A 57,505-nucleotide genomic window follows, 5' to 3' on the forward strand; every position below is an offset into this window, starting at 1 on the left:
CTCGGGTGGCCGGGTGTTCACATGCACACTGTTGGGTCCTGAGGCAACACGCCTCAGGGCGTCACAGCCCTGGAACGCTGTTTGTTTCTGGTGTGGTGTTTGAGAACTGTAGAGTGGATGCGAGCATCTTTGTGGTCAAGTTGTTAAGGGCACATGGTGGATGTCTTGGCTTCAGGAGCCGATGAAGGACGTAGGAGGCTGCGATAAGCCTCGGGGAGCTGTCAACCGAGCTGTGATCCGAGGATTTCCGAATGGGGAAACCCAGCACCAGTGATGTGGTGTTACCCGCACCTGAATATATAGGGTGTGTGGAGGGAACGCGGGGAAGTGAAACATCTCAGTACCCGTAGGAAGAGAAAACAACCGTGATTCCGTGAGTAGTGGCGAGCGAAAGCGGAAGAGGCTAAACCGTGCATATGTCAAGCTGTCAGGCGTTGTGTGTGCGGTGTTGTGGGACCCACCTTGAAGAGACTGACATTTCTTCGGGTTGTTGTGCTGGTTAGTGGAACCGCTTGGGATGGCGGGCCGGAGTGGGTGAGAGCCCCGTACGCGAAAACCAGTTTCACCGATCTTGGTGGTGTTCCCGAGTAGCAGCGAGCTCGTGGAATTTGCTGTGAATCTGCCGGGACCACCCGGTAAGCCTAAATACTTCCTGAAGACCGATAGCGGACGAGTACCGTGAGGGAAAGATGAAAAGTACCCCGGGAGGGGAGTGAAAGAGTACCTGAAACCGTGTGCCTACAAGCCGTCAGAGCCTTTTGGGGTGATGGCGTGCCTTTTGAAGAATGAGCCTGCGAGTTAGTGCTGCGTGGCGAGGTTAACCCGTGTGGGGTAGCCGTAGCGAAAGCGAGTCTGAATAGGGCGATCCAGTCGCGTGGTCTAGACCCGAAGCGGAGTGATCTACCCATGGCCAGGGTGAAGCGACGGTAAGACGTCGTGGAGGCCCGAACCCACTTAGGTTGAAAACTGAGGGGATGAGCTGTGGGTAGGGGTGAAAGGCCAATCAAACTCCGTGATAGCTGGTTCTCCCCGAAATGCATTTAGGTGCAGCGTCGTATGTTTCTCCACGGGGGTAGAGCTACTGGATGGTCTAGGGGCCTTACCGGGTTACCGAAATCAACCAAACTCCGAATACCGTGGTGTTAGAGTACGGCAGTGAGACGGCGGGGGATAAGCTTCGTCGTCGAGAGGGAAACAGCCCAGAACACCAGCTAAGGCCCCTAAGTGTGTGCTCAGTGGGAAAGGATGTGGGATTGCCCAGACAACCAGGAGGTTGGCTTAGAAGCAGCCACCCTTGAAAGAGTGCGTAATAGCTCACTGGTCAAGTGGTCCTGCGCCGACAATGTAGCGGGGCTTAAGCACACCGCCGAAGCTGTGTCATTCATGCAATACATCGGCTTCACTCCTTGAGGGTGTTGTCTAGTGGTATGGATGGGTAGGGGAGCGTCCTGCATCCAGGGAAGCGGCGGCGGAAGCCAGTCGTGGAGGGTGTGGGAGTGAGAATGCAGGCATGAGTAGCGAATGCAGAGTGAGAAACTCTGCCGCCGGATGACCAAGGGTTCCTGGGCCAGGCTAATCCGCCCAGGGTAAGTCGGGACCTAAGGCGAGGCCGACAGGCGTAGTCGATGGACAACGGGTTGATATTCCCGTACCCGAGCATGTGCGCCCATGACGAGGCGTTTGATACTAACCACCCAAAGCCACTGTTTGAAGCCTTCGGGTGAATGACGGTGTGTGGAGCGTGGGACCTGATTTCGTAGTAGTCAAGCGATGGGGTGACGCAGGAAGGTAGCTCCGCCAGGCGATGGTTGTCCTGGTGTAAGCGTGTAGGCCGGAACATAGGCAAATCCGTGTTCCATATAGGCTGAGACGTGATGCGTAGCCGTTTGAGGCGAAGTAGAGTGATCCTATGCTGCCGAGAAAAGCCTCTAGTGAGTGCATGCACGGCCCGTACCCCAAACCAACACAGGTGGTCAGGTAGAGAATACCAAGGCGATCGGGTGAACTGTGGTTAAGGAACTCGGCAAAATGCCCCCGTAACTTCGGGAGAAGGGGGGCCAAACATCCTGAAGCTTCTTGCAGGCTAGGGGTGGGTGGCCGCAGAGACCAGCGGAAAGCGACTGTTTACTAAAAACACAGGTCCATGCGAAGTCGCAAGACGATGTATATGGACTGACGCCTGCCCGGTGCTGGAACGTTAAGAGGACCGGTTAGCCTTTCGGGGCGAAGCTGAGAATTTAAGCGCCAGTAAACGGCGGTGGTAACTATAACCATCCTAAGGTAGCGAAATTCCTTGTCGGGTAAGTTCCGACCTGCACGAATGGCGTAACGACTTTCCGGCTGTCTCAACCACAGGCCCGGCGAAATTGCACTACGAGTAAAGATGCTCGTTACGCGCGGCAGGACGGAAAGACCCCGGGACCTTTACTATAGTTTGGTATTGGTTTTCGGTTCGGCTTGTGTAGGATAGGTGGGAGACTGTGAAGCGGTGACGCTAGTTACTGTGGAGTCGTTGTTGAAATACCACTCTGGTCGAATTGGGAATCTGAACCTCGGGCCATGATCTGGTTCAGGGACAGTGCCTGATGGGTAGTTTAACTGGGGCGGTTGCCTCCTAAAGAGTAACGGAGGCGCCCAAAGGTTCCCTCAGCCTGGTTGGCAATCAGGTGTTGAGTGCAAGTGCACAAGGGAGCTTGACTGTGAGACAGACATGTCGAGCAGGGACGAAAGTCGGGACTAGTGATCCGGCACCTCCTGGTGGAAGGGGTGTCGCTCAACGGATAAAAGGTACCCCGGGGATAACAGGCTGATCTTGCCCAAGAGTCCATATCGACGGCATGGTTTGGCACCTCGATGTCGGCTCGTCGCATCCTGGGGCCGGAGTAGGTCCCAAGGGTTGGGCTGTTCGCCCATTAAAGCGGCACGCGAGCTGGGTTTAGAACGTCGTGAGACAGTTCGGTCCCTATCCGCCGCGCGCGTAGGATACTTGAGGAAGGCTGTCCCTAGTACGAGAGGACCGGGACGGACGAACCTCTGGTGTGCCAGTTGTTCTGCCAAGGGCATGGCTGGTTGGCCACGTTCGGAAGGGATAACCGCTGAAGGCATCTAAGCGGGAAGCCTGTTCCAAGATGAGGTATCCCACCCCTTTGTGGGTTAAGGCCCCCAAGAGACCATTGGGTTGATAGGCCAGATATGGAAGCACAGTAATGTGTTGTTGAGTTGACTGGTACTAATAGGCCGAGGACTTGTCTACGAAGATGTTGCGCATCCACTCTACGGTTCTGAAACACCACGCCGGTGACGGTGTGTGTTGTTTCAGAGATGTTTCGGTGGTTTTAGCGTCAGGGAAACGCCCGGTCCCATTCCGAACCCGGAAGCTAAGCTTGACAGCGCCGATGGTACTGCAACCGAAGGGTTGTGGGAGAGTAGGACACCGCCGAACTTAACATGAGGAAGGCCCCGGTAGAGAACCTCGGTTCTCCCGGGGCCTTTCGCTATTTCCGGGCCGGCCGGCGCAGCAGGTACGTGTCCATGATCCAGCCGTGGCGTTCCCGGGCCTCGGCCCGGACCCGGCGGATCTCGTCCGCCAACGCGGCCGTCAGCGGACCCGAGAGCAGGATTTCGTCCGGCGTCCCCACATAAGCGCCCCAGAAGATCTGCAGGCCCTCGCCGGTGAAGCGGTCGAACGTCGTGTGGGCGTCCAAGAGCACGAAGACGTCGTCGACCCCGTCCGGCCAGCCCTCGGCCAGCCGGCGGCCGGTCGTGAGCTGGACCGCGCGGCCGATCTGGTTCATCGTCGTCCGGTGGCGGGCGACCAGCGCCGAGATGCTGCTGATCCCCGGCACGACCTCGTACTCGAACGCGACGTTCCCCCGCGCGAGCACCGCCTCGATCAAGGCGATCGTGCTGTCGTACAGCGACGGGTCGCCCCACACCAGGAACGCCCCCGTGCCGGACGGGCCCAGCTCGGAGGCGATCATCCGCTCGTAGACCTCCGCGCGCGCCGCGTGCCAGTCGGCGACCGCGGCCCGGTAGTCCGCCGGCGTGCGGTCGCGGGGCGGATCCTCCGCCAGCACCACGCGGTAGCCCGGCCGCGTGACGAACCGGTCGAGGATCTCCTGCCGCAGCCGCACCAGGTCCGCCTTCTCCGAGCCCTTGTCGAGCACGAAGAAGACGTCGACGCGGTTGAGGCGGTCGATCGCCTGCACCGTGAGGTGCTCCGGGTCGCCGGCCCCGATCCCGATGGCGTAGAGCTTGCGCATGCGTCGAGTCTGTCGGGGGTCGGTGGAGAACCCCTACCCCCGATGGGTATAAAGGAAGGAGAGCGAAAGGACCTTCCGATGACCGAAGCGACCTACACCGTCGAGGGCATGACCTGCGGACACTGCGCCACCTCGGTCCGCGAAGAGGTCTCCGAACTCGCCGGCGTCCGGCAGGTCGACGTCGACGTCGAGAGCGGGCGCGTGGTCGTGACGAGCGACACCCCGCTGACCGCCGAAGCCGTTTCCGCCGCCGTGACCGAGGCCGGTTACCGCCTGGTCGCGTGATGGCGGCCGAAGTGACCGCCGCGGAGCGCGTCGAACTCGCCATCGGCGGGATGACGTGCGCGTCCTGCGCCGCCCGCGTCGAGCGCAAGCTCAACAAGGTCGGCGGCGTCACCGCGACGGTCAACTACGCCACCGAAAAAGCCCAGGTCAGCTACCCGCGCGAGCTGTCCGTCGCCGATCTCACGGCCGTGGTCGAAGCCGCCGGGTACTCCGCGCGGCTACCTGAGCCCGAAGCGCCGGACGAGACGCCCACGCTCCGCAAGCGTTTGCTCCTTTCGGCGGCGCTCACCGTCCCGCTCGTCGCCCTCGCGATGGTCCCGGCCTGGCAGTTCGACTACTGGCAGTGGGTCTCGCTCGTCCTCGCGGCCCCGGTCGTGACCTGGGGCGCGTGGCCGTTCCACCGCGCCGCCGCGGTCAACCTCCGGCACGCCACCGCCACGATGGACACGCTCATCTCGCTCGGCGTCGTCGCCGCGACGGCCTGGTCGCTGTACGCGCTGCTGTTCGGCACGGCGGGCGAGATCGGCATGCGCCACGGCTTCGAGCTGATCAGCTCCGGGATGGCCGGCGACAGCCTGTACTTCGAGGTGGCCGCCGCCGTCACGACGTTTATCCTGGCCGGCCGCTACTTCGAGACGCGGTCGAAGCGCCGCGCCGGCGCCGCCCTGCGCGCGCTGATGGACCTCGGGGCGAAGGACGTCACCGTCCTGCGTGACGGCGAAGAGCGGCTGGTCCCGGTGACCGACCTGCACTCCGGCGACGTCTTCGTGGCGCGGCCCGGCGAGAAGATCGCCACCGACGGCGTCGTCACCGAGGGCGGCTCCGCGGTCGACACCAGCATGCTGACCGGCGAATCCGTGCCGGTCGAGGTCGGGCCGGGCGACGCGGTCACCGGCGCCACCGTGAACGTCGGCGGGCGGCTCCTCGTGCGGGCCACGCGCGTCGGCGCCGACACCCGGCTGGCGCAGATGGCGCGGCTCGTCGAGGCGGCGCAGAACGGCAAGGCCGAGGTCCAGCGGCTGGCCGACCGCGTCTCGGCGGTGTTCGTGCCGGCGGTCGTCTTCGCAGCGCTCGCGACGCTGGTCGTCTGGCTGGCCACGGGCGGCGCGACGGAGGCGGCGTTCACCGCGGCCGTCGCCGTGCTGATCATCGCCTGCCCGTGCGCGCTCGGCCTGGCGACGCCGACGGCGCTGCTGGTCGGGACCGGCCGCGGCGCCCAGCTCGGCATCCTCATCAAGGGGCCCGAGGTGCTCGAGTTCACCCGGCGGGTCGACACCGTGGTCCTGGACAAGACCGGCACCGTCACCACCGGGCGGATGACGCTCGTCGAGGGCGACGGCGAGGTGCTCCGGCTGGCGGGCGCCGTCGAGGCCGCGTCCGAGCACCCGATCGGCCGCGCCATCGCCGACGCCGCCCGCGAGCGGTTCGGCGCGCTGCCCGCGGTCACCGAGTTCCGCAGTACCCCGGGCGTCGGCGTGACCGGCGTGGTCGAGGGGCGCACGGTCAGCGTCGGGCGGGCGAAGGGCGCCGCGGTCGGCGTGACCTGGGACGGCGAGGTCCGCGGCACGCTGACCGTCGCCGACACCATCAAGCCGACGTCCGCCCGTGCCGTCGCCGAGCTGCGGGAACTCGGCCTGACGCCGGTGCTGCTGACCGGCGACGACGAGGGCGTGGCCCGGGCGATCGCCGCCGAGGCGGGCATCGACGAGGTCATCGCCGAGGTGCTGCCGGAGGGCAAGGTCGACGTCGTCAAGCGGCTGCAGGCCGAGGGGCGCGTGGTGGCGATGGCCGGCGACGGCGTCAACGACGCGGCCGCGCTCGCCCAGGCCGACCTGGGCCTGGCGATGGGCACCGGCACGGACGCGGCCATCGAGGCGAGCGACCTGACCCTGGTGCGCGGCGACCTGCGCGTGGCGGCCGACGCCATCCGGCTCGCGCGCCGCACGCTCGCGACGATCAAGGGGAACCTGTTCTGGGCGTTCGCGTACAACGTGGCGGCGCTGCCGCTCGCGGCGCTCGGCCTGCTGAACCCGATGATCGCGGGCGCGGCGATGGCGTGTTCGTCGGCGTTCGTGGTGAGCAACAGCCTGCGGTTGCGCCGCTTCCGCTGAACCCCCGGAGGGTATAGTCGGTGGTCAGGGACGTGGACGAGGGGACAGGTGGGATGACGGGTTACGGCACTGACCGCGAGGCCTATCTCAAGCGCTTGCGCCGGATCGAGGGGCAGATCCGCGGGCTGCAGCGCATGGTCGAGCAGGACAAGTACTGCATCGACATCCTGACCCAGGTGTCGGCGGCGACGAAGGCACTGCAGTCGTTCTCGCTGGAGCTGCTCGACGAGCACCTGGCGACGTGCGTCGTCCAGGCGGCGGCGTCGGGCGGCGAGGAAGCGGACCTGAAGGTGCGCGAGGCGTCGGACGCGATCGCGCGGCTGGTCCGCTCTTAACGTACGAGTACGGCCAGGGTGAGGCCGCCGGCGTTGGTCGTGAAATGCACGATCACGGAGGCGAGCACGCCCCGGCCGGCGTGCCGCCACCAGTGCAGGAAGACCCCGGCGACCCCCGCCGCGGCCATGGCGAGGACCTGCAGCACCACCACGGGCGTCGACCCGAACACGGCGTGGACCGCGGCGTTGCGGCCGATGGCGAGCGCGGGGAGCGCGTGCCAGAGCCCGAAGAGCGCGGCCGAGCAGAGGATGGGCGGCCAGCGCCAGCGGTCGTCGGTTGCGCCGAAGAGGCCGGGAAGGACGCCGCGGAAGGCGACCTCTTCGATGAGAACGGTCCCGAACAGGATGCGGCCGCAGGTCAGCCAGAGCAGCTGGCCGAGGTCGGGGTCACCCACGCGGCCGTCTTGGTAGACGGTGCGGAGCGACGGCACGGCGAGCGCGATCCCGAAGACGACGGCGATGAGCGCGGCGCCCGCGAGGCCGATCAGGGCGGGGCGGCGGAGGGTGCTCAGGCCCAGGTCGGTCCAGGTGCAGCCGGCGGCCCGGCCGAGGCCGATGAGGATGAGGGCGGCGGCGAGGCCGCAGAGGGGGTAGGCCCAGCCGGGCAGGACGCGGTTGGCGAGCGTGGTGGCCGCGGCGAGGGTGAGGACGGCGGCGACCAGGGCGAACACGCGGCGGGGTGGGAAGGGGACGGCGTCGGTGTCGGTCAAGGGAGGACGCCTGGGGGTTCTGGTCGGGCGTTCGGTGGTGCGGCGGCGGGCTCGGTAAGGCGACGGCCGCGGGGGTGGGCTGGCCATGTCGGGCGAGGTCGCGAATGGGTCATTGGCGGCGCTGGTGGTCCCGAATGGGTCATTGGGGACACCGCCGCCGGTGGCTTGCCGCGGACTTCGCAGGTCGGCTGGGGCGGCGATACCCGCGCTGACCAGGGCGGCGAGGTCGCGAATGAGTCATTCGCGACGTTGGTGGTCCCGAATGAGTCATTCGCGACCCCCACCAGCCACTGCGAGGGCCAACGTCAGCTGACCGGGTCGGCGAGGTTGTCCGCCGGCGACCTGCGTTGGACCGGCACTCTCTTCGACATCGGCATCGGCAACGTCGCTTCCGGGTCGAACGGGGCCGGCCGGTCGTCCAGGGCAACCGCTGCCTCCGTCAGGAGGGCTCGGCAGCCCGTCAGGCTCGCGTGGAGCTTGTCGCGGACCTCGTTCAGCGCCGTGACCTCGCGTTCGGCCGCGCCGACCAGTGCTTCTCCGCGCTGGGTCGCCTCGGCTACCAGCTGGTCCGCCTTCGCGCGGGCCGCCGCTTCCTGCTCCGCCAGCTCGCGCATCGCCTCCGCGCGGCGGACCGTCATCGCGCGCCGGTGATCTTCCTCCAGCTCGGCTCGGCGGTGGGCCGCCGCTTCGTCGAGTTCGCGGCGGCGCTGCTCGGCCGCGCGCGTCAGTTCTTCGTGCTCGGCGCGCTGGCGGTCGCGTTCGGCTTTCGCCTCGGCCACGAGACGGCGTTCCTCCGCCGTCAGCCGGACGGCCTCTTCCTCCGCCTCGCGGCGGATGCGCGCCGCGGTTTCCGTTGCGCGCGTGGTGATTTCGGTCGCCTCTTCGCGGGTCAGCTCGATCATCCGGCGGGAGCGCTCCTGCAGGGCGTCCGGGGCGATCGGGGTGCGGCTGATCCGGTCGATCTTCACGCGGAGCTCACCGTTCTGCTCCGCGAGCTCGGCCACGCGCCTTCGCGCCGCGTCGCGTTCGGCGGTGAGTCTGCGGATCTCGGCCTCGGCCCAGTCGGCGTATTCCTTGACCTGAGCGCGATTGAAGCCGCGCCACGCCAGGTCGAATCGGGCCACGTCCTCGCCACCGCCGGGGGCCATGCCTCACCTCCGAATTGGATGGTTTTTCCTCGGCCGCACCTTTTCCTTGCGGTACCGGGGAATCCGGTGTGCACCCCAGTGTGCCGCAAACCCGCCGCCGCGCGCTGCCCGGGCGGGTGATCATTCGTCGAGCGGTTCCCCGTTGCCGGTGGACGTGCTCCGGACGCCGGGCAGTTCGGCGAGTTCGGCGGCGAGGTCGTAGAGATCGCCGCGGCCGTCGAGGCGCAGGGTGACGACCGCGATCCGTTGTCCCTCTTCGGAAAGCGACTCGTGGTCGACGTCGACGTGGTGCACCGACCAGCCCCGTCCGGTGCACGCGGCCAGCGCGGCGCGCAGCACGCCGTGGCCGTCGAGGTAGCTCAGCTGCAGGACCGGGGGCTGCCGGCGGTGGCGCGCGACGAACCGCTGCAGCGGCGGGAAGCCGCGGGTCACCACGAAGTGCGCGATGGTCGTGCCGACCGCGAGCACCGGGAGCCCGGCGCCGCACGCCGTGCCGACCGCGGCGGTGACCCAGATCGTCGCCGCCGTGGTCAGGCCGCGGACCGCGTCGCGGCGGACGAAGATCAGGCCGCCGCCGATGAAGCCGATGCCGGACACGATCTGCGCCGCGATCCGCGACGGGTCCAGCGAGACGTGGTCCAGGCCGAGCAGGTCGGCGAACCCGTACTTCGACACCAGCATGAACACCGCCGACCCGACGCCGACCAGGCTGTGCGTCCGCAGCCCGGCGGCCTTCATTCCGGCCTCGCGTTCGAGCCCGATGGCGACGCTCAGCACGAGCGCGAGCAGCACCGGCGGCAGCAGCTCCCACTGAGCCGACGTGGACCACAGTGTGGGCAAGGTCACGACCTCCTCTCGCGTCGGCCGACGGCACGCGAGGAGAACCGCGACGCCGTCACCAGGGGATACTGGGCCGACAGCCCCGATCGTGCCAGGGTGAGGTGAGCTCGTGACAGCGACCCGGCCGGTCCCGGCGCCGGACTTCGTGGGTTACCCGGAAGTGCGGCGCCACGTCCGCGCGCTGCTCGGCGGGCGGCCCGGCACGCACCGGCGCCCGGTCCCGGCGTGTCCGAAGTGGACCGTCACGGACCTGCTCGCCCACGTCCTCGAGAAGGCCGAGGGCGTCCTCGAGCGCCACGGCGGCACGCTGCCGCCGGCGGGACCGCGCGAGGTCCCCGAGCTGCTCGACCGCTGGGACGAGCTCGGCGACGAACTCGACCGGCGCCTCGCCGACGCGGGCGGGCGCAGCGGCGACGTGCTGGTGATGGACGCCTACACCCACGAGCTGGACCTGCGCGCGGCCCTCGGCGTGCCGCCGCCGGTGGAGCACCTGGCCTGGGCGCCGAGCTTCGACGTGCTGGTCCGCGGTTTTTCGGGCTCGGTCGCCGGCCGCGGGCTGCCGCCGGTCCGGATCCGCACGACCGGCGGCTCGACGTGGACGGCGGGCCAGGGACGGCCGGAGGTGTCGGTGACCGCCCCCGCCCACGAGCTGTACCGGGCGCTGGCCGGACGCCGGTCGCTGAGCCAGCTGGCCGCGCTCGACTGGAGCGCGGCGCCGGGGCGGTGGCTGCCCGCGTTCACGTGGGGGCCGTTCACGCCCCCGCCCCGGCCCGGGGTTTGAGCGGTCCCCAACGTCTTGAATGAGTCATTCAGGACCTCCGAAGACCTGAATGACTCATTCAAGACACTGCCAGCGCGGCCGTCAGCCGCCCGGCGGGGTCACCGTCAGCAGTGCCGCCAGCGCCAGGACCACCACGCTGAGCAGGACCTCCACCGCCACCGCGCCGCGCAGGCGGCGCAGGTTCGCCGTGACCGTCTTCGTCGTGCCCTCGGCCGGCTCGGTCATGCTCCGCCGGACCGCCGCGCGCGACCGGCTCGCCACCGCGAGCAGCGCCGCCAGGCCGGCGATCTTCAGCAGCACCAGCAGGCCGAACCCGGTCGTCCACAGCGCGGACAGCGTCGGCATGATCCGCAGCGCCAGAATCGCGCCGCTGATCGCCACCGCGGTCACCGCGCCCGCCGCGATGCGGGAAAACCGCGTCGCCACCGGGACCAGGTCCTCGTCCGGGGCCGGGCGGGACAAGCACAGCGCCAGCTGGACCAGGCCGCCCGCCCAGACCGCGATCGCGCCGAAGTGGACGAGGTCCGCCGTCACCGAGACGAACATGACCGGGTCCGTCACCGGGTGGCCGGTGGCCGAGAACGTCAGCAGGACGACGAAGCCGGTCACCATCGTCAGGTTCTCGTAGCGGGCGCGCAGCTTGTCCGGCTGGTCCGGCCGCAGCAACCGGGGCAGCAGCACGACCAGCACGGCCACCGCGGCCAGCCGGAGCAGCAGCAGCTTCCCGTAGGCGACGCGCAGCGTGTCGGCCAGCAGCCCGAAGTCGGACACCGCGCCGATACCGCGCCCGGCCGCGTACGGGCCCTGCAGCACGAACGTCGCCACGGTGGTCGCCGCGACCAGGCCCGCGCCGGCGTTGAGCAGACGACGGGCGCGGCGGTCGGTGCGGCCCGCCGGGCGGCACAGGACCAGGAACGCCGCGCCGCCGAGGAGGACGACGCCGAGGTAGGCCAGCCAGCGCACCGACGTCGAGGCTGCGTCGACGACGCCGTCGGTGCCGGTGGCCGCGGACACCGCGCCCGCCGACGTCACCAGCGGGCCGGTGCCGACCACGAACGCGAACGTGCCGCGGACCGGGTGGGAGTCGGCCGAGACGAACGCGTATTCGACCAGGTAGCTGCCGTCGGGGAGACCGGGCTGGAGCTTCACCGCGAGCTGCTCGGCGTCCTCGCCGGGCTGGAAGACCGGACCGGAGTCCACCTGCTTGCCCGTGAGGTCGACGACCTTGATGGACCCGGGCTGGATCCCGACGTTCTCCGACAGCGTGACCGACACCAGGGACGGCGCCGCGCTCAGGCGGGCGCCGTCCCCGGGGGCCGACGAGACGACTTCGACGTGCGCCGAAGCGGGAGTGGCGCTGAGCAGCAGCCAGCCGGCGAGGAAGGCCAGCAGGGCCAGCGCGCGTTTCACGACGCGGCGAGCTCGGGCTGCTTCGGTGCGCCGCAGTAGCAGCCGGTGATCTCGCGCTCGGCGGCCGAGGCACGCCGGTGCAGGATCACCGCGACGATCATCGGGATGGTGACGATCGTGTTGTAGAACAAGTGCAGCTCCACGCGCGGCACCAGCAGCTGGATGATGCTGGTTGGCACCTTCTGCCCGGCCAGCCGCCAGCCGCTCTGCGCCTGGATGAACAGCAGCAGGTGCTCGATGTGGTGCCAGAACTGGATGCCCAGCGCGAGGTTCCACCACTGCCGCGACCGGCCGGCGAACCCGTGCCGCAGGACCCACAGGAAGACCAGCATCACCAGCGCGTACCCGTAGTGCAGCCACTCCTGCGAGATCAGCCACGGGAACGGCATGCCGAGCACGCCGCGGGCCTTGGAGGTCGGCCAGCCGAACCCGTAGATCTGCACGGCCTGGACGATGTGCTCGGCCCAGTGGGCGATCACGACCAGCATGAACACCGCGAGCGCGCGGTTGTGGTAGCGGCTGTTGAGGCCGCCGAGAAACCCGGTGGGCCGGGCGATTTCGGACGTCGACATGCGAACCCCAGGTCTCCCGAAGTCGAAGGTGTGCGTCGACGATAGCCGTCGGCGGCCCGTGATCCGTTACTCCGGATTGCGCATTCCACCAGGGAAACCGCGGCACTCGGCCGAATGCGCGCCGCGCGACGGGCCCGGTCGGGTGATCGGCTCGAGATGAGCTGAAGGGGACTTCGCTGTCGTGTGGTGCGAGGAAAGTCCCCTTCAGCACGCCGTCGCGGGGATGTCGTGAACGGGTCGTTCATGTCGTCTGGCGTCAGGGCGCCGGCGAAGTCGCGCGGCCAAGTCACTCCGCCGCCGGTGACCCGCTCGCTCCACGTCTTGAATGACTCATTCAGGTCTTCGGAGGTCCTGAATGAGTCATTCAAGACGCCGGCGCAACGCTGCGGACCGGCACCGACCCGACATTGCCGGGACCCCGTCGTCTGGCGAGGTGAACGACCCGTTCACGACGTGCGGACGGCCCCGCGGCGCGCGATCCGGTCAGTGCGCGACCAGGCCGGTCGGGCGGTCGGGCGCCGGCGGGACGCGGAACAGGCGGGTGAACAGGTCCAGGTGCGCCGGGTCGCCCTCGACGCGGACCTTGCCGCTGGCGATCGCGTCCGGCGCCGACAGGCTGCCGTTCAGCAGGTCCAGCAGCGCCGGTCCCTGCGGCTCGATCACCAGGTCGGCGGCGGGCAGCGCGCCCGCGGACGCCTTGAGCGCGCCGTCGTCGACCATCGCGTGCACGACCATGTCGCCGGGGTGGTGCAGCTCGTAGTTGACGTGCACGCCCGTGGCGGCCTCCTCCTGGAAGGTCGTGTAGAGCGAGATGATCGCGGTGTCGAGCGTGAAGACCTCGTCCGGCTTCGGGTAGGTCAGCGACCGCGAGCCCCACAGGCCGAGGTCGAGCACGATGTGGTCGAGCTCGGTGCCGTACTCGGTGAGCTCGTAGACGATGCCGCCGTCGAGCTGCGACAGCACGCGCCGGCGGACCACGCCCGACTCCTCGAGCTCGTTGAGCCGCGAAGTCAGGATGCTCACCGGGATGCGCGGCAGCGTGCGCTGCAGGTCGGTGAAGCGCTTCGGGCCGAGCATGAGGTCACGGACGACGAGCAGCGACCAGCGCTCGCCGACGATCTCGAGCGCCCGGGCCAGGCCGCAGAACTGTCCGTAGGTGCGAGCAGAGGTAGGCATACTCGGGTCCTCACTATGTCTCGGGGTGCCAGACCGGGCACCACCCCCGAATCGCGCAGGGCCGCGAGGTCGGATACGGTGCCCCGTGACGCACCATTCCGCCGCGGGCGTCGCTGTCTACGGTGACGGTTCAGCGCGGTGCGCGGCCAGTGAGTCCCGCATCGGCGCACCGTGCGTTTTCCATGTCGACCCATGCGTTTTGCATGACTTCTCCGTGTTTGCCGCACTGGCTGAGTAGACCTCGGGTGGAGCAGGATTCAGATTCTCGTCCCGCCCCACCCGGCTACCGGCAGGAGAGCCGATGCGCACGACAGCTGTCAACGCACGGGTTCCGGAAGACGGCGGCTCGACGCCGGCGCGGGCCCCGGCCTTCCGCCGTCACCTCCGGGCCGAGGTCAGGGCGGGCAAAGGGGCGTACCTGTTCTCCGAACAGGGCGTGATCGCGATGCGCGGCGCGAAGATCGAGTCGCTCGCCGCGCTTCTGGACGGTAAGCACGACCTCGACGGGCTGCTGCGCGATCGGCCCGGCGGGATGGCGCCGGAGGAGGTCGCGGCGCTGCTGGCGCAGCTGGTCGACGCCGGGCTGGTGACGTTGCGCAGCCAGAGCGACGAAGAGCGGCTCGGTGACGAACGCGCGCTGGCTTACTGGGACGCGTGCGGCGTGGACGCCGACCTCGTCGCCGCACGGCAGGGCACCGTGCGGCTGACGGCGGTCGGCGACAGCGCCGACGGAGTGGACACCGGTGCGGTCGAGCGGGCGCTCGCCGGTGCCGGGCTCGGGGTGGTGCGCGCGGACGCCGGCTCCGCCGACCTGTCGGTCGTGCTGTGCGCCGACTACCTCGACCCGCGGCTGGCCGTGGTCGACGCCGAGCACCGGCGGTCCGGGCGGCCGTGGCTGCTGGCTCGCCCGTTCGGCGCCCAGGTGTGGATCGGCCCGGTGCTGCAGCCGACCGGGGCCTGCTGGCACTGCCTGACCCACCGGTTGTGGGGCCACCGGCACGCCGAAGCGTGCGTGCAGGAGGAACTGGGCCACGCCGGCCCGGCGCGCCGCCCGATGCCGGCGTTGCCGCCGCTGACCTCGGCCGCGGCGCACCTCGTCGCGCTGGAGGCGGCCAAGTGGGTGGCCGGGTACCGCTACCACGGCCAGCAGTGCGTGTGGACGCTCGACACCCTGGACCTGCAGGGCAGGCTGCACGAACTGCGCCGCCGCCCGCAGTGCCCCGGCTGCGGCGACCCGTGGCAGGTCGCGTGGCGGTCGGTCCGCCCGGTGACGCTGCGGCCGGCGAAGAAGGCGACCACCGGCGGCGGCGGGCACCGCACGGCGACGCCGTCGCAGATGCTCGAACGGCACCGGCACCTGATCAGCCCGGTCACCGGGATCATCAAGGAGATCCAGCCGGACCCGGCCGCGCCGCCGTTCGCCAACGCCTACCGCTCCGGCCCCAACGTCGCCCGCGGCATCACCGGGATGGCCGCGCTGCGCGCCGGGCTGCGCTGCGAGAACGGCGGCAAGGGCGTCAGCCCGCTCGACGCCGAGGTCAGCGCGCTCTGCGAGGCGGCGGAACGGTTCTCCGGCAACTTCCAGGGCGACGAACTGCGCATCCGCGGCTCCTACGAAGAACTGGGCGACGAAGCCGTCCACCCCAACAGCTGCATGCTCTTCGCCGACCAGCAGTACGCCGACCGGGTCGCCTGGAACCGGGCGCACGCCGACTTCCAGCAGGTCCCCGAGCCGTTCGACCCGGCGGCCCGCACCGACTGGACGCCCGTGTGGTCGCCGTCGGGGCGCCGCCGCCTGCTGCCGACGTCCTACCTGTACTACGGGACCCCGCGGGAGAGCGCGGCGCGCGGGGTGCGCGCGGACTCGAACGGCGCGGCGGCGGGCAGCAGCCTGGAGGACGCGATCCTGCAGGGCGCGCTCGAACTCGTCGAACGCGACGCCGTGGCGCTGTGGTGGTATAACCGCACGCCGGTGCCGGGGGTCGACCTGGCGTCCTTCGCCGACGCGTGGCTGGAGGAGATGTCCGGAAACTACGCGGCGATCGGCCGCGAGCTGTGGGTCCTCGACGTGACCTCCGACCTCGGGATCCCGGTGGCCGTCGCGCTTTCGCGGCGAACCGACGGCCCGCACGAAGACATCATGATGGGCTTCGGCGCGCACCTCGACCCGCGGATCGCGGTGCGCCGCGCGGTGACCGAGCTCAACCAGATGCTGCCGATCGTGCGCGAAGCCGGCCAAGGGCTCGACGACCCGGACGCGCGGCGCTGGCTGGCCTACGCGACCGTCGCGAACCAGCCGTACCTGCGGCCGGCGGCGGGGCAGCGGATGCGGACCGCCGCGGACTTCCCGTTCGTCAACCGGCCCGACGTCCGCGACGACGTCGAGGCGCTGGGCCGGGTGTTCGACCGCGCGGGCCTGGAACTGCTGGTGCTCGACCAGACGCGCCCGGACGTCGGGATCCCCGTGGTCAAGGTGCTCGTCCCGGGGCTGCGCCCCTTCTGGGCCCGGTTCGCGCCCGGCCGGCTCTTCGACGTCCCGGTCGCATTGGGCAGGCTCGAAACGCCGACCCCGTACGCGCGGCTCAACCCGTTCCCGATGTTCCTCTGAGCGCCCTGTGCGGGAGTTCGGTGTTCGTAGTTCGCTTGAGGAGTTTGGCCTTGCCTGCAGACCGCCAGGAGGGGATCCCGGAGACCGTCCGGCTCTGGTCCCTCACCGAAGACACCCTGCTGGAGGCGGGGGACGACGACACGATCGTCGCGATCACCTGGTGGGGTGAGTACGAGCTGGCGGGCATCCCAGGGCCGGTTCGCGAATCACTGGGCCGGATGGTGCTCGGCCCGGTCTCGATGGGCAACCTCGCTTCCTCGGCCAGCGGTGGCCCCGAAGCTTGGGCGGGCGCGCTGCGCCGCGCCCTCAACCGGCTGTCCGGCTCGGTCGTGCACTCCCTGGCGCTCAACGACGGCCGCGGGCCGCTGCTTTCGGCGATCCCGGTGACGCAGAACCCGGTTTTCCCGAGCGATCCGGTGCCACCCGAGCGGCTCATCAAGCTTTCCCGGTTCTCGGCGATGCGGCCGGACAGCGGCGGGCTGCTGCTCGAATCGCCCCGCGCCCGGTACCGCGTCGCGCTGCTGCGGCCGCCCGCGGTGAGCGTGGCGTCGTCGCTCGCGCGGCCGGTCACCGTCGCGCAGGTCGCCGAGACCACCGGGCTGGCCGAAGCGGTGGTGGCCGACATCGCCGCCTTCCTGGTGTCGGCAGGCGTGGTGCTGGCGGCCGACGACTGGGCCGAGTTCGCCGAGGACGGCGACGACGACCTCGCCGTCTGGTCGCAGGACGACCTGATGTTCCACGCCCGCAGCCGGACGTGGCAGAAGGGCGGGTCCTCGGAACCGGGACCGCGCCGGACGGGCGCGGAGCCCCCGGTGGTCAAGCAGATCACCGCGGGCCCCACGTTCCCGCTGCACCGCCCCGACCCGGCCGCGCTCAAGGCGAACGACCCCACGCTGAGCTCATTGCTCGAAGAAGACCACGTGTGCCCCGAGGTCACCGAACGCGCGTTGTCGGCCGAGCAGATCGGGGAGTTCCTCTTCCGCGCGGCGCGGGTGCGGTCCATCGGGCCGACCTACCTGCCCGGCGGGCCCGGCCACGAGGCGTCCCAGCGGCCGTACTTCAGCGTCGCCTGCCTGTACGAGCTCGAAATCTACGTCGCCATCAACCGGTGCGCGGGTCTCGGGCGCGGGATCTACCACTACGACCCGCTGTGGCACACGCTGACGCTCATCAACGACGACGCGGTGGCCCTGGACGGCCTGCTCGACCTGGCGATGATCGGGGCGGGCAGCCACCGCAGGCCGTCGGTGCTGCTGACGATGACCGCGCGGATGTCGCGGATCGCCTGGGTGCTGGGCAGCGCCGCGTACGCGACGACGCTGCTGCACGTCGGCGCGCTCCAGCAGGTCCTGTACCTCTCGGCGAAGGCGATGGGGCTCGCCGCGCACGCCGTGCCGGTCGACGCCGGCGACCGCGTCGACCGCTCGCTGAAGCTGGAGTGGCCCGCCGAAGTGAGCGTCGGCGAGTGCGTCCTCGACTTCCCCGGGGTCGGTTGACCCCTGAAACCGGGACTGCGCCCTGTTACCTTGGTGGCCTGGGGTGCGGGGTGACACGGGAGGGGCCGTGGATTATCCGGTGCGGGTGCGCGGTTTGCGGTTTCGGAGGCGGGCCGCGCCGCCCGCGGAGGAGCGGCGGGATTCCCGCGCGCTCGTGCTCGGCGCGCAAGCCGTGGCCGCCGTCGGCGTGGCCTTGCTGGCCGTCCTGCCGGTGCTGACCGGTGCGGAGCCGTGGTTCCTGCGGCCGGCCGCGCTGGCCTGTGCCGCGGGGCTGGTGGCCGGGCACCTGTGCTGGTTCGCCCGTGGCCGGGTCCGGCGCCCGTGGCTGGCACTGACCGTGCAGGCCGCACTGGGTTTCGGGCCGTTGCTGCCGCTCGGGGCGTCGTGGAGCACCGCGAGCGGGTTCTTCGCCGGTGGCCTGCTGCTGGTGTCGCCGCCGGCCAGAGCGGTCCCCTGGGCGCTGCTCGCGTGCGTCGTGGCCGGAGTCGTTTCCGTGGTGCCGAGCTGGCCCGCCGGCTGGCTCGAGGCCGGACTGGGGAGCGCGGTGTCGGCCGGTGTGGCGGCGCTGTCGCTGTTCGGGCTCGCGACGGCCGCGAGGGTGGTCGCCGGGCGGGCGCAGGAGGTGTGCGAGCTGAAGCGCCGGACCATCGCCGAGGAACGCATGCGGTTCTCCCGCGACCTCCACGACCTGCTGGGATTGAGCCTTTCGGCCATCACCCTCAAGGGTGAACTCGTGGATCGCCTGGTGCCCGGCAAACCGGAGCTGGCCAAGGCGGAGCTTTCGGAGCTGCTCGTGATGTCCCGGCGCGCGCTGGCCGACGTCCGCACGATCGCGGCCGGCTACCGCGAGCTGTCGCTGGAGGAGGAGTGCCGCGCGGCGGCGGACGTGCTGAGCGCGGCGGGCACCCGCGTGACGGTCGCCCGGTCCGGCATCGGCGAGCTGCCCTCGCCGGTGGCCACGACGCTGGGGACGGTGCTGCGCGAAGGCGTGACGAACGTGGTGCGCCACAGCACCGCGAGCTGGTGCGCGTTTTCGGTGAGCACGGAGGACGGCACGGCCTGGCTGGAGATCGTCAACGACGGCGCGAACGGCGCGGGCGACGGTGGCGAGAGTTCCGGGGCCGGGCTGCGGAACCTGGGCGACCGCGTGGAGGCCATGAACGGCACGCTGACGACCGAAGTGGGCCCGGACGGCACCCACCGCCTGCTGGTGGCCATCCCGGTCGGCTCGGTGCGGCGGGAACGCCCGCGCGCCAGCTGACGCCCGGACCTTGGAGCGGAGCGTGCGGAGCGGGGCGAAAGCGCTTTCCGGACCGGGGCCGGTCAGAGCCACTCGGCTTCGGTGGCGATGCGGATGGCGTGGACCCGGTTGCGGGCGTTCAGCTTCGTCACCACCGCGGCCAGGTAGTTGCGGACCGTGCCCGCCGACAGGAACAGCTCGGACGCGATGTCGGCCACCGTGCGCCCGCGTGCCGCCAGCGACAGGATCTCGATCTCGCGCGGGGTCAGCGGGCAGTCGTCGGTTTCCCAGGCGGCGAGCGCCAGTTCGCTGTCGATGACCCGGCGTCCGATCGCGACCGAACGGACCGCGTTCGCCAGCTTGTCGGACGGTGCGTCCTTGAGCAGGAAGCCGTTCACCTTGGCGTCCAGCGCCCGGCGCACCGTGCCCGGCCGGCCGAGGCTGGTCAGGATCAGCGTGTGGACGTCCGGCAGGCTTTCGTGGATTTCGATGGCCGCGGAGAGACCGTCCTTGCCCGGCAGGTCGATGTCGATGATCGCGACGTCGGGCTGGGCCGCCTTCGCGGCGGGCAGGATCTGGTCGCCCGTGGACACCTCGGCCACGACCTCGATGTCGGATTCGAGGTTCAGCAAGGCGACGAGCGCGCCGCGGACCATGTGCATGTCCTCGGCCAGCAACACCTTGATCACGACGGTACCTCGCACCCCAGTCCGACGACTCCGAACGGTAATTGTACGCCATTGCGCGACGACGCAAGAGTTTCCCGGAAGTGAAACCCCGATCGCGCACCGGGGGAGAATGCCCCTCAATTCCTGCGCACTTACCCGAGATAGGCGGGTACCCGCAATCCCGCGGCCGATGTCGGCACGTTGGGCCGAACGGCCGCGGGTTCATCCCCAGTCAAGCACGCCGCCCGCGGACCCCGCGCGGGCGGCACATCCCCAGTCAAGCACGCCGCCCGCGGACCCCGCGCGGGCGGCACATCCCCAGTGTTCCGTTCAGCTCGCCAGCGACCGCGAAACGGCGGCCTGGCGCAGGTCCGGGAGAGCCAGCAGGACCGGCGGGTCGAAGCCGTGGCGCGGGCGCAGCCGCACGTCGGCCAGGCTCGCCGTGACGCCGCGCTGGATGTGCACCGGGCCGGTGAGGCCGGTGAACGGCCGCAGTGCCTGGTTGCCGTCCAGCGCGCACGTGCCGAAGGCGTGCGTCAGCACGTACCACGACCCCAGCGGCACGTCTGCCAGCGCGTACGGCCCGGGACCGGGCACGACCACGTGCCGGGCGGGGGTGCCCTCGGCGATCCGAGCGCTGAAGAGCCCGACGAACACCGGTCCGACGTCGGCCGGCGAGGAGAGGCGCAGCTGCCCCCGCACGGTGGCGCCCGAGCCCGGCTCGGCCTGCCGGTCGGCGATCCGCGGCGCCATGCCGTGCAGCTGGCGGTAGCCCGACGGCGAGATGCCGACGCTGCCGCTGAACCGCGCGCTGAACGTGCCGACGCTGTTGTACCCGACCTGGTGGCTGATGTCGGCCACCGAGATCACGGTGGTCGCGAGCAGGCGTTTCGCCTCCGCCAGCCGCAGGGCCGAGAGGAACCGCCCGGGCGAGAGCCCGGTGACCCGCAGGAACACGCGGGTGAAGTGGAACTTGCTGAACATGGCCGCGCGGGCGAGGTCGTCGATCGTGAGCCGCTCGCCCAGGTTGTCTCGCATGGTCACGATCGCTCGTGCCACAGCTTGCCGGACGATCTCATCCATGGTAGGCCGTCCTTCCGGTCGAGGAGTGCCGCCCGATCGCCTTCCCGGCGAAGGCACCCGGTGCGGGAATTGATTCCGGCTAAAACTGTAGATCCGTTGCCGTCTACTTCTTAAGTGCTCTGTGCACCGGTCGACGTGGATTTCACCGGTGGTCGACATGCGTTTTGCACATGGCCCGTTTGCCGGGGTTTCGAGGGGGTAGTCGACGTGCATCGGACGTGTGTCACCCGCGCCGGTGATAGCGAAGAGCAGTCGACTGACCGCGCTTGGTCACGAAATAGGCGTGCTTCGCTCATGTTTCGACTTCTTGCTAGTCCATTCGGAGTCTGCTTCGGAACCGCACGGACCATGTGTAAGCCACAGTGGCCCGATGATGCGGGCACTGGCTGTCGTTGTGCCGTTCAGCGACGATTTATGTCACGTGAAGCATTCATCTTCGCCACTGGGGAGCAACAATGTCCGCACAGTTTTCCGCTGAAGTTCGCTCGCTTTTCGCCGACATGGGTATCGAGTTCGACAAGGCCGGGACCGACCTGGCGATCGACCGCTTCGAGCAGTGGAGCAACGGCGACGCCGACCTCCGCCCGGTGCGCGGCTCCGTCTGCCGCGTCGATCTCCTCGAAGCCGCCTGAGGGTCTTTGTGCAGTTCCCGACCGCGCCGAGCCGGTCACGACGGACATCTCCCGCGTCCGTCGTGGCCGGCTCGGCGCATGTGGAGCACCCGTGTGTCCACAGTCGCCGGACGGCAAGTTTCCCACAGACTGGCCCGCGTGCCTGTTACGGCCGGTAGCTGTCCGGTCGCGAACCGGCATTTTTAACCTGGTACTTACCTGGGCCGGCGTATTCCGCGGCAGTGGCGGCAAAGTGGTGCCCGAATGGTGCAACCGATTCGTCAAGCAGAATGTTTAACTGAGCTTCTGGGGAATCGTGAGTGCGGAGGCACCCGTGATCAGAGTGCTGGTTGCCGAGGACATGCACATCGTACGGGGCGCACTGGTCGCCTTGCTGCGGCTGGAGCCCGACATCGAGGTGGTCGCGGAGGTCGCGTCGGGGCTGGAGATCCTGCCCACCGCGAAGGCCAAGCAAGCGCAGGTGGCGGTCATCGACATCGACCTGCCGGGCAAGGACGGCCTCACCGCGGCCGGTGAGCTGCACGAACAGCTCCCGGAGTGCCGGACCCTCATCCTGACCAGCCTGGGCCGGCCGGGGACGCTCAGGCGTGCCCTGGACGCCAAGGTGGGCGGGTTCCTGCTGAAGGACGCGCCGCCCGACAAGCTGGCCAACGCCGTCCGCGGGGTGCTCGCGGGACGGCGCATGGTCGACGGGGACCTGGCGCTGGCCGCCTGGGACACCGTGGACTGCCCGCTCACCGGCCGCGAGCTCGACGTGCTGCGGATGACCGCGCAGGGCTACGGGACCGTCGAAGTCGCCGCGCGCCTGTACCTGTCGGCCGGCACGGTCCGGAACTACCTGACGACCGTCGTCGCGAAGCTCAACGCCCGCAACCGGGTCGACGCCATCCGCATCGCCGAAGAGTCCGGCTGGCTCTGACCGGCGGCGGTCCGGGCGAAGAGGTACAGACCAGTATTTCCGTGGTTCAGACCGGCACGACCGCGCGCAGCCGGAAGCGGCCGTCCGGCTCGACCCCGGCGGTGAGCTCGCCGCCGAGGTCGGCGACCCGGTGCGACAGGTTGCCGATCCCGCTGCCCGGCGAGGTTTCCCGCGACGTGACGACGGAAGCCGGAACCCGCGGTGCGGGCACCGCGGGGGTTTCCGCCACCTCGGGTTCTCCGGCCGCTTCGGGTTCGCGGCGGGCCGGGCGGGGCCCGTCCCCGTTTCGCTCGACGCCGTCGTTGACGATGTCGAGGCAGATCCCGTTGCCCGTGCGGCGCATCGCGATTTCGCAGCTCTCCACCCGGCTGTGCCGCAGGACGTTCGTGACGCCTTCGCGCAGCACGACGGCCAGCACCGTCCGCACCGGCATCGGCAGGTCCTCCTCGAGCATCTCCATCCGCACCCGGACGTCGGCGGCCGCGAGCACGGACTTGGCGGTGCGGGACTCGCTGTCGAGGGAAAGTTCGCGGTAGCCGCTGGCGACCGAGCGGACGTCGGAAAGAGCTTGCCGCGTCAGGCCGAGGACCTCGGTCAGCTCCTCGGCGGCGCGGTCGCGGTCCAGCGGCAGCACCCGCGCGGTCAGCTCGCTCTTCAGCGCGATCGCGGACAGGCTCATGCCGAGCAGGTCGTGCAGGTCGCGGGCGAACCGCAGCCGTTCCTCGGCCAGCGCCATCTCGGCCAGCCGGCGCCGGGTGTTGTCGAGCTCGGTGACCAGCCGCACCAGCCACAGCAGCCCGAACACCGCCAGCCCGGTCAGCACGGTGGCGGCCGTGTAGAAGACCGTCGAGGTGATGTCCGCGCCCGAAATCCGCTGGATCTCCGCGTAGGCGGCGATGTTGACGGCGAAGAACGCCCAGCCCGCCACCGGCGGCAGGACCAGCAGGGAACTGCCGATCAGCAACCCGGGCACGCTCACCCAGTTCGGCCCGAGCGGCAGCAGCGGCAGGTAGGTCAGGCAGGCCTGGACGAACAGCATGCCGTAGCTCTGCGTCGACGGCAGCTGGGTCGAGGGCCGGTTGAAGTACGAGAACTGCAGGGCCAGCAGCGCGACGACGCAGCCGACGACCAGGGCGACCTGCCACGCCTCCCTGGTCAGCTCGAGCACGTGCACGGTCGCGCCGCACCCCATCATGGTCATCGCCGTCGGCAGCAGCCAGCGGATCCGCTTCGACTCGGTCACCACCGACTGCCGCTCGGCCTCGGGCGCGGCGGCGCTCGCCGTCCGGTCGGGCACGGGGAGCTCGACGCGGAGCCGGAAACGCCCGTCGGCGCCGGTCTTCACGGTCGCCGTGCCGCCGAGCGCGGCCACTTCGTCAGGCAGCGCCCGGAGCTTGCTGTCCGGGGCGAGCGCGGGGTCGTCCCTCGTCACGCCGTCGTTCACGATCTCGAGGGTGACCTTGCCGTCGTGCTGCCGGACGTCGATTTCGCAGTGCTCGACTTCGCTGTACCGCAGGACGTTCGTGACCCCTTCGCGCAGCACCCGCGCGAGCAGCGTCCCGGCCTGGACCGGCAGGTCACCGCGGTCGAGGTGGATCTGGACGGCGATGTCGGACGCCGACAGCAGCGTCTCGGCCGTCCGGGACTCCTTCTCCAGCGACAGCTCGCGGTAGCCGTGCGAGACCGCGCGGACGTCGGACAGCGTGCGCTGCGCGGTCGCGGTGATCTCGGCGAGCTCCGCCTTGGCCCGGTCCGCGGACTTGCGCATCAGCCGGTGCACGAGCTCGCCCTTGAGCGCGATCGCCGACAGGCTCAGCCCGAGCAGGTCGTGCAGGTCGCGGGCGAAGGCGAGCCGCTGTTCGGCGACCGCGCGCTGGGCCAGTTCGCTGCGGGCCTCGTGCAGCTCGTTGACCATCCGGGGCAGCCGGGCCAGCAGGTAGAACAGGATGATGTAGAAGGTCGCCGCGATCGCGTTGTAGACCACGGTCAGCGGCTCGGCGTCGTGGTACCAGTAGATGAAGGGGATGCTGAGCCAGACCGCGCCGGCCGCGGGCCAGGCGTACCTCGGGGGCAGCACGAGCAGCACCGCGCCGCCGACGAAGTCCGGCATGTCCGCCCAGAAGAGGCCGAAGGTCGCGACGGGCGCGTAGGCCAGCACGACCATGACGGCGAGCAGGACCCGGCTGGTCACCGAGTCGAGCCGCGCGGCGGGCCTGCCGAACCACAGCAGCTGGATGCCCAGCAGCCCGGAGACGGCGGCGATGGCGTACGCGCCCTCCCAGGCGTCGACCGAGTTCGGCAGCAGGCTGACCACGCCGATCAGGCCGAACCCGGCGACGACGGTGACGAGGATGGCCGCGGCCAGGTAGGTGGCCAGCCGGGGGCGCCGGTCCGCCGCGGTGGTGCCGCGCGGTTCGGCGGTCGCCGAGCGTCCGGTGGGCTCGAGTGCGGCGACCGGAGACATGGTTGCGGACCCCTCGGAATCTGCGTGGCGGCCGGTCCGCTCGGGAGGCCGGAACCTGGGCGCGGTGTGCATGCGTGCGGTAGATCCTAACTCACGGGAGCGCGGCGAAAACGGTGCGAAAGCGCGCGGATCGGTCCCGGCGGCCGGTTCGGACGCCGGAAAAGGAGTTGACAGCCGGTCAGCGGCCATCCGGCGCGGGCGGGAACCCGAAGGCGTGCGCGAGCAGCCCGAGGAAGTCGAGACGCGGCACGGCGACCGATCCGGTGTGCAGCACCGAACCCTGTGAGAGCCGGAAGAAGCTCAGCCCGGACTCGTCGTCGTCCCACGAATCGCCACCCGCGGCACCGGGGATGTGCCGGGTCGCGGGGAAGTCCTCGGTGAACCGGGTGCCCGCGGCCGAGAACACGGCGACGTCCCAGCCGAGGTGCCGCCGGTACTGCGCGAACTTCGCGTAGGACGCACGGGACACCAGCACCAGCCGCAGGCCGGGGTCGTCCAGCGCGGCCGCGACGTCGGCGGCGGGCACCAGATCGGCGGGTCCGCTGTGGTCGGCCATCGGGTGGTGCACGGCCAGGCGCTGGTGACCACCGAACAGCTCGGCGAGCGAGACCCGGCCCCGCGAACCCTCGAACAGGTACTCGGCCCCGGCGACGACGCGGGGGCGGTCAAGCTCCGGCACGGTCAGCTCCGACATGACTCGTCCTCCCTGGCTTGGTCCCACAGCGGATTGTGAGCCGGTGCGGTGGTGCGAGCCCAGGGTTCGGGCCGGGAACCGCACCTTAGGAGACGCGGACCGGCGTGTCGCGGTCGGGTGGTGCGGGGTCCGGATGTCATGAACGGGTCGTTCACCGCGCTTGGTGACAGAGCACCGGCGAAGTCGCCGGGTCGGCCGGCCGCGGCGCGAGATGCGCCGAAGGTGCCCTTACTCCAGCCCGCCGGTGCGAGTGGCTCGGGCCGGCTGGGAGCCTTTTTCGCCGAGGTCCCGGGGGCCGGAGGTCGTGAACGACCCGTTCACCGCGTCCGATGACGGGGCGCCGGCGAAGTCGCGCGGCCAGGTCACTCCGCCGCCGGTGACCCGCTCGCTCCACGTCTTGAATGACTCATTCAGGTCTTCGGAGGTCCTGAATGAGTCATTCAAGACGTCGGCGCAACGCTGCGGACCGCACCGACCCGACTTTGCCGGGCGCCTGACGTCCGGCGAAGTGAACGACCCGTTCATGACGCTGCGGGCCCGTGTTTCCGGTGCGGTCGGGTGGAGCCGTTGCCGCCGGTCGCGGGAGGCCCGCCGTGCCGGGGCGGGCGGGCGACCCTAGGCTCGGCGCATGGCACGCTATTTCGACCTGCACCCGGAGAACCCGCAGAAGCGGTCGCTGGGCCAGGTCGTCGAGATCCTCCGCGGCGACGGGCTGATCGCCTACCCGACCGACTCGTGCTTCGCGCTCGGGTGCCGGCCGGGGAACCGGGACGGGCTCGACCGGATCCGCAGCATCCGCAAGCTGGACCACCGGCACCACTTCACACTGGTCTGCCAGGACTTCGCCCAGCTCGGGCAGTTCGTCATCATCGACAACGCCGTGTTCCGCGCGATCAAGGCGGCGACCCCCGGCAGCTACACGTTCATCCTGCCCGCCACCAAGGAGGTGCCGCGGCGACTGATGCACGAAAAGAAGAAGACGGTGGGCGTGCGCATCCCGGACCACCGCGTCACCCAGGCGCTGCTCGCCGAGCTCGGCGAACCGCTGCTGTCGAGCACGCTGCTGCTGCCCGGCGAGGGCGAGCCGATGACGCAGGGCTGGGAGATCAAGGAAGAGCTGGACAACGTCCTGGAAGCGGTCCTCGACTCGGGGGACTGCGGGGTGGAGCCGACGACCGTCGTGGACTTCTCCTCCGGGGAAGCGGAGATCCTGCGCGTGGGCGCGGGCGATCCGTCCCCGTTCGAGTGAAGCCAGGCGGGTGGCTGACGTCTTGAATGACTCATTCAGGTCTTCGGAGGTCCTGAATGACTCATTCAAGACGTTGGCCGGGCCGGCGGCACCCGCGCGGTCGGGCGGTCAGCTCTCCAGCAGTTCCAGCCATTCGGCGGTGTGCCGCCCGGTGAACGTCAGGTTCAGGTCCTCGGCGAACCGGCGGCCGGTCACCAGCAGGCAGAAGTCCTCCGCCGGGCCGCTCACGCGGTCGGTCGCGTTCTCCGGGCCGAAGTCCCAGCGCGTTCCCGAAGGGGCGACCAGTTCGAAGCGGAACGGCTTCGCGGGCGGCGCCTCCTGGTGGCGCCGGTAAGCGCGGTCCCTGGTCCGGACGCCGTAGTAGGCGACGTGGCCGATCGAGTCGTCGCGCTGGGGCTGGACACCGAACAGGTCGGCGATGTCCTGGCCGCCGGCGAAGACCTCGGTCAGCACGGCCGCGGCGAGGACCGACGGGCGCAGCGGGCCGTCGCTCCACGGCAGCTCCGGCTCCGGCGGGGCCGCGGCCAGCAGGGCGTTGGCCTTCCGCTGCTCGATCAGCCAGATCAGGATGGCCTCGTCGAGCGAGTCGTAGGCGATCTGCGGGGTGACGCCGAACGCGCCGGGGTTCTCGACGCTGAGCCGGACCAGCCGCGCGGTCGACGTCAGCCGGGCGAAGTGCCCGGTGATGTTCGGGCCGGGACCGTACCCGTGGCGTTCCGCCAGTTCGGCCAGCGCCTCCGTCTCGGTCTGCAGGTCCGTGAACACGTCGGCCATCGGTGCCACCCTCCTGGGTCCGGGACTGCCCGGGTCCAGGCTGGCAGGCGGGCTCGCGGGGGCTCCACTCCGCGGTTGCGACGTCCGCCTCGGCTATGTTCGACCGCACTGACGAAGGGAGCGGGCGTGAAGTACCTGCTGGCGATGTACCTGAACCCCGACGTGATGGCGAACCTCTCCGAGGCCGAGATGGACACCATCATGACCGGGCACCAGGATTTCATCCGCACGATCAGGGAATCCGGCGAGATGATCAACACGCAGGCGCTCGGCGCGGTCGCCGACAGCTCCGTCGTGCGGGTGCGCTCGGGGATGCCGGCCGTCACCGACGGGCCGTTCCTGGAGTCGAAGGAATTCCTCGCCGGCTACTACCTCGTGGAGTGCGCGAGCAAGGACCGCGCCGTCGAGCTCGCGGCGATGATCCCGGACGCGGCCATCGAAGGCCTCGGCATCGAGGTGCGCGAGGTCGTCTTCTTCGCCGACGCCGAAACCGAAGTCCCCATGGCGTGACCGGGGTCGCCGAGGTCCTGCGGCCGCTCGTGCCGCAGGTGCTGGGCGCGCTCGTCCGCCGGTACGGCCAGTTCGACGCGTGCGAGGACGCCGTCCAGGAAGCCCTGCTCGCGGCGAGCGAGCAGTGGCCGGCCGAGGGCGTCCCGGACAACCCGCGCAGCTGGCTGATCACGGTCGCGACCCGGCGGCTCACCGACCTCTGGCGCAGCGAAAGCGCCCGGCGGCGTCGCGAAGAGACGGTCGCCGTGCGCGAGCCGGCCCCCGTCGTCGCCGGTCCCGGCGAAGAGCGGCCCGCGGACTCCGACGACACGCTCACGCTGCTGTTCCTGTGCTGCCACCCCGCGGTTTCGCCGCCTTCGCAGGTCGCGCTGACGCTGCGCGCGGTCGGCGGCCTGACCACGGCGCAGATCGCCAGCGCGTTCCTGGTGCCCGAGTCGACCATGACGCGCCGCATCACCCGCGCGAAGGAGAGCATCGCGGCGGCGGGCTCGACGTTCGCCGAGCCTTCGCCCGAAGACTTCCCGGAGCGGCTGCGCGTGGTGCTCCAGGTGCTGTACCTGATCTTCAACGAGGGGTACACGGCGACGTCGGGGGAGGACCTGCTGCGCGTCGAGCTGGCCGCGGAGGCGATCCGGCTGACGCGCGCGGTGCGCGCGCTGATCCCCGGTGAGGGGGAAGTGGCGGGGCTGCTGGCGCTGATGCTGCTGACGGACGCGCGGCGGGCGGCGCGCACCGGCCCCGGCGGCGAGCTGGTCCCGCTGCCGGAGCAGGACCGCACGCGCTGGGACGCGGCGATGATCGCCGAGGGCGTCGAACTGGTCCGCGCGGTGCTGGGCCGCGGCCCGATCGGGCCGTACCAGGTGCAGGCGGCGATCGCGGCGCTGCACGACGAAGCGCCGAGCACGGAGACGACGGACTGGCCGCAGATCGTCGAGCTGTACGGCGTACTGGAGGAACTGATGCCGGGTCCGGTGGTGACGGTGAACCGGGCGGTGGCCGTCGCCCAGGTGTCGGGCCCGGCGGCGGGCCTGGAACTGCTGGACGGCGTCGACGTGGCGCACCGGGCCGACGCCGTGCGGGCGCACCTGCTCGAAGAGGCGGGGCGGCCGGCGGAAGCGCGCGAGTTCTACCTCAGGGCGGCGAAGCGTACCGAGAGTGGCCCGGAACGCCGTTACCTGCAAGCGAAAGCGGACCGGTTGGCCGCCGACGGGTCTTGAATGAGTCATTCAGGTCTTCGGAGGTCCTGAATGACTCATTCAAGACACCGGGTCAGCGGACCACGATGCCCGACGCCGGCTCCGGGGCCGCCGGGACGTGGAACAGCTGGGCGAACAGCTCCAGGTCGGACAGCTCGCCCTCGATCGCGATCTTGCCCGAGCGCAACGCCGTCGGCGCGGTGAGCTGGCCGCTCATCAGGTCCAGCAGCGCCGCGCCGTGCACGGCCTTGATGACCAGCTCGGCGCCGGGGAACCGGCCCTCGCCGACCTTGACCGCGCCGTCTTCGACGAGGGCGTGCACGATCATGCGGTCGTCGTAGCGGATCTCGAAGTTGATCTGGACGCCTTCCGCGCACTCGGCGCGGAAAGTCGTGTACAGCGACAGGATCGCCGCGTCCAAGGTGAACACGTCGTCGGCGCCGGGAGCGTGCAGCGAGCGGGCGCCCCAGAGGCCGAGGTCGAGCAGGATGTGGTCGAGCTCGCTGCCGTACTGGGTCAGCTCGTAGACCAGGCCCGCCTCGAGCTCGGCGCGGACGCGGCGGCGGATCACGCCGGTCGCCTCCAGCTCGTTGAGCCGGGCCGACAGGATGGACGGCGGGATCTTCGGCAGGCCGGCCTGCAGCTCGTCGTAGCGCTTCGCGCCGAGCACCAGGTCGCGGATGATCAGCAGCGACCAGCGCTCGCCGATGAGCTCGAGCGCGCGGGCGACGCCGCAGAACTGGCCGTAGGCACGGGTGGGTGCAGTGGGCATCGAACGTTCCTCACTTCTTTCTCGGGCGATCCGACGGGTTCGGCGGGTGCCGGGGAAGTCTGGGCGGATCAGCGGTGGTCGCCTTCGGAGATCAGCTCCCGGTGCAGCGTCTGCAGGTCGTCACACGGTTCGACGCCCAGCTCGCCGGCCAGCCGGGACCGGAGCCTGCGGTAGACGGTCATCGCGTCGGACCGCCGTCCGCTGCGGCCGAGCGCGCGCATCAGCTGCCCGTGCAAGGCCTCGTCGAGCGGGCTGCCCGTGGCCAGCGAGCGCAGCTCGCCGATCAGCTCGCGGTGCCGCCCGCCGATGATCTCCGCTTCGATCCGCAGGTGCAGCACGCTGCGCCGCTGCTCCAGCAGCTCGGTCCGGTACGCGGACAACACCGGTCCACAGTGGACGTTCGCGAACGGCGTACCGGACCACAGGTCCAGCGCCGCCCGGTAGGCGTCCGCGGCGGCCGAGTGGTCACCGGCGTCCTGGTGCTCGTGCCCGATCTGCTGCAACCGGGTGAAGTCGTAGGTGTCGACCTGAGCCGGATCGATGTGGAAGGTGTAACCGGACTGCTTGGTGGTCAACATCTTCTCGCCGTCGACCGCGAGCCCGTTCTGGTCGATGCACCGGCGGAGGTGGTAGACGTAGGTGTGCAGCGTGGTCCGGACGGTCCGCGGCGGGTTGTCCGACCAGAGCTCCCGGATCAGGGTGTCGATGTGTACCATCTTCCCCGGTCGCATCACGAGCACGGCCAGCAGCGCCAGCACCTTCGGTGTCGTCGGGGCGTAGTCGGTTCCCCCGCGCAGCACTTCCAGCGGCCCCAGCACGGTGAAGCGGACACCGCCCGGGTCCAGCTCTTCGGTTCGCCGCTGTTCGGAGTACATGGCAGGCCTCCAGCATCATCAATGCGTCCTCGCGCTCCCCAGTTCGTGCCGCGCGGGTCGGTGGACGGCCGAACTCCGGGCTTCTATCCGAATGTGACAGAGCGGGCCCTTCACGGCCAGTGAACCGCCCACCAGAGTCCTCGTGCGTTCGCCCCGTCCCCACATGCGTTTCGCACGGCCCGGATGTGCATCGCGCACCCGCGGCCATCCGGCCGAACCTGGGAGCCGGCCGTCCCGGGGGTCCCTGGATCGGACCAAACGGGACTCCCGGCGGACCGCGGATGATCAAGGCCGCGGGTGGCGCGCACGCCGGACCCGGGTGTCGCGCACGCCACACCCGTGCGGAACTCCCGCACCCGGGTGGGTGTCACGCGTCCGGGTTGGACGGACATCGGCATTCCTCAATCGCTCGTCGATCGATCTGCGAGAAGTGGCGTCTTCCCTGGCACCAGGAGAACCAGGAGAACTGCCATCAGGGGAATTCGAGGTTTGGACTGATGATGTTGCGCTCTATTGCGGCTGTCGGGAACGACAGCGAGTTCGGCGAACCGCACCGCGAACCGGCGCTCGAGCGAGTGGAAAAGTCGGTCCGGCCCGCCGTCCTTCAAGCGATCTCTTCCATCCAGGAGCGGTACTTCGAGCCGATCACGCTCGCCGAGCTGGCGTCCGAGGTGTTCGTCAGCCGGTTCCACTTCTCCCGGATGTTCGCCGAGGCGACCGGGGTGACCCCCGGCCGCTTCCTCACCGCCGTGCGCCTGTTCGAGGCCAAGCGGCTGCTGCTCACGACGTCGCTGAACGTCTCGGACATCGTGTGCAGCGTCGGCTACAGCAGCGTCGGCACGTTCACCAGCCGGTTCTCGCGGGCGGTCGGGATGACCCCGACGCAGTACCGCGAGCCGCAGGTGGCCGAGCTGCTCGTGGCGATCTCGCCGACGTTCCAGCGGCTCCCGCCGCTGCGGACGCTGCGGGCGGCCGGCCGCAGCTGCGCCTCGCTGCAGACCGGCTCCGGCGTGCTGTCGCTGCAGCTGGACATGCCGCGCGGCTCGGCGCCGGCGGACACCCTGGTCGGGCTGTTCGCCGACCCGGTGCCCCAGTGCGGCCCGGTCGCCTTCGGCGGCATGGCCAACATGAGCTCCGGTGGCCTGACCATCCACGGCGTCCCGGCCGGGCGGTGGACGGCGATCGCGGTCGCCCAGCACCAGGCGGGCAACGCCGGGCCGCGGTTCTCGATCGGCTACTCGGCCGTGCAGGTGGCCCCGCACGGCCAGTCCACCGGCCGGGTCGGCCTGCGCGCGCCCGCGTCGACCGACGCGCCGATCGCGATCACCCTGGCGTCGAAGCAGTCGCCGTTCACCCAGCGCATGCTCGCCGCCCAGCGGCCGCACCTGCGCGCCGTCGCCTGACCCCCGAGAGCAAAGGACGACTACGACGATGTCCACCTTCATCGGTGTGCTCCGCAAGAAGGTGCTCGCGCCTTCGCTCGCTTCGGTCGGGTTCGCCGACCGCGGCTTCCCGGTCACCCCCACCGACGCGACGGCCCGGCTGGAGGCGGTGCCGCAGGCGGTGGTGTGCGGGTTCGAATGGGCCATCGAGGGCGCGTCGCTGTGGGAGATCGAGCGGCGCCTCGCGCTGATCGAGCCCGAGCAGCGCGGCTTCGCCTACGAGGGTGCCACGATGGGCTACACGATCCTCGACGCCATGCCCGGCGGCGGCCGCGACCGCACGCGCGAGCTGCTCGAAGGACCGGGCCGCCCGCACATCTTCCTGACCTACATCGGGATCGGCTTCGCCATGGCGCGGCTGCCGCGTCCACTGTGGAAGAACATCCTGCCCGAGCTGAGCGGGGTGGCCTACCACCCGGTGATGAGCTGGCTCGCCGTCGACGGCTTCGGCTTCGACCGTGCCTACTTCGACACCGAAAAGTGGGTCGGCGAGCAGGCCGAGCCGCAGCCCTACCCGTGGGCGGGGCGCCCGGAGTACTTCGCGCGCGCCTTCGACCAGGGCGTCGGCCGGGCGCTGTGGTTCATCAACGGCGGCAACCCCGAAGCCGCGGCCGCCGCAGTCGGGCGGTTCGCCGAGGGGCGCCGGGCGGACCTGTGGAGCGGGGTCGGGCTCGCCGCGACCTTCGCCGGCGGGGCCGACCAGGCCGGGCTCGGCAAGCTGCGGCGGCTGGCCGGGGAGCACTACGACGAGCTCGCGCTCGGCGTGGTGTTCGCGGTCAAGGCCCGCACGTACTCCGGCTACGTCCCGGCGCACACGCACCTCGCGGCCGGCGTGCTCACCGACCTGTCGGTGCAGGGCGCGCAGAACCTGGCGGACCGCACCGAGCGAGCCGACGGCGAGGACGGGCCGGAGCCCGCTTACGAGCTTTGGCGGCAGCGGATCCGCGACGAATTCGACGTGGCCGCCCGGCGCCGCGCGAGCTGACGCGATTCCGCACTCGCGGAGAGGCCGCCGTCGCCCACGCAAATGTGGAGTAGAGCGCTGACCTGCGAATCTGTGACCGTAGAAGGCGAAGATCCGACACCTTCCTATTCGACCCGTAAGGGGGAGAGTGCGTTGGGCAATGGTTGGCGCGCGCTCAGACGGCGCATCCTGACACCGAATGTCTCGGAGACCTCGCTGGAGAAGCGGGGCTTCCACCGGAAGAGCCCAGCCGCTCAAGAACGACTCGAGACGGTCGGGGAGAAATTCCTCCTCGGGTACGCGCACGCGGTCGAAGCCCGGTCGGTGGAGCAGGCCGAGGAATGGCTGGAGCAGATTCCCACGCAGTTCCGCGGCTTCGCCTACGAGGGCGCGGGAATGGGGTACGGCGTCCTCGACGGGCTGCCCTTCGGCAAGAGCACGAACATCGCCGAGTTCCTGGCCGGCCCCGGCGAAAAGCACGACTACATCATCTACGTCGGCGTCGGCTGGGCCATGTGCCGGCTGCCGCGGTTCGCGTGGCCGAAGGCGTCGGTGTTCGACCCGCTGCTGCGCTGGCTGGTGCTCGACGGCTATGGCTTCCACCAGGCGTACTTCAAGACCGAAAAGTACATCCGGCAGCAGTACCAGGAACCCGGCTTCTCGTGGCCGGACCGGCGCTACGACGGGTACGCGTTGCGCGCCATCGACCAGGGCATCGGCCGGGCGCTGTGGTTCATCTGCGGCACCGACGTCGAGCTGGTGGGCAAGACGATCGAGGAGTTCCCCGAGTCGCGCCACGGCGACCTGTACGCGGGGGTCGGGCTCGCCTCGACCTACGCGTGCGGCGTCACCGCCGACGAACTGGCGGAACTGGTCGACCGGGCCGGGATCCACCACGGCCAGCTGGCCCAGGGAAGCGCCTTCGCCGCCGAGTGCCGGGTGCGCTCGGGCCTGATGATCCCGGAGACCGAGATGGCGGCCCAGGCGATCTGCGGGCTGTCCGCCGAACGCGCCGCGGCCATCACCCAAGAGGTCCGGCCGGCCGTGGTCGTCGACGGTGCCGACGTCCCGGCGTTCGAAACCTGGCGGCAGCGGATCGCCGAAGAAGTGCTGACCCACGGAGGGAAGAACAAATGACCGCGACCTTCGGCTGGCTGCGCAAGCAGCTGGCGGGCATCGTGGCGCTGGTGCTGATCCTCGGCCTGTTCCTGGTCGCACGGCTGCCCAGCGTCTCCGCCGCGGAACAGGACAAGCTGGCGGACCAGTTCCACTTCACCCCGATGACGATCGCGCTGCCCGCGGCCAAGAAGTCGCAGTCGATCCGGACGGTGAACAAGGAGTACGAGCACATCGCCGCGTGGATCTCCTCGGTCGGCGCCGCGATCGCGATCAACGACATCAGCGGCAGCGGCAAGCCGAACGACCTCTGCCTCGTCGACCCGCGCAGCGACCAGGTCGTCATCACGCCGGCGCCGGACTCCGGCCCGCGGTACGCGCCCTTCGCGCTCGACCCCGCCCCGGCGCTGCCGACGTGGGACTACATGGCGCCGATGGGCTGCGTGCCCGGTGACTACAACGAAGACGGCCGCACCGACATCCTCGCCTACTACTGGGGCCGGACGCCGGTGTTGTTCCTGCAGAAGGCGAACGCGGCCCAGTTCGACGCATCGGCGTTCCAGCCGACCGAGCTGGTGCCGGGCAACCACCGCGGCGCCGACGGCAAGTACAACGGTCCACTGTGGAACACCGACTCGGTCACCATCGGCGACTTCGACGGCGACGGCCACGTCGACGTCTTCGTCGGGAACTACTTCCCGGACAGCAAGGTCCTCGACCCGAACGCCGACGGCGGCATCACGCTGAACCAGTCGATGTCGCACGCGACCAACTCGGGCGCCAAGTTCATCTACCGCTGGACCGGCGCCACGGCCGGGGCGAACCCGAGCGCGCAGTTCGTCGACGCGTCCCAGGGCATCCCGGAGAGCGCGCGGCTCGGCTGGACGCTGGCCTCCAGCGCCACCGACGTCGACGGCGACAGCCTGCCCGAGCTCTACATCGCCAACGACTTCGGGCACGACCACTTCCTGTACAACAAGTCCACGCCGGGCCACATCGAGTTCGGTGAGGTCAACGGGGTCCGCGGGATCGCCGACCCGAAGTCGAAGGTGCTGGGCCACGACTCCTTCAAGGGGATGGGCGTCGACTTCGGCGACCTGAACCACGACGGCCTCTACGACCTGTTCGTCAGCAACATCACGACGTCGTGGGGCATCGAAGAGTCGAACTTCCAGTTCATGAACACCGCGAAGGACAACGCGGACCTGACCCGGCAGTTCAAGGACGGCGTCGCGCCGTTCCACGACGACAGCGCCGCGAAGGGCACGGCGTGGTCCGGCTGGGGCTGGGACGTCAAGATCCAGGACTTCAACAACAGCGGCGAGAACCAGATCGCCCAGGCGACCGGGTTCGTCAAGGGCCAGGTCAACCGCTGGCCGAACCTGCAGGAGATCGCCACCGCCCACGACGGCCTGCTGTCCAACCCCTTCTGGTGGCCGAACGCCCGTGCCGGTGACGACATCGGTGGCGACCAGACCCTGCACTTCTTCGTGAAGAGCGCGGACGGCCGGTACGTCGACCTCGCGCCGAAGCTGGGCCTGGCCGTGCCGGTCCCGACCCGCGGCATCGCCGTCGGGGACACCGACGGGGACGGCCTGCCCGAGTTCGCCGTGGCGCGGCAGTGGGAGCAGCCGATCTTCTACCACAACGACAGCCCGAACCCCGGCAAGTTCCTGCAGCTGAAGCTGTTCACCGACGCCCCGGTGGCGCCCGGCCCGCTGCCCGCGGCCGGCCCGCCCGCGATCGGCGCCCAGGTCACCGTGACCACCTCGGACGGCAAGAAGTACCTCGGCCGGGTCGACGGCAGCAGCGGGGAGGCCGGCCGGCGCAGCTTCGACGTCCAGATCGGCCTCGGCCAGGACGTCAGCGGGCCGCTCGACGTGCACCTGCAGTGGCGGGACCGGACCGGGCAGCTGCGGACGCAGGACCTGAAGCTCGAACCCGGTTGCCACATGTACCAGCTGGGCACCACGGCGAAGGAAGCGATGTGACATGACCACCCCGACTCTGACCAAGGTGGACACTGCGCCACCGAAGCGGACCAACAAGGTCATCACCGCGCTGCGGCGCTTCGCGATCTCGATCACGATCTTCAACATCGTCGGCTACACGTTCCTCGGCTTCGAGCAGCCGTACCTGTACCCGTTCGTCGCGCTGGCGACCGCGTACACCACGGAGATCCTGCTCGAGATCATCAACGCCCGCGTGACCGGGCGCGGCGTCCGGTTCAAGGGCAACGGCTTCAAGGGGCTCGTGGAGTTCCTGCTGCCGGCGCACATCACCGGTCTCGCGCTCAACATGCTGACCTACGTGAACGACCGGATCCTCGTGATGATGTTCGGCGTCGTCGTCGCCGTCGGCGCGAAGTGGGTGTTGCAGGCCCCGGTGTACGGCCGGATGCGGCACTACATGAACCCGTCGAACTTCGGCATCACGATCATCCTGCTGGTGTTCCCGTGGGCCAGCATCGCCCCGCCGTACCACTTCACCGAGCAGATCCCCACCTGGGGCGGCTGGCTGATCGTCGGCATCATCCTGGTGTCGGGCACGGTGCTCAACGCGCTGCTGACCAACCGGATGTGGCTGATCCTGGGCTGGCTGAGCTTCTTCGTGGTCCAGGCCTTCGTCCGCGGCTGGCTCTTCGGCACGTCGATCCCCGGCGCGCTGGCGATGGGCACCGGCGTCGCGTTCGTGCTCTACACCAACTACATGGTGACCGACCCGGGCACGTCGCCGTCGAAGCCGGTCTCGCAGTTCGCGTTCGGTTCCGGCGTGGCGCTGGCGTACGGCTTCTTCACCGCCGTGCACGTCGCCTACGGGCTGTTCCTGGCCACCGCGACCGTCTGCCTGATCCGCGGGATGTTCCTGTGGGGCCTGCACTTCTCGAACAAGGCGCGCATCAAGTTCGAAGCCGACCAGGCCGCGCAGAAGGCGAAGCTCGAACTCGCCGCGGAACCGCCGGCGGACGACGAGAAGCCGGGAGCCGTCGCGGCATGACGATCCCCACGGACGACCCCCGGGCGGCGCGCACCGCGCCGCCCGGGCCGCCGCGCCGGGCGACGATCCGGTTGTTGAAGCAGCTCTTCACCGACCGGCTCGCGCTCATGGGCGACAACGCCGAGGCCTACGGCGACGTCGTCCGCATCGCCATCGGACCGAAGGCGATGTACCTGGTGAACCACCCCGACCTGGCCAAGCACGTGCTCGCGGACAACGCCGCGAACTACCACAAGGGCATCGGCCTGCAGGAGGCCCGCCGGGCCCTCGGCGACGGCCTGCTCACCAGCGACGGCGACACCTGGAAGAAGCAGCGCCGGACCATCCAGCCGGTGTTCCAGCCCAAGCGGATCTCGCGCCAGGCCGGCATCGTCGCGTCCGAAGTGGACGGTCTGATCAAACGACTCGCCGCGCACGACGGGCCGGTCGAGATCCTGCACGAGATGACCGGGCTGACCCTCGGCGTGCTCGGCAAGACGCTGCTCGACGCCGAACTGGGCGGGTACGAAACCCTCGGCCACTCGTTCGAGGCCGTGCAGGACCAGGCCATGTTCGAGGCGGTCACGCTGAGCATGGTCCCGCAGTGGGTGCCGCTCAAGAAGCAGGTGCACTTCCGGACCGCGCGCGAGGACCTGCGCCGGATCGCCGACGAGCTGGTCGACCAGCGCCTGGCGAACCCGGTCGAGAACGGCGAGGACGTGCTGTCCCGGCTCATCGCGTCGGGTTCGGAAGACGGCGCTTCGCGCGAACGGATGCGCGACGAGCTGATCACCCTGCTGCTGGCCGGGCACGAAACCACGGCTAGCACGCTCGGCTGGGCGTTCCACCTGATCGACGAGCACCCGGAAGTCGCCGCGCGGCTGCACGACGAGGCCGTCGAAGTGCTGGGCGACCGGCTGCCCGAGTACGAGGACCTGCGGCGGCTGACGTTCACCGTCGCGGTGGTCGAAGAGGTCATGCGGCTGTACCCGCCGGTGTGGCTGCTGCCGCGGATCGCCCAGGCCGACGACGAGATCGGCGGGTACCACGTGCCGGCCGGGTCCGACGTCGTCGTGGTGCCCTACACGCTGCACCGGCACCCGGGGTTCTGGACCGACCCCGAGCGCTTCGACCCGGGCCGGTTCACCGCCGCCGAGCGGCCGCCGCGGTACGCCTACCTGCCCTTCGGGGCCGGGCCGAGGTTCTGCATCGGCAACAGCCTCGGCGTGATGGAGGCGGTGTTCGTGCTGGCGATGGCCGCGCGGGACCTGGAACTGCGCAAGGTGCCGGGCAAGGTCGTCGAGCCCGAGGCGATGCTCTCGCTGCGGGTGCGCGGCGGGCTGCCGATGACCGTGCACCGCCGGGAGCGGACGCGGCGGTCCGAAGCCGCCTGAGGCCACTGTAGACATTCGATGAGGAGGTAGGCCGGTGCAACCCGAGGCCACCGAAGAAGAACGCGTCATGAACATGACTCTCGAGGCGTACGCGGACACCATCGTGCCCGGGGAGAAGCGGTTCGACGGCGACCGGGCGGTCGCCGGGGCCGCGCCCGGTCCCGGCTCGGTCGCCGCGGGCGCGCTCGAGCTGCTGAACTTCGACGCGACCGGCGTCACGGCCGGCCTGCCCTACCTCGCGCAGTCGCTCAACGACCACGCGAAGGCCTACGCGGGTGAGGTGGAGCTGGAGCTCGACCACGACGTCGCCCCGTTCGTCGCGCTGCCCTACGAGCACCGCCGCGAGCTCGTGCACCGGCTGACCACGCCGGGGCACCCGGAGAAGGACGGCTGGGTCAGCCTCGCGCTGTTCTGCAACATGGCCTTCGACAGCGCCGCGCACAAGCACACCGCCGAAGCCATCCGTGAGGGGCACCCCGGGCTGCTGGCGCTGGGCTACACCGCGCCGGACGCGGACGGGTTCTGGCGGTTCCCGAAGTACGGCTACGGCCGCAAGCTGGCCGAACTCCACCCCGACACGACGCCTTCCGGGAGCCCCGCATGAGCGCCATCGACAAGACCGACGTCGTCATCGTCGGGAGCGGTTTCGGCGGTTCGATCCCGGCCTACCACCTCGCCGCCGGCGGGGCGAAGGTGACCGTGCTGGAGCGCGGGCCGTGGCTGGCCGCGGCCGACTTCGAGCACGACTACCTGCTCGGCTCGTCCTACACCCGCGCGTTCGACTTCGTCGTCGGCGACGGGATGAGCGTGCTGGGCGGCAACTGCGTCGGCGGTGGCAGCGTGGTGTACTTCGCCGCGATGCCGCGCGCGCCCCGCTTCGTCTTCGAGCGCCACGGCAGCATCGGGCGCCGGATGTGGCCGTCCGTGATCTCCCGCGACTCGCTGGAGCCGTGGTACGACCGCGTCGACGAGTCGATCCCGGTGTCCAAACAGGACTGGAGTGACGTCTCCTACGCCGGTGGGCTGTGGGCCGCGGCCTGCAACCACTCGGGCCGCACGGCCAACCCGGCGCCGGTCGCGGTGGACAACGACACCTGCGTCAACTGCAACTTCATGATGGCGGGCTGCAAGTTCGACGCCAAGCGGTCGATGCTGACGAACTACCTGCCCGCGGCCCTTTCGCACGGCGCCGAGATCCGGCCGCTGCACGAGGTCCAGCGCCTGGAGCGCACCGAGGACGGCAGCTACCGCGTCCACTTCGACATCGTGGACGAAGAGGACTACCGGGTGCACACCGGCACCGGCGTGATCGAGGCGAAGGTCGTCATCATCGCCGCGGGCGCCGGCGCGACCCCGGTGATCCTGCAGCGCTCGGAGGCGGCGCTGGGCGAGATGCCGCACGGCGTCGGCCGCTACTTCTCCGGCAACGGCGAGCGGCTCAACACCGCGATCATCGACGAGGACCGCGTCCGCGAGGTGCTCGGACTGTCCCGTGAGGACGGTCCGGTCTACTCGGCCAACCACATCGGCAAGGGACCGACGGTCGCGAACTGGGACAAGCTCGACGGGTCGCTGCCGGAGTACGAGCGGTACTCGCTGGAGCAGCTCTACTTCCCGCCGGGGCTGGGCACGATCCTCGCGCAGGTGCCCGGCGGCGAGGAGCCGCGCTGGTACGGGGCGGAGAAGAAGGAGATCCTCAAGCAGTGGGCCAACTGGCTCACGATCTTCCTGATGACCGAGGACGACAACGAAGGCGTCTTCGGCACCCCGCCGCCGACCGGCAACGCCTACCGCATCTCGCAGCAGATGCTCGGCCGCGGCCCGCTGCGCTACGACCCGACGGAGAACACCCGCCGGGGCTGGGCGCTCGCCGACGCCGACTGCAAGGCGATCATCGAGAAGGACGGCCTGGCGAAGGTCTCGCCGTGGACCAACGACGTCGTCGGGGCGTACACCGTGCACCCGCTGGCGTCCTGCCGGATCGGCGACGACCCGGCGACGTCCGCGCTGCACCCGAACCACGAGCTGCGCAACCACCCGGGCATCTTCGTCACCGACAGCGCGTCGGTGCCGGGCGCGCTCACGGTCAACCCGGCGATGACCATCGCCGCGCTCGCCGAGCGCTCGATCCCGGGCATCGTCCGGGAACTGCAGTCCCGCGGCGTCGACGTCAAGTACGGCGCCCCGGCCCCGGACGGCTCGATCACCGGACGGCGTGCGGTGTCCAAACTGGACCTGGTCGCCGGCAACTGAACCACGGCGGAGGTCCCGAATGACTCATTCGCGACCCTTCCGGTCCGGATCGTGCCGGTCGGGAGCCGGGCCACGCACCCAATGTGGCGTTCGGTGCGTCAGACGCACCGAACGCCACATTGGGGCGCTTTCCCCGTCGCCGGCAACTGAACCACTGCCCCCGAACTCGCGCACTCGTCCGGGTGCGCGAGTTCGGCGTTTCGGAAGCCGTCCGGCCGCCCGGCCACGGGCGCTGAAGGGGATGTTGCCCACATCTGGCCCGCGGGGCGCCGGATCGGCAGAACAGCTTCAGGAGGAGGGACCATGGCTCCGGGTCTGGTCAGGATCGCGCTGCGGCGGACGCTGCGGGACGTGAAGTACGTCGAGGTCGTGCGCCCGCGGCGGGCGCGGGGGCTCGTGAAGGCCGTCTACCGGCAGGTCGAGCGGGACTTCGGGATGCTCGCCCCGCCGATGGCGTTGCACTCGGCTTCGCCGGAGGCGCTCGCCGCGGCGTGGCTGGTGCTGCGGGAGTCGCTGGTGGCGGGCGGGTCCGCGAGCCGGGCGGACAAGGAGGTCGTCGCGGCCGCCGTTTCCGCCGCCAACGACTGCCCCTACTGTGTCGAGGTGCACGGGATGGCGCTCGGTTCGCTGGGCGATCCGGCCGCCGCCGCGGCGATCGAGACCGGGGACGTCGGGGCCATCCCCGATCGCGACACGCGGGCGCTCGCGGCGTGGGCGCGGGGCGAGGGTGCGCTGCCCGCGGACGTCCCGGCCGGCACCGCCGCCGAGTTCACCGGGGTCGCCGTCGCGTTCCACTACCTCAACCGGGTCGTGAGCGTGTTCCTCGGCCCCTCGCCGCTGCCGGAGAACGTGCCGCCGCAGGCGCGCGCGAAAGCCAAGGCGGTGCTGGGGTTCCTGCTCAAGCCCGGTGAGCCGCCGGCCGCCGGGCGGGCGCTGGAACTGCTGCCCGCCGCGGCCGGGGACGGGCCGGACTGGGCCGTGCCGGGGGACACGCTGTCCGACGCCTTCGCGCGGGCCGCCGCGGCCGTGGAAGCCGCCGGGGAGCGCTCGGTGCCCGGCCGCGTGCGGGACCTCGTCCGCCGGGAAGTCAAGGCCTGGGACGGGAAACCGCCGGGGCTCAGCCGCGCCTGGGTCGAGCCGGTGCTCGCCGAACTGCCCGCCGAAGAACGCGCCGCGGGACGGCTGGCGCTGCTCACCGCCAAGGCCGCGTACCAGGTCGGGGCCGACGACGTCGCCGCGCTCGGCGCCGCCGATCGGGGCCTGGTGGAGCTGGTGTCGTGGGCCGCTTTCACGGCGGCCGTGGCCGCCGGTGAGCGCCTGCCGCTCCGCCCGCCAAGAGAAGACCCTGCAGGTCGGCGCGGGTGATGATCGGGAGGTCAGATCGCCCGCCGGGGCGCGCAGCACCGGGACACAGACGAATTGCCCGGGACCGCGTCGCCGCCCCGCGCGGCAGCCGATCTGCGCAGACCGGCGGTCGCCGCGCGGTGGCGCCCTTACCCCCGCCCCCGTCGCGGCGGCCGCCGGCTCACGAGAAGACGTCGCATCGGTGAGAGGACTGACAGGTGACTGACACCACGGGCGTGATCGCCGACCTGACCGCGGAGGCCGCCGAGGTGGACGCGCTCGTCGCCGGCCTTTCCGAGGCCGAGTGGGACACCCCCACCCCGGCGCCGGGGTGGCCGGTCCGGCACCAGATCGGGCACCTCGCGTTCATCTTCCGCATCGCCGGCCTCTCGGCCGCGCAGCCGGAAGCCTTCGTCGCCATGACGAAGTCGCTCAAGGGCGGCTTCGAGGCCGCGGTGAACGCCGCGCTGGAGGACTACGTCCACGACCCGGCCGAGGTGCTGCTGACGCGCTGGCGCGCCGAGCGGGACGCGGGGATCAAGGCCCTCGCGGCCGTGCCCGGCGACCAGCTGGTGCCGTGGCTGGTCAACCCGCTGCCGCCGTACGTGCTGGCGTGCGCCGGGATGATGGAGGCCTTCGGCCACGGCCAGGACATCGCCGACGCGCTCGGCGTGCGCCGCGAGCGGACCGACCGGATCAAGCACCTGGTCGGGTTCGCCGTGCGCGTCCGGGACTTCGGCTACGAGGCGCGGAACCTGAAGCCGCCGGCGGAGGAGTTCCGGTTCGAGCTCACCGCGCCCTCGGGCGCGCTCTGGACGTTCGGGCCCGAGGACGCGACCCAGCGGGTCACCGGCAGCGCGGCGGACTTCTGCCTGCTGGTCACCCGGCGGCGGCACCGCTACGACCTCGACGTGCGGGCGCAGGGCACGCTGGCGGACCAGTGGCTCGACATCGCCCAGGCCTACCGCGGACCGGCGGGCCAGGGCCGCAAGCCCGGCCAGTTCGGCGCCTGAAAATCCATTGTAGACGGTGTGGGTCCCTTGTCCCAGCGTGCTGACGTGCACGCCGCGGGCAGGGAGAGAGAAGACGGTCCGCACCGGCCGGGAGATGCTGGACTTCACGGCCCGGCGGACGGGCACCGGGCGGCGTTCCGCCCGAGGAGACAGACCGGCGGCGGGGCGCGAGCCCCGCACCGGAGACAGCGGGGACCTGATGGTCCCGGTGATACGGGGCTCGAGAGCCAGTGGGAGTGCGGTGGCATGAGCGTAGAGCGGATTTCGATCGTCGGTATCGGTCTCCGGTACCCCGACGCGAGTTCTCCGGAGGAGCTCTGGGAAAACGTGCTGGCCGGGCGCCGGGCGTTCCGCAGGCTGCCGGACGAGCGGATGAACCGGGCGGACTACTACTCGCCCGACCCGAAGGCGCCGGACCGCTTCTACGCGCAGAAAGCGGCCGTGCTGCGGGACTACGAATTCGACCGGGTGGCGCACAAGGTCGCCGGGAGCACCTTCCGGGCGACCGACACGACGCACTGGCTCGCCCTCGACGTCGCCGCGCAGGCGCTCGCCGACGCCGGGTTCGATGAAGGCGACGGCGCCCCGAGGCAGAGCACCGGCGTCGTCATCGGCAACAGCCTCACCGGCGAGTTCTCCCGCGCCAACATCATGCGGCTGCGCTGGCCGTACGTGCGCCGCACGGTCGCGGCGGCGCTGAGCTCCCGCGGCTGGGAGGACGAGGAGACCGCGAACTTCCTGCGGGAACTCGAAGTCCAGTACAAGGAGCCGTTCCCGGAGATCAACGAGGACACCCTCGCCGGTGGCCTGGCGAACACCATCGCCGGCCGCGTCTGCAACCACTTCGACTTCGCCGGCGGCGGGTACACCGTCGACGGCGCCTGCTCGTCCTCGCTGCTTTCGGTGGTCACCGCGGCCAACGCGCTCGTCCAGGGCGACCTGGACCTCGCCATCGCCGGCGGTGTCGACCTGTCGATCGACCCGTTCGAGGTCATCGGCTTCGCCAAGACCGGCGCGCTGGCCAAGCGCGAGATGAAGGTCTACGACGCCGACTCCAACGGCTTCTGGCCCGGCGAGGGCTCGGGCATGCTGGTCCTGATGCGCGAGAGCGACGCGCTGGAGCAGGGCAAGCGGATCTACGCGTCGATCGGCGGCTGGGGCGTCTCCTCCGACGGCAAGGGCGGCATCACCCGGCCCGAGGCGGCCGGGCACCGGCTGGCCATCAAGCGGGCCTACGACCGTGCGGGCTACGGCGTCGAGACCGTCTCCTACTTCGAGGGCCACGGCACCGGCACGGCGCTGGGCGACGCCACCGAGATCGAGGCGCTGTCCACCGCCCGCCGCGACGCCGACCCGCTGGCCAAGCAGGCCGCGCTGTCGACGATCAAGGGCAACATCGGCCACACGAAGGCCGCGGCGGGTGTCGCCGGCCTGATCAAGGCGACGCTGGCGGTGTACCACCAGGTCATCCCGCCGGCCACCGGCCACCACGACCCGCACGAGTCGCTCACCGGGTCCTCGGCGCGGATGTACGTCCCGCGCGAAGCGACGCTGTGGCCGGAGGACCAGCCGGTCCGCGCGGGTGTTTCCGCGATGGGCTTCGGCGGCATCAACTCCCACATCACCGTCACCGAGGCGCCGACCGCGCCGCGGCGCCGCGAGCTCGACGAGCGGGCCCGCACGCTGGTCGCCGGCCGCCAGGACGCCGAACTGCTGCTGTTCGACGCCGACGACCTCGCCACCCTGCGCGGGAACGTCGCCGCGGTGCTGGAAACCGTGCCGAAGCTCTCGTTCGCCGAGCTGACCGACCTCGCCGCCTCGCTGGCGAAGGAGCTTTCGGGCAAGCCGGTGCGCGCCGCGGTCGTCGCGGCCAACCCCGAGCACGCCGAGCGGAAGCTGACGAAGCTGCTGGAGCAGCTCGACTCGGGTGACGCGGTCTTCGACAGCGCCGACGGCATCTTCGCGAGCAGCCGCGGCACCGCGCCGAAGATCGGCTACCTGTTCCCCGGCCAGGGTTCCGGTCGTGGCGGCGACAGCGCGCTGCGCCGCCGGTTCACCACGGCCGAGGAGATCTACCGCGCCGCCGGGCTGCCGGCCACCGGCGACCAGGTCGCCACCGAGGTGGCGCAGCCCCGGATCGTCACCGGCTCGCTGGCCGCGCTGCGCGTGCTGCGCTCGTTCGGCATCGAGGCGTCGACGGCCACCGGCCACAGCCTCGGCGAGCTGACCGCCCTGCACTGGGGCGGCGCGCTCGACGAGCGCGGGCTGCTGGCGCTGGCGAAGGTCCGCGGCAAGGTGATGGCCACGACGACCGGCGACGGCACCGGCGCGATGGCCGGCATCGCCGCTTCGCCGAGCCGGGTGGAGGAACTGGGCCTCGGCTCGGACGTCGTCATCGCCGGCTACAACGCGCCCGAGCAGACCGTCATCTCCGGACCCGCCCCGGCGATCGACAAGATCGTCGCCCGGGCCAAGGCGCAGGGCGTCGGCGCGACCCGGATCAAGGTCTCGCACGCCTTCCACTCGCCGGCGGTCGAACCCGCCGCGAACGCGATGACCGAGAAGCTGGGCGAGTTCTCCTTCTCCCGCCTGGAGCGGCCGGTCGTTTCCACCGTGAGCGGCGACGTCCTGCACGCCGCCGAGAACCTGGCCGAGCTGCTGCGCGACCAGATCGTGCTGCCGGTCCGCTTCCGCGAAGCCGCCGCCAAGGTGGCCGAGCGCAGCGACCTGGTGGTCGAGGTCGGGCCGGGCCGGGTGCTGACCGGGCTGTTCGAGGAGATCGCGCCGGAGACCCCGGTGCTCGCGATCGACACGGACAACGCGTCGCTGCAGGCGCTGCTGCGGGTCGTCGGCGCGGCGTTCGCACTCGGCGCCGACCTGTCGGTGGACGCGCTGTTCGAGGGCCGCGTCGTGCGCGCCCTGCCCGCCGACGGCGTGTTCAACTTCCTGGCCAGCCCGTGCGAGGCGGCGCCGTCGATCGACAGCGAGCTCGCCGCCGAGCTGGCCGCGGAGAAGGCGCAAGCCGCCGAGGCCGACGCCGGTGCCGCCGACAGCGAGTCCGGCTCCACGCTGGACCTGCTGCGCAAGCTCGCCGCCGAGCGCGTCGAGCTGCCGCTGGAAGCCGTCACCGCCGACACCCACCCGCTCGACGACCTGCACCTGTCGTCGATCACGGTCGGGCAGCTGGTCAACGACGTCACCCGGGCGCTGGGCCGTCCCGCGCTGGAAGGCATGCCGAACTTCGCGACGGTGTGCCTCGGTGAGCTCGCCGAGATGATCGACGAGCTGGCGCAGACGGCCAAGCCGAGTGACCAGGGAGCCGGCGAGGCCCCGGGTGTCGGTCCGTGGGTCCGGCCGTTCGCGGTCGAGTACGTGCCCGCGCCGCGGCCGAAGGCGGACCTCACGCCGGGCGCTGGGCAGGCCGAGTGGCAGGTCTTCGCGACCCCGCGCCACCCGCTGGCCGAGCCGGCGAAGGCGGCCCTGGCGAAGGCGGGCGTCGGCGACGGCGTCCTGCTCGTCCTGCCGGCGGACTGCGACTCGAGCCACGTCGGCCTGTTCCTCGACGCCGGCCGCGCGGTCATGGCCGCACCCAACGGCACGCGCTTCGTGGTCGTGCACCACGGCTACGGCGCGGCCGGCCTGGCCCGCACCCTGCGGCTCGAGGACCCGTCGGCGAAGACGACGATCATCGACTTCGCGGACCCGACGCCCTCGGACGAGGACGCCATCGCGTCGGCCGTCTCCACGGTGGTGGCCGAGGTCGCCGCGACCACGGACTTCACCGAAGCGCGCTACGGCGCCGACGGCGGGCGCACCGTGCCGCGGCTGTCCGCGCTGGCGGCGCCGAAGCCCGGCCCGATCCAGGACTCGCTGGACGCCACCGACGTCCTGCTCGTCACCGGTGGCGGCAAGGGCATCACGGCGGAGAGCGCACTCGCGCTGGCCAAGGACTCCGGCGCGCGGCTGGCCCTGCTCGGGCGCAGCGACCCCGAGTCCGACAGCGAGCTGGCGGAGAACCTCGACCGCATGGAGGCGGCGGGCATCCGCTACCGCTACGAGCGCGCCGACGTCACCAGCGCCCCGCAGGTGGCCGAGGTGGTCGCGCGGATCGAGGCCGACCTCGGCCCGGTCACCGCGGTCCTGCACGGCGCCGGCCGCAACGAGCCGGCCGCCCTGTTCTCCCTGACCGAGGACAGCTTCCGCAAGACGCTCGCGCCGAAGATCGGCGGGCTCAACGCGGTGCTGAACGCGGTCGACCAGGACAAGATCAAGCTGCTGGTCACCTTCGGCAGCATCATCGGCCGGGCGGGCCTGCGCGGTGAAGCGCACTACGCCACGGCGAACGACTGGATGACCGAGCTGACCCTGCGCTTCGGCCAGGAGCACCCGCAGGCGCGGGCGATCGCGCTGGAGTGGTCGGTCTGGTCGGGCACCGGCATGGGCGAGAAGCTCGGCGTGGTCAGCGCCCTGATGCGCGACGGCATCACGCCGATCCCGACCGAGGAGGGCATCACCATCCTCCGCCAGGTGCTGGCCGACCCGGCCGCGCCGCCGGTGCTGGTGGTCTGCGGCCGCACGTCGGGCCTGGCCACGCTGCCGATCCAGAAGCGGGAGCTGCCGCTGACCCGGTTCGTCGACCGCGCGGTCGTGCACTACCCGGGCGTCGAGCTGATCACCGAGGCGGACCTGTCCGACGGGGCCGACCCGTACCTGACCGACCACCTGCTCGACGGGCAGCTGCTGTTCCCGGCGGTGCTCGGCATGGAGGCCATGACGCAGGCCGCGGCGGCGACGCTCGACCGCACCGGCACCCCGGTGCTGTCCGACGTCGAGTTCCTCCGGCCGATCATCGTCTCGCCCGGCGGGTCGACCACGGTCCGGCTGGCCACGCTGGCCCGCGACGCCGACACCGTCGACGTCGTGATCCGCAGTGACGAGACGGGCTTCAGCGCCGACCACTTCCGGGCGCGGCTGAGCTTCGCGCGGCCGGAGGAACTCGGCGAGCGGGTGCCCCGCGACGTCGAACTGCCGCCGGTCCCGGTGGAGCCGATCAGCGAGCTGTACGGCTCGGTCCTGTTCCAGGGCAAGCGGTTCCAGCGGGTCCTCGGCTACCGGCGGGCGAGCGCCCGGCACGCCGTCGCCGAGATCGCGACGAGCGCGGACCACTACTGGTTCGCCCCGTTCCTCCCGCAGGAGCGGCTGCTGGCCGACCCCGGCACGCGGGACGCGATGATGCACGCGATCCAGTGCTGCGTCCCGGACGCGACGCTGCTGCCGCAGGGCATCGAGAAGCTGTACCTGGCCGAGCCGGGTGTCCAGCACGACGAGTACGTCCTGCTGGACGCGAAGGAACGCTTCCAGGACGGCGACAGCTACGTCTACGACCTCGACGTCCGCAACCCGGACGGCACGCTGGTCGAGCGCTGGGAAGGGCTGAAGCTGCGCGCGGTCCGCAAGCGCGACGGCGCCGGCCCGTGGGTCCCGTCGATGCTCGGGTCCTATGTGGAGCGTGCCTGTGAGCGGCTGCTCGGCGGGACGCGGTCGGTCGTGCTCGAGCCGGACCCGGCCGGGCGCCCGGCGGAAGGCATCGCCGAACGGCGGGCGCAGACCGCGCTCGCGGCGGGCCGCGCGCTCGACAAGCCGGTCGAGGTCCGCTACCGCCCCGACGGCAAGCCGGAGTTCGACGGCGGCAACGTCGGCGCTTCGCACACCTCCCAGCTGACCCTCGTGGTCGCCGGCGCCGACCAGGTCGCCTGCGACATCGAGACGGCGATCGAACGCACCGAAGAGGACTGGGCCGGCCTGCTCGGCGAGGAGCTGCTCGGCCTCGGCCGGCTGCTCGCCGCCGACACCGGGGAACCGATCAGCGTCGCCAACACCCGGGTCTGGAGCGCGCTGGAGTGCGTGCGCAAGACCGGGCTGATGACCCAGGCGCTGACCGTCCGCCAGGTCGACGCCGACGGGTGGGCGCTGCTCGCCTCCGGCAACGCCCGGATCGCCACCTGGTCGACCACCGTCAACGACCGGACCGACCCGATCGTGTTCGCCGTGCTCCACGCAGAGGGGAACTGAAGATGACCGACTACTACGAGATCCGCCACACGGTCGGCTTCGAAGAGACCAACCTGGTGGGCAACGTCTACTACGTGAACTACGTGCGCTGGCAGGGCCGGTGCCGCGAGATGTTCCTGAAGGAGAAGGCGCCGGCGGTGCTCGAAGAGGTCCGCCACGACCTCAAGCTGTTCACCCTCAAGGTGGAGTGCGAGTTCTTCGCCGAGATCACCGCGTTCGACGAGCTGTCCATCCGGCTGCGGCTGGAGGAGCTCACCTCGACGCAGATCCAGTTCGCGTTCGACTACGTGCACCTCACCGACGACGGTGAGGAGCGCCTGGTGGCCCGGGGACGGCAGCGCATCGCCTGCATGCGCGGGCCCAACACGGCGACCGTGCCGTCGCGGGTCCCGGAGCAGCTGCGCGAGGCGCTGGTGCCCTACTCGACGGCCGCGGTCAACGGCAAGGGAGTCTGACGTGGGCTACGAAGCAGAGCCTTCCGAGAGGGCTCACGTCCTCAAGCGGCTGCGGACTTCGCCCGCCCGCCGCGGGCTGTCGGCCCAGCCGGGGCTGCGCCAGGTGATGGCGCAGTTCGCGACCGGGGTGACGGTGCTGACGGCGGGCGGGGAGGACGCGCACGGCATGACCGCCAACGCGTTCTCGTCGGTGTCGCTGGAACCGCCGATGGTGCTGTGCTGCGTCTCCAAGGCGGCGCGGATGCACGCCTCGATCGTGACCGCCGGCTCGTTCGGGGTGAACATCCTTTCGGCCGACCAGCAGGAGCTGTCGAAGTACTTCGCCGACTGGCGCCGTCCCGACGGGATCGCCCAGTTCGAAGCGGTCGGCTACACCGTCGGCGCCAAGACCGGCTCGCCGCTGCTCAAGGGCGCGCTGGCGTGGCTGGAGTGCGAGCTCGCCCAGGTCGTCGAGGGCGGTGACCACTCGATCTTCCTCGGCCGGGTGGTCGAAACCAGCCGCGGCGAGGGCGAGCACGCGCTGGTCTTCTACGGCGGCGGCTACCACCAGATCGACGGGCGCGCCCGCGCGGCCTGAAGGGACGGACGACATGCTGATCGCGGTCACGGGCGGGACGGGCTTCCTCGGGACCCACACGGTCGCGGCGCTGCTGCGGCGGGGTCACCGGGTGCGGCTGCTCGCCCGTGACCCCGGTCGCGTTCCGTCCACTGTGGACGTCGTCGAAGGTGACGTCACCGATCCCGGTGCGGTGGCCCGGCTCGTCGACGGGGCGGACGCCCTGCTGCACGCGGCGGGCGTGTACACCTTCGACAGCCGGCGCCGGGCCGAGGTGTGGCGGGTGAACGTCGAGGGCACGTCGACCGTGCTCGACGCCGCCCGCCGCGCGGGCACCGGGCGGATCGTGCACGTCTCCACCGTCGGGGCGCTGTTCCCGACCGGCGCACCGTCGATCGGGACGGCGAGCCCGGTCGGCGCGCCGCGCGAGGCCTACCTCGCGGCCAAGGCCGAAGCCGACCGGATCGCCCGCGGCCACCGGGAAGCCGGCGCGCCGGTCACGATCACCTACCCGCCCGCGCTGCTCGGCCCGGCCGACCCGCACCTGGGCGACCAGAACGCGCGGCTGCGGGACCTGCTGCGCGGGCTGATGCCGATGTGGCCCTCGGGCGGGCTGCCGATCGGCGACGTCCGCGACTCGGCGGAGCTGCACGCGCGGCTGTTCGAACCGGCGGCGCCGGGTCCCGCGTACTTCGGGCCGGGGCACTTCCTGAGCACCCGCGAGTACCTCGCCGTGGTCCGCGCGGCGACCGGACGGCGGCTGCCCGCGGTGTTCCTCCCGGCGCGCGCGATGTTCCCGGTCGGCCACGCCGCCGACCTGCTGCAGCGCGCCTGGCCGTGGCACATCCCGGCGCAGTACGGCGCGCTCTACGTCTGCGCCACCGCCGTGCCCGTCGAGCCGGGCGCGCCGCGCGGGGACGTTTCCGCGCGGCCGGCGCTCGAGACCGTGCGCGACACGGTGGCCTGGCTGCACGCCACCGGGCGGCTGACCGGCCGGCAGGCGGGCACCCCGGGTTTTCTGTCCACTGTGGACGCCGGTGCCGGCGCCCCGACCGAGGAGGTTCTGCCATGACCGCCAGCGATGCCACCGACGCCGCCCGGTCGGCCGCGGCCCCGCCCGTGGTGCCGGACGTGCCCGCCGAGTGGCCGGTCCGCCCGATGCCCCGGCTCGGCCGCGGCATCGTGTGGTCCGACATCGTCGCCGAGATCGAGCACGACCAGCAGCTACGGATGAGGGATGCCGCGTGAGCGGAGGCCGCGAATCCGGGGCCCAGCGGGCCGACGCGGAGGTGGTGCCGGTTCCCGAGGGGACCCGGCCCGGCCGCCGCCGGCTCGCGCGGCCGGGGGAGCCCGGCGACGCCCAGGTCATCGAGCTGGCCAGGGCGGCCGACCAGGTGCGCGCGGAGCCCGCGGACATGCCGCTGCTGAGGCGGCGCCGCGACGAGCTCCGCGCGCACATCCACGAAGGCAAGCTCGACGCGGTGCGGCGTCAGCACTCGCTCGGCAAGCTGACCGCGCGGGAGCGCCTGGCCCTGCTGCTCGACGAGGACTCGTTCACCGAGATCGAGCCCTACCGCCGCCACCAGGCGAGCGGGCCGGGGCTGGCGGGCAACCGCCCGTACACCGACGGCGTCGTCGCGGGGTCCGGCACCATCGACGGGCGTCGCGTCTTCGTCTACGCCCAGGACTTCACGCTGTTCGGCGGCTCGCTCGGCGAGGCGCACGCGGCCAAGATCCACAAGGTGCTCGACCTCGCGGTGGCCAACGGCGCCCCGGTGATCGGGCTCAACGACAGCGGCGGCGCCCGGATCCAGGAGGGCGTGCTCGCGCTCAACGGTTATGGCGGCATCTTCCGCCGCCAGGTCGAGGCTTCCGGGGTGATCCCCCAGATCAGCGTCATCCTGGGCCCGTGCGCGGGCGGCGCGGCGTACTCGCCGGCGCTGGCCGACTTCACGTTCATGGTGCGTGACACCGCGCGGATGTACCTGACCGGCCCGGACGTCGTCGAGGCGGTGACCGGCCGCCGCGTGACCCACGAGGAGCTCGGCGGCGCCGACGTCCACGGCACCCATTCGGGGGTGGCGACGGTCGTGCACGACGACGAGGAGAGCTGCCTCGCCGACGTCCGCTACCTGGTGTCCCTGCTGCCGGGCAACTACCTGGACCCGCCGCCGGACGCGAGCTCGTCCAGCGCGAAGGACGACTACCGGCCCCGGCTGGCGGAACTGGTGCCGGTCGAGCCGAACCAGCCGTACGACATGCGCGACGTCTTCGCGGAGATCGCCGACGACGGCGAGTTCTTCGAGCTGCACGAAGGCTGGGCCCGCAACGTGCTGTGCGCGCTGGCCCGCATCGACGGCCGCGTGGTCGGCCTGGTCGGCAACCAGCCGGTGGTGTTCGCCGGCGTCCTGGACGGCCCGGCCTCCCAGAAGGCGGCCCGGTTCGTGCGGTTCTGCGACGCGTTCGGCATCCCGCTGGTGAGCCTGGTCGACGTCCCGGGCTTCCTGCCGGGCGTCGAGCAGGAGCGGAGCGGGATCATCCGCCAGGGCGCGCAGCTGCTGCACGCGTACTGCGAGGCGACGGTCCCGCGGATCCAGGTGATCCTGCGGAAGGCCTACGGCGGCGCGTACATCGTGATGGACTCGCGGTCGATCGGCTGCGACCTGTCGCTGGCCTGGCCGACCAACCAGATCGCGGTGATGGGCGCGGAAGGCGCGGTGAACGTCCTGCACCGCCGCGAACTGGCGGCGGCTCCGGACCCGGCGGCGTTGCGCGCCAAGCTGGTGGCGGAGTACACGGAGGAGTACCTGAACCCGCAGTACGCGGCCGAGCGCGGCCTGGTGGACGACATCATCGACCCGGCGGAGACCCGCGCGGCGCTGGCCCGCGGGCTGGCGATGCTGCGGGACAAGCGGAAGCCGGGGCCGTCCCGGAAGCACGGGAACCTGCCGATCTAGGGGGCTGGGATGGTTTTGCGGGTGGTCCGGGGGACGCCGGACGACGCGGAACTGGCGGCGCTGGTCGCGGCGTTGACGCTGCTGGCGGCGGGTGCGCAGCCTTCGCCGGCCGTCGAGGTGGGCGGGTGGCGGGCGCGGGGGTCGGGGGAGCCGCTCTTCCGGCGCCCGGGCGCCTGGCGGCTGTCGGGCTTGCCGCGCTGAAGGGCACCTTCCTCGTGATGCGAGGAGGGTGCCCTTCAGCGCTTCCGGGGACAGGCCGCTCACCAAAGGTCTTGAATGAGTCATTCAGGACCTCCGAAGACCTGAATGACTCATTCAAGACGTCCGGGCGGCGGCGGTGGGGCCCGCCGGAGGGCCGCGGCGTGAGTCGTCGAAGCTGCCGGAGCGGGTCAGGCTGCTCGGCTGTCGCGCTCTTCCTCCGCCTGGTGGGTCTTCGCCAGCTCCCGCAGCCGGGCCGCCACCGCGCCCTCCCTGGCCGGGGAATACGTGCTGTGCCCCGGGTGCACCGCCACGTAGCGCACGACTCCGTCGAGGAGGACCTCGACCTCCGTGTGCTCGCCGGGGACGAACGCGCCGCCGCAGGCCGCGCAGGTGCGCTGGCGCTCGGCGGCGCCCCGGTGGGTCTCGTGATCGGTCATGAGGCACCTCGCTCGAGGGGTCCGGGTGAAACCTTGGTCATCCCAGTGCACTCCCCGCGTGATCCCGGCCGCCACTCGTGCGGTGCGCATCCACCCGGACGTGACTCGCGCACATCCGATCCGCGACCGCACCGGCGCATCGTGGACCGGTCCCACCGGAAGGAGAAAGCCATGACAGCAGCAGCGGTTCCGGCCGAACCCCAGCAGCCCGCCGAGCCGGCCGAGCGGCACCTGAGCGCCGTTCCGGACCCCGAGCCGGAGACGGACGAGCGTGAGCACATCGTGCTCGGCTACAACTGACTCGCACTTTCGAAGATGACCACGTCCCGGCCGCCACGGGAAACTGGAGGTCGGCCGGGGCGTCACGGGGTTCCCGGCGGGGCGAGCCAGTGGCCTGTCCGCGATGCACGTCTGCGTGGGCCGGGCGCACCGGCGGACGTTCGGTTGGGAGGCCGGCGAATGGCATTGCGCCTCCAGCTCACCGCTGGCTTCGAGATCCTCGAGGAGTGGGCTGAATCCGCGACCCAGGCCCAGCGCAACGCGCTCTACGAAGCGCTGTTCGCGGTCGGCGACGGTTCGGCATTCCTCGTTTACGACATTTTCGGCGACGCGGAAAACCCGCGCAATTTCGTCGTGGTCGTGAAAGCAAATCTCGTCCTCAAAATCATGGTGCAGCGCGCGGAATCTTCCTTCGAAATCCGTTATGTCGGCGCGCTCGAGGACGACGTCGACGTCGCGCCGGTCCAGTCGAGCCCGGTCAACCCGGAGTAACCGGCGGAGTTCCTGGTCCGAATGGCGCAATGCGGGTGCGCGTGCGGCGGAACAACGCCGCGTAGGTGGCCCAACAACACCTGCTCCCGGCATGTGTTTCACACCTTGACTATGGCCCGCCCGGTATGAAACTCTTCATATGTTCGCTGGTCAGAACGTTATTTTTGGGGCGAATAACGAGGAGGCAGCACAATGTCGTCACCGGAACTGCCGGGTCTTGACGTTTCCAGCCGCGTCCGGGCGCGGGACATCCAGATGACCGGGACTGCCGATCTCGGCCGCCGGGTCCTCATGATCACGGGCGCCGTCGACACCACCGACCACGACGTCTCGGTCAGCGTCAACCTGCCCGAGCCGGGCCGCTGGCACGTGATCAAGGCGGAGACCAACCTGACCGACCAGACCTGGGTCGCCATGCAGGCCGTGCTGGACGAGGACTCCACGTTCCTCGACGACGACCTGCTGATGTCGCCGCAGTTCACCAAGAGCTTCATGACGCCGGACCAGCGCCGCCTCACGTTCTACGACGGCGAGGTGCGCCCGGGCGAGACCGTGCTCAAGGCCTATTCGATGGAGACGGGCGGGCGCAAGCCGGCGTACTTCTACTCCCGGTACAGCCCCATCCCGACCGACAGCGCCGAGCAGTCCCAGCAGACGCTCGACGAGCTGGTCGCGCACGGCATGAACCAGCGACCCGTGATCGAGCTGATCGTCCCGGTCACCGTCATCTGACGACCCGCCGGGTCCCGATCGAGCTGGGGAGCACATGATCTCGTTCGTGCCCGAGCCGCACCTGCTGGACTCGCCCCGCGGTCGTGAGTGGCCCCGGCCCCCGGTGCCGACGCCGGTCCGCGGCACGTTGCCCGCCTCCTCGGCGGACGTCGTGGTCGTCGGGGCCGGCCCGGCCGGTGTCGCGGTGGCTTCCGCGCTGTGGCACCACGGCGTCCGCGACGTCGTCGTCGCCGACCGGACCGGCCGCCCGTGCGGCCGGTTCTTCGGCCGGATCGACCGGCTGGGCCAGCGCGTCCTCCGGTCCCCGTACGAGCACCACCCCGGGGTCGAGGGCTACCGCGACTGCGAGCTCCTGGACTTCGCGCGCCTGCACTGGGGCCGGCTGACCCCCGTCGAACGGCGCGAAATCCGGATGTCGCAGGCGGGCCACCGGTCGGTGGTCCCCGTCGACGTCTTCGACGCCTACTGCGACCACCTGATCGCCAGCCACCACATCGGCCGCAAGACCTGGCAGGCGCGCGTCCGCGAGGTCGTGCCGGAGGGTGACGCGGTCACCGTGCGGGCCGACCGGTTCTCGGTCACCGCCCGGCACGTCGTGCTGTGCCTCGGCGAAGAGCGCCGGGAGGCGCCGGATTCCTGGTGGGGCGGCGGTTCCGCGCCGGCCGGAGTGTCCTATTGGGACGAATCGGTGCCGGTCGGCGGGCGGTGCCTGGCGGTCGTGGGCGCCGGGCTCACCGCGGCCCACCTGATCGCCGGCGCGCTCGACGAAGGCCGCGAAGTGCACTGGGTCGTGCGCGAAACCGGCGAGCGCTACCAGTGCGCCGACGTGAACTCCTCGTTCTTCCGCCCCGAAGGCCGCTTGCGCTTCAACCGCGTCGGCTGGTCCGAGCGGCTCGAGCTGATGAGCCGGTTCCGGCGGGCGTCGATCATGTTCGAGTTCCGGCCCCTGCTCGAACGCGCGCAGGCCGAGGGACGGCTGGTCGTGCACCGCGGCGCCGAGGTCAAGAGCATCGGCCCGGGCGTCGGCGGGACGACCGTGGTGCGCCTGGTCGGCGGCGGCCGGATCGCCGCCGACCACGTCCAGCTCGCGCTGGGCACCACCCCGTCGATCGGCGAAGGCCTGCTGCCCGATGAAGCGCTTTCCGTGCGCGACGGCTGGCCCGAGCTGGACGAACGGACCCTGGCCCACGTCCGCGCGCCACGGGTGTCGGTGGTCGGCGCCGCGGCCGCGATGGTCCTCGGCCCGGCGGCCCGCAACATCGACGGCCACCGCGTCGCGACCACCCGCGCGGCGGCGGCGATCGCCCAGGTCCTGCGGGGTGGCGAGCTCCCGGCGCCGGCGAAGACCGCGGTCGGGGTCTGAGGAGGAACCTGATGGACGCCCGCGAAGACACCCGGTTCGCGCTGCCCGAGGTCGACGCCCCCGCGGCCACCGAGGTCGGCGTGATCCTGCTCGGCCTGGAGGCCGACCGGCTGCTCGCCGGGCTCGGGCTGGCCCGCCTGGCGGACGACCCGGCGCTGGTGACCCAGGTGGTCGACCAGGCCCGGCACGGCGTCCCGGACGCCGGCCTGCCCGGGCTCCTGGAGACGGGCAGGCAGCAGTGGCGGAGCCTGCGCGCGGCGCTCGGCGCCCCGCCGTCGACGTCGACGCCGGGCTCACTCCGGCGCGAGTGGGACCGGGCCTCGGCCCGGGTCGCCGCGGCCGTTCCCGGCGCGGGCGCCGCGTCGCTGGCCTACCTGACGGCGTGCGTGCTCCGCCGCGCCGACGTCGACCGGATCGCGGATCGAAAGGACACCGATGTCGTACTTGAAGTCCCTGCCGGCTGAGACCACGCTGCTGCAGGTCTTCCAAGCCAACCCCGAGCCCGCCCGGCACCTGCTGGCCTTCCACGAAGTGCTGCTGCGCGGCGATTCGCCGTTCACGCCGGGGGAGCGGGAGCTGATCGCCGCCTACGTCTCCGGCGTCAACGAATGCGGGTACTGCCACGGCATCCACACGGTGACCGCCGAGG

Annotated in this window: 50 protein-coding genes and 2 rRNA genes (1 of these 52 only partly in view); 37 read left to right on the top strand and 15 right to left on the bottom strand. The window is 70.9% G+C overall.

The window, feature by feature from the left end; genetic code table 11:
- Positions 1-133 precede the first annotated feature (133 nt).
- Both H4696_RS45725 and rrf read left to right on the top strand, forming a co-directional pair.
- Positions 134-3,253, top strand: a 23S ribosomal RNA gene (locus tag H4696_RS45725).
- Between the two features lie 72 nt (positions 3,254-3,325).
- A 5S ribosomal RNA gene (rrf, locus tag H4696_RS45730) occupies positions 3,326-3,442 on the top strand.
- Positions 3,443-3,494: 52 nt separating this feature from the next.
- Here the strand turns inward: rrf and cobF are convergent.
- Positions 3,495-4,262 (bottom strand): precorrin-6A synthase (deacetylating), encoded by a 768-nt coding sequence (gene cobF / locus H4696_RS45735; RefSeq protein WP_192782899.1) that lies wholly within the window; start codon positions 4,260-4,262, stop codon positions 3,495-3,497.
- A 78-nt stretch (positions 4,263-4,340) separates the two neighbouring features.
- On the opposite strand from cobF, the gene H4696_RS45740 reads away from it, so the two are divergent.
- From H4696_RS45740 to H4696_RS45750, 3 genes are read left to right on the top strand one after another with little or no spacing between them, the layout of a single operon-like run.
- Complete coding sequence (locus H4696_RS45740; protein WP_086865020.1) at positions 4,341-4,547, top strand: heavy-metal-associated domain-containing protein; 207 nt, start codon at positions 4,341-4,343, stop codon at positions 4,545-4,547.
- The gene (locus H4696_RS45745) at positions 4,547-6,658 is read left to right on the top strand and encodes a heavy metal translocating P-type ATPase (protein WP_192782900.1); all 2,112 of its coding nucleotides are present in this window, start codon (positions 4,547-4,549) and stop codon (positions 6,656-6,658) included. The genes H4696_RS45740 and H4696_RS45745 overlap by 1 nt, the downstream gene beginning before the upstream one ends.
- Positions 6,659-6,711: 53 nt before the next feature.
- Positions 6,712-6,993, top strand: a complete 282-nt coding sequence (locus H4696_RS45750) for a metal-sensitive transcriptional regulator (RefSeq protein WP_086865018.1) — start codon at positions 6,712-6,714, stop codon at positions 6,991-6,993.
- Here H4696_RS45750 and H4696_RS45755 read toward each other — a convergent pair.
- The 3 genes from H4696_RS45755 to H4696_RS45765 all read right to left on the bottom strand — a co-directional run bounded on the left by H4696_RS45755 (position 6,990) and on the right by H4696_RS45765 (position 9,691).
- Positions 6,990-7,703, bottom strand: a complete 714-nt coding sequence (locus H4696_RS45755; RefSeq protein ID WP_192782901.1) for a CPBP family glutamic-type intramembrane protease — start codon at positions 7,701-7,703, stop codon at positions 6,990-6,992. The two genes, H4696_RS45750 and H4696_RS45755, sit on opposite strands and share 4 nt — an antisense overlap.
- 305 nt (positions 7,704-8,008) lie before the next feature.
- Positions 8,009-8,827, bottom strand: a complete 819-nt coding sequence (locus H4696_RS45760) for a coiled-coil domain-containing protein (protein WP_249027019.1) — start codon at positions 8,825-8,827, stop codon at positions 8,009-8,011.
- A 144-nt stretch (positions 8,828-8,971) separates the two neighbouring features.
- A complete protein-coding gene (locus H4696_RS45765) occupies positions 8,972-9,691 on the bottom strand; it encodes an MgtC/SapB family protein (RefSeq protein ID WP_086860988.1) in 720 nt (239 codons plus the stop codon).
- A gap of 109 nt (positions 9,692-9,800) precedes the next feature.
- Between H4696_RS45765 and H4696_RS45770 the strand changes: the two genes are divergently transcribed.
- Positions 9,801-10,472 carry a maleylpyruvate isomerase family mycothiol-dependent enzyme gene (locus H4696_RS45770; RefSeq protein WP_086860983.1) on the top strand — a complete coding sequence of 224 codons (672 nt, stop codon included), beginning with the start codon at positions 9,801-9,803 and terminating at the stop codon, positions 10,470-10,472.
- 81 nt (positions 10,473-10,553) lie between these two features.
- Here H4696_RS45770 and H4696_RS45775 read toward each other — a convergent pair whose 3' ends face one another.
- The 3 genes from H4696_RS45775 to H4696_RS45785 form a co-directional block, all read right to left on the bottom strand.
- Entirely contained in the window at positions 10,554-11,882 is a 1,329-nt protein-coding gene (locus H4696_RS45775; RefSeq protein ID WP_086860981.1) for a copper resistance CopC/CopD family protein, read from the bottom strand.
- Positions 11,879-12,454 carry a hypothetical protein gene (locus tag H4696_RS45780; RefSeq protein ID WP_086860979.1) on the bottom strand — a complete coding sequence of 192 codons (576 nt, stop codon included), beginning with the start codon at positions 12,452-12,454 and terminating at the stop codon, positions 11,879-11,881. Before H4696_RS45780 ends, H4696_RS45775 begins: the two co-directional genes overlap by 4 nt.
- 483 nt (positions 12,455-12,937) lie before the next feature.
- The gene (locus H4696_RS45785) at positions 12,938-13,630 is read right to left on the bottom strand and encodes a winged helix-turn-helix transcriptional regulator (protein ID WP_086860978.1); all 693 of its coding nucleotides are present in this window, start codon (positions 13,628-13,630) and stop codon (positions 12,938-12,940) included.
- Positions 13,631-13,931: 301 nt separating this feature from the next.
- Between H4696_RS45785 and H4696_RS45790 the strand changes: the two genes are divergently transcribed.
- The 3 genes from H4696_RS45790 (at position 13,932) to H4696_RS45800 (ending at position 18,995) form a co-directional block, all read left to right on the top strand.
- Positions 13,932-16,238: a TOMM precursor leader peptide-binding protein gene (locus tag H4696_RS45790; RefSeq protein ID WP_086860976.1), complete on the top strand. Its 2,307-nt coding sequence runs from the start codon at positions 13,932-13,934 to the stop codon at positions 16,236-16,238.
- Positions 16,239-16,288: 50 nt separating this feature from the next.
- Positions 16,289-17,734: a SagB/ThcOx family dehydrogenase gene (locus H4696_RS45795; RefSeq protein WP_086860974.1), complete on the top strand. Its 1,446-nt coding sequence runs from the start codon at positions 16,289-16,291 to the stop codon at positions 17,732-17,734.
- A gap of 94 nt (positions 17,735-17,828) precedes the next feature.
- Complete coding sequence (locus tag H4696_RS45800; protein WP_086860987.1) at positions 17,829-18,995, top strand: sensor histidine kinase; 1,167 nt, start codon at positions 17,829-17,831, stop codon at positions 18,993-18,995.
- Positions 18,996-19,057: 62 nt separating this feature from the next.
- Here the strand turns inward: H4696_RS45800 and H4696_RS45805 are convergent, their stop codons facing one another.
- A complete protein-coding gene (locus tag H4696_RS45805; RefSeq protein ID WP_086860973.1) occupies positions 19,058-19,663 on the bottom strand; it encodes a response regulator transcription factor in 606 nt (201 codons plus the stop codon).
- A gap of 309 nt (positions 19,664-19,972) precedes the next feature.
- A complete protein-coding gene (locus H4696_RS45810) occupies positions 19,973-20,725 on the bottom strand; it encodes a helix-turn-helix domain-containing protein (protein WP_086860971.1) in 753 nt (250 codons plus the stop codon).
- Positions 20,726-21,225: 500 nt separating this feature from the next.
- On the opposite strand from H4696_RS45810, the gene H4696_RS51000 reads away from it, so the two are divergent.
- Positions 21,226-21,357 (top strand): hypothetical protein, encoded by a 132-nt coding sequence (locus tag H4696_RS51000; RefSeq protein WP_264086339.1) that lies wholly within the window; start codon positions 21,226-21,228, stop codon positions 21,355-21,357.
- A 313-nt stretch (positions 21,358-21,670) separates the two neighbouring features.
- A complete protein-coding gene (locus H4696_RS45815; protein WP_086860969.1) occupies positions 21,671-22,276 on the top strand; it encodes a response regulator transcription factor in 606 nt (201 codons plus the stop codon).
- 46 nt (positions 22,277-22,322) lie between these two features.
- On the opposite strand, the gene H4696_RS45820 is transcribed toward H4696_RS45815, so the two are convergent.
- Together H4696_RS45820 and H4696_RS45825 are read right to left on the bottom strand one after the other, a co-directional pair.
- Positions 22,323-24,740, bottom strand: coding sequence for a sensor histidine kinase (locus tag H4696_RS45820; RefSeq protein ID WP_192782902.1), 2,418 nt, complete (start codon positions 24,738-24,740; stop codon positions 22,323-22,325).
- Between the two features lie 178 nt (positions 24,741-24,918).
- Positions 24,919-25,434: a DUF899 family protein gene (locus H4696_RS45825; RefSeq protein ID WP_086861795.1), complete on the bottom strand. Its 516-nt coding sequence runs from the start codon at positions 25,432-25,434 to the stop codon at positions 24,919-24,921.
- Between the two features lie 628 nt (positions 25,435-26,062).
- On the opposite strand from H4696_RS45825, the gene H4696_RS45830 reads away from it, so the two are divergent.
- Positions 26,063-26,683: an L-threonylcarbamoyladenylate synthase gene (locus tag H4696_RS45830; protein WP_086861796.1), complete on the top strand. Its 621-nt coding sequence runs from the start codon at positions 26,063-26,065 to the stop codon at positions 26,681-26,683.
- A gap of 108 nt (positions 26,684-26,791) precedes the next feature.
- Here H4696_RS45830 and H4696_RS45835 read toward each other — a convergent pair whose 3' ends face one another.
- The gene (locus H4696_RS45835) at positions 26,792-27,457 is read right to left on the bottom strand and encodes a maleylpyruvate isomerase family mycothiol-dependent enzyme (protein WP_086861797.1); all 666 of its coding nucleotides are present in this window, start codon (positions 27,455-27,457) and stop codon (positions 26,792-26,794) included.
- A gap of 126 nt (positions 27,458-27,583) precedes the next feature.
- Between H4696_RS45835 and H4696_RS45840 the strand changes: the two genes are divergently transcribed.
- Both H4696_RS45840 and H4696_RS45845 read left to right on the top strand, forming a co-directional pair.
- Positions 27,584-27,967: a YciI family protein gene (locus H4696_RS45840; protein WP_086861798.1), complete on the top strand. Its 384-nt coding sequence runs from the start codon at positions 27,584-27,586 to the stop codon at positions 27,965-27,967.
- On the top strand, positions 27,964-29,184 hold the full coding sequence (locus H4696_RS45845; RefSeq protein WP_086861799.1) for an RNA polymerase sigma factor: 1,221 nt from the start codon (positions 27,964-27,966) through the stop codon (positions 29,182-29,184). Before H4696_RS45840 ends, H4696_RS45845 begins: the two co-directional genes overlap by 4 nt.
- 52 nt (positions 29,185-29,236) lie before the next feature.
- Here the strand turns inward: H4696_RS45845 and H4696_RS45850 are convergent, their stop codons facing one another.
- Positions 29,237-29,935, bottom strand: coding sequence for a winged helix-turn-helix transcriptional regulator (locus tag H4696_RS45850; protein ID WP_086861800.1), 699 nt, complete (start codon positions 29,933-29,935; stop codon positions 29,237-29,239).
- A 68-nt stretch (positions 29,936-30,003) separates the two neighbouring features.
- Positions 30,004-30,810, bottom strand: a complete 807-nt coding sequence (locus H4696_RS45855) for an AfsR/SARP family transcriptional regulator (RefSeq protein WP_086861801.1) — start codon at positions 30,808-30,810, stop codon at positions 30,004-30,006.
- Between the two features lie 497 nt (positions 30,811-31,307).
- Here H4696_RS45855 and H4696_RS45860 point away from each other — a divergent pair, with 497 nt between their 5' ends.
- The 17 genes from H4696_RS45860 to H4696_RS45940 all read left to right on the top strand — a co-directional run bounded on the left by H4696_RS45860 (position 31,308) and on the right by H4696_RS45940 (position 53,553).
- Entirely contained in the window at positions 31,308-32,213 is a 906-nt protein-coding gene (locus tag H4696_RS45860; protein WP_169735033.1) for a helix-turn-helix domain-containing protein, read from the top strand.
- Between the two features lie 28 nt (positions 32,214-32,241).
- Positions 32,242-33,237: a DUF1702 family protein gene (locus tag H4696_RS45865; protein WP_086861802.1), complete on the top strand. Its 996-nt coding sequence runs from the start codon at positions 32,242-32,244 to the stop codon at positions 33,235-33,237.
- Positions 33,238-33,369: 132 nt separating this feature from the next.
- Positions 33,370-34,353 carry a DUF1702 family protein gene (locus tag H4696_RS45870; RefSeq protein ID WP_086861803.1) on the top strand — a complete coding sequence of 328 codons (984 nt, stop codon included), beginning with the start codon at positions 33,370-33,372 and terminating at the stop codon, positions 34,351-34,353.
- Positions 34,350-36,323 carry a CRTAC1 family protein gene (locus H4696_RS45875; protein ID WP_086861804.1) on the top strand — a complete coding sequence of 658 codons (1,974 nt, stop codon included), beginning with the start codon at positions 34,350-34,352 and terminating at the stop codon, positions 36,321-36,323. The genes H4696_RS45870 and H4696_RS45875 overlap by 4 nt, the downstream gene beginning before the upstream one ends.
- Position 36,324: 1 nt before the next feature.
- Positions 36,325-37,329 carry an enediyne biosynthesis protein gene (locus H4696_RS45880; protein ID WP_086861805.1) on the top strand — a complete coding sequence of 335 codons (1,005 nt, stop codon included), beginning with the start codon at positions 36,325-36,327 and terminating at the stop codon, positions 37,327-37,329.
- Positions 37,326-38,702 (top strand): cytochrome P450, encoded by a 1,377-nt coding sequence (locus tag H4696_RS45885; RefSeq protein ID WP_086861806.1) that lies wholly within the window; start codon positions 37,326-37,328, stop codon positions 38,700-38,702. Before H4696_RS45880 ends, H4696_RS45885 begins: the two co-directional genes overlap by 4 nt.
- Before the next feature lie 34 nt (positions 38,703-38,736).
- Entirely contained in the window at positions 38,737-39,306 is a 570-nt protein-coding gene (locus H4696_RS45890) for a DUF5987 family protein (RefSeq protein WP_086861807.1), read from the top strand.
- Positions 39,303-40,955, top strand: a complete 1,653-nt coding sequence (locus tag H4696_RS45895) for a GMC family oxidoreductase N-terminal domain-containing protein (RefSeq protein ID WP_086861808.1) — start codon at positions 39,303-39,305, stop codon at positions 40,953-40,955. Before H4696_RS45890 ends, H4696_RS45895 begins: the two co-directional genes overlap by 4 nt.
- 303 nt (positions 40,956-41,258) lie before the next feature.
- Positions 41,259-42,320, top strand: a complete 1,062-nt coding sequence (locus H4696_RS45900) for a carboxymuconolactone decarboxylase family protein (RefSeq protein ID WP_192782903.1) — start codon at positions 41,259-41,261, stop codon at positions 42,318-42,320.
- A 197-nt stretch (positions 42,321-42,517) separates the two neighbouring features.
- Positions 42,518-43,312 (top strand): TIGR03084 family metal-binding protein, encoded by a 795-nt coding sequence (locus tag H4696_RS45905; protein ID WP_086857183.1) that lies wholly within the window; start codon positions 42,518-42,520, stop codon positions 43,310-43,312.
- Between the two features lie 246 nt (positions 43,313-43,558).
- Positions 43,559-49,384 carry a type I polyketide synthase gene (locus H4696_RS45910; RefSeq protein WP_086857184.1) on the top strand — a complete coding sequence of 1,942 codons (5,826 nt, stop codon included), beginning with the start codon at positions 43,559-43,561 and terminating at the stop codon, positions 49,382-49,384.
- Between the two features lie 2 nt (positions 49,385-49,386).
- Entirely contained in the window at positions 49,387-49,839 is a 453-nt protein-coding gene (locus H4696_RS45915) for an acyl-CoA thioesterase (RefSeq protein WP_086857185.1), read from the top strand.
- Position 49,840: 1 nt separating this feature from the next.
- A complete protein-coding gene (locus tag H4696_RS45920) occupies positions 49,841-50,416 on the top strand; it encodes a flavin reductase family protein (RefSeq protein WP_086857186.1) in 576 nt (191 codons plus the stop codon).
- A gap of 13 nt (positions 50,417-50,429) precedes the next feature.
- The gene (locus H4696_RS45925; RefSeq protein ID WP_086857187.1) at positions 50,430-51,467 is read left to right on the top strand and encodes an NAD-dependent epimerase/dehydratase family protein; all 1,038 of its coding nucleotides are present in this window, start codon (positions 50,430-50,432) and stop codon (positions 51,465-51,467) included.
- Complete coding sequence (locus tag H4696_RS45930; RefSeq protein ID WP_086857188.1) at positions 51,464-51,643, top strand: DUF6222 family protein; 180 nt, start codon at positions 51,464-51,466, stop codon at positions 51,641-51,643. The genes H4696_RS45925 and H4696_RS45930 overlap by 4 nt, the downstream gene beginning before the upstream one ends.
- On the top strand, positions 51,640-53,352 hold the full coding sequence (locus tag H4696_RS45935; RefSeq protein WP_086857189.1) for an acyl-CoA carboxylase subunit beta: 1,713 nt from the start codon (positions 51,640-51,642) through the stop codon (positions 53,350-53,352). The genes H4696_RS45930 and H4696_RS45935 overlap by 4 nt, the downstream gene beginning before the upstream one ends.
- Before the next feature lie 9 nt (positions 53,353-53,361).
- A complete protein-coding gene (locus H4696_RS45940; RefSeq protein WP_086857190.1) occupies positions 53,362-53,553 on the top strand; it encodes an acyl-CoA carboxylase epsilon subunit in 192 nt (63 codons plus the stop codon).
- A gap of 188 nt (positions 53,554-53,741) precedes the next feature.
- Here the strand turns inward: H4696_RS45940 and H4696_RS45945 are convergent, their stop codons facing one another.
- On the bottom strand, positions 53,742-53,990 hold the full coding sequence (locus H4696_RS45945) for a hypothetical protein (protein WP_086857191.1): 249 nt from the start codon (positions 53,988-53,990) through the stop codon (positions 53,742-53,744).
- 171 nt (positions 53,991-54,161) lie between these two features.
- Here H4696_RS45945 and H4696_RS51005 point away from each other — a divergent pair, with 171 nt between their 5' ends.
- The 6 genes from H4696_RS51005 to H4696_RS45970 form a co-directional block, all read left to right on the top strand.
- Positions 54,162-54,290: a hypothetical protein gene (locus H4696_RS51005; protein WP_264086340.1), complete on the top strand. Its 129-nt coding sequence runs from the start codon at positions 54,162-54,164 to the stop codon at positions 54,288-54,290.
- Positions 54,291-54,449: 159 nt separating this feature from the next.
- Positions 54,450-54,761 (top strand): DUF6235 family protein, encoded by a 312-nt coding sequence (locus H4696_RS45950; RefSeq protein WP_086857192.1) that lies wholly within the window; start codon positions 54,450-54,452, stop codon positions 54,759-54,761.
- Between the two features lie 255 nt (positions 54,762-55,016).
- Positions 55,017-55,493, top strand: a complete 477-nt coding sequence (locus tag H4696_RS45955; RefSeq protein ID WP_086857195.1) for a DUF6423 family protein — start codon at positions 55,017-55,019, stop codon at positions 55,491-55,493.
- 34 nt (positions 55,494-55,527) lie between these two features.
- Positions 55,528-56,856 carry an FAD/NAD(P)-binding protein gene (locus tag H4696_RS45960; protein WP_086857193.1) on the top strand — a complete coding sequence of 443 codons (1,329 nt, stop codon included), beginning with the start codon at positions 55,528-55,530 and terminating at the stop codon, positions 56,854-56,856.
- A gap of 11 nt (positions 56,857-56,867) precedes the next feature.
- Entirely contained in the window at positions 56,868-57,320 is a 453-nt protein-coding gene (locus tag H4696_RS45965; RefSeq protein ID WP_192782904.1) for a DUF6187 family protein, read from the top strand.
- Positions 57,292-57,505, top strand: partial view of a carboxymuconolactone decarboxylase family protein gene (locus tag H4696_RS45970; RefSeq protein ID WP_086865567.1) — the 5' end (the start) only. The gene runs 335 nt beyond the window's last position; 214 of the gene's 549 nt are visible here — the first part of the coding sequence; it begins with the start codon at positions 57,292-57,294; its stop codon lies off the right edge, out of view. Before H4696_RS45965 ends, H4696_RS45970 begins: the two co-directional genes overlap by 29 nt.

Source organism: Amycolatopsis lexingtonensis (assembly GCF_014873755.1).
GTDB classification, from domain to species: domain Bacteria; phylum Actinomycetota; class Actinomycetes; order Mycobacteriales; family Pseudonocardiaceae; genus Amycolatopsis; species Amycolatopsis lexingtonensis.

Excerpts from the sequence above, each read along its gene's own strand:
- H4696_RS45740 (WP_086865020.1), top strand. The coding sequence starts at position 4,341 with ATGACCGAAGCGACCTACACCGTCGAGGGCATGACCTGCGGACACTGC.
- H4696_RS45875 (WP_086861804.1), top strand. The coding sequence starts at position 34,350 with ATGACCGCGACCTTCGGCTGGCTGCGCAAGCAGCTGGCGGGCATCGTG.
- H4696_RS51005 (WP_264086340.1), top strand. The coding sequence starts at position 54,162 with ATGACAGCAGCAGCGGTTCCGGCCGAACCCCAGCAGCCCGCCGAGCCG.
- H4696_RS45965 (WP_192782904.1), top strand. The coding sequence starts at position 56,868 with ATGGACGCCCGCGAAGACACCCGGTTCGCGCTGCCCGAGGTCGACGCC.
- cobF (WP_192782899.1), bottom strand. The coding sequence starts at position 4,262 with ATGCGCAAGCTCTACGCCATCGGGATCGGGGCCGGCGACCCGGAGCAC.
- H4696_RS45855 (WP_086861801.1), bottom strand. The coding sequence starts at position 30,810 with ATGTACTCCGAACAGCGGCGAACCGAAGAGCTGGACCCGGGCGGTGTC.
- H4696_RS45915 (WP_086857185.1), top strand. The coding sequence starts at position 49,387 with ATGACCGACTACTACGAGATCCGCCACACGGTCGGCTTCGAAGAGACC.
- H4696_RS45780 (WP_086860979.1), bottom strand. The coding sequence starts at position 12,454 with ATGTCGACGTCCGAAATCGCCCGGCCCACCGGGTTTCTCGGCGGCCTC.
- H4696_RS45900 (WP_192782903.1), top strand. The coding sequence starts at position 41,259 with ATGGCTCCGGGTCTGGTCAGGATCGCGCTGCGGCGGACGCTGCGGGAC.
- H4696_RS45940 (WP_086857190.1), top strand. The coding sequence starts at position 53,362 with ATGGTTTTGCGGGTGGTCCGGGGGACGCCGGACGACGCGGAACTGGCG.
- H4696_RS45785 (WP_086860978.1), bottom strand. The coding sequence starts at position 13,630 with ATGCCTACCTCTGCTCGCACCTACGGACAGTTCTGCGGCCTGGCCCGG.
- H4696_RS45750 (WP_086865018.1), top strand. The coding sequence starts at position 6,712 with ATGACGGGTTACGGCACTGACCGCGAGGCCTATCTCAAGCGCTTGCGC.
- H4696_RS45910 (WP_086857184.1), top strand. The coding sequence starts at position 43,559 with ATGAGCGTAGAGCGGATTTCGATCGTCGGTATCGGTCTCCGGTACCCC.
- H4696_RS45885 (WP_086861806.1), top strand. The coding sequence starts at position 37,326 with ATGACGATCCCCACGGACGACCCCCGGGCGGCGCGCACCGCGCCGCCC.
- H4696_RS45850 (WP_086861800.1), bottom strand. The coding sequence starts at position 29,935 with ATGCCCACTGCACCCACCCGTGCCTACGGCCAGTTCTGCGGCGTCGCC.
- H4696_RS45790 (WP_086860976.1), top strand. The coding sequence starts at position 13,932 with ATGCGCACGACAGCTGTCAACGCACGGGTTCCGGAAGACGGCGGCTCG.
- H4696_RS45955 (WP_086857195.1), top strand. The coding sequence starts at position 55,017 with ATGACCGGGACTGCCGATCTCGGCCGCCGGGTCCTCATGATCACGGGC.
- H4696_RS45950 (WP_086857192.1), top strand. The coding sequence starts at position 54,450 with ATGGCATTGCGCCTCCAGCTCACCGCTGGCTTCGAGATCCTCGAGGAG.
- H4696_RS45860 (WP_169735033.1), top strand. The coding sequence starts at position 31,308 with ATGATGTTGCGCTCTATTGCGGCTGTCGGGAACGACAGCGAGTTCGGC.
- H4696_RS45745 (WP_192782900.1), top strand. The coding sequence starts at position 4,547 with ATGGCGGCCGAAGTGACCGCCGCGGAGCGCGTCGAACTCGCCATCGGC.
- H4696_RS45960 (WP_086857193.1), top strand. The coding sequence starts at position 55,528 with ATGATCTCGTTCGTGCCCGAGCCGCACCTGCTGGACTCGCCCCGCGGT.
- H4696_RS45895 (WP_086861808.1), top strand. The coding sequence starts at position 39,303 with ATGAGCGCCATCGACAAGACCGACGTCGTCATCGTCGGGAGCGGTTTC.
- H4696_RS45925 (WP_086857187.1), top strand. The coding sequence starts at position 50,430 with ATGCTGATCGCGGTCACGGGCGGGACGGGCTTCCTCGGGACCCACACG.
- H4696_RS45820 (WP_192782902.1), bottom strand. The coding sequence starts at position 24,740 with ATGTCTCCGGTCGCCGCACTCGAGCCCACCGGACGCTCGGCGACCGCC.
- H4696_RS45945 (WP_086857191.1), bottom strand. The coding sequence starts at position 53,990 with ATGACCGATCACGAGACCCACCGGGGCGCCGCCGAGCGCCAGCGCACC.
- H4696_RS45830 (WP_086861796.1), top strand. The coding sequence starts at position 26,063 with ATGGCACGCTATTTCGACCTGCACCCGGAGAACCCGCAGAAGCGGTCG.
- H4696_RS45810 (WP_086860971.1), bottom strand. The coding sequence starts at position 20,725 with ATGGATGAGATCGTCCGGCAAGCTGTGGCACGAGCGATCGTGACCATG.
- H4696_RS45865 (WP_086861802.1), top strand. The coding sequence starts at position 32,242 with ATGTCCACCTTCATCGGTGTGCTCCGCAAGAAGGTGCTCGCGCCTTCG.
- H4696_RS45880 (WP_086861805.1), top strand. The coding sequence starts at position 36,325 with ATGACCACCCCGACTCTGACCAAGGTGGACACTGCGCCACCGAAGCGG.
- H4696_RS45825 (WP_086861795.1), bottom strand. The coding sequence starts at position 25,434 with ATGTCGGAGCTGACCGTGCCGGAGCTTGACCGCCCCCGCGTCGTCGCC.
- H4696_RS45930 (WP_086857188.1), top strand. The coding sequence starts at position 51,464 with ATGACCGCCAGCGATGCCACCGACGCCGCCCGGTCGGCCGCGGCCCCG.
- H4696_RS45835 (WP_086861797.1), bottom strand. The coding sequence starts at position 27,457 with ATGGCCGACGTGTTCACGGACCTGCAGACCGAGACGGAGGCGCTGGCC.
- H4696_RS51000 (WP_264086339.1), top strand. The coding sequence starts at position 21,226 with ATGGGTATCGAGTTCGACAAGGCCGGGACCGACCTGGCGATCGACCGC.